The sequence below is a fragment of the Faecalispora jeddahensis genome (assembly GCF_000577335.1).
In the GTDB taxonomy this organism is placed as follows: Bacteria; Bacillota; Clostridia; order Oscillospirales; family Acutalibacteraceae; genus Faecalispora; species Faecalispora jeddahensis.
Genome location: NZ_CBYL010000006.1, coordinates 1 through 57,671 on the forward strand (window position 1 = coordinate 1; position 57,671 = coordinate 57,671).

52 protein-coding genes (1 of these 52 running past the window's edge) are annotated in these 57,671 nt (G+C 53.5%); 13 read left to right on the forward strand and 39 right to left on the reverse strand.

The features are described from left to right. Both TY09_RS03595 and TY09_RS03600 read right to left on the reverse strand, forming a co-directional pair. Window positions 1-305 (reverse strand): ATP-binding cassette domain-containing protein (locus TY09_RS03595; protein WP_042431305.1); only part of this gene is annotated, 305 nt, incomplete at its 3' end. Further along, window positions 305-673: a GntR family transcriptional regulator gene (locus tag TY09_RS03600; protein WP_009063831.1), complete on the reverse strand. Its 369-nt coding sequence runs from the start codon at window positions 671-673 to the stop codon at window positions 305-307. The genes TY09_RS03600 and TY09_RS03595, both read right to left, overlap by 1 nt. Window positions 674-886: 213 nt before the next feature. Here TY09_RS03600 and TY09_RS03605 point away from each other — a divergent pair, with 213 nt between their 5' ends. After that, the gene (locus TY09_RS03605; protein WP_042431307.1) at window positions 887-1,759 is read left to right on the forward strand and encodes a DegV family protein; all 873 of its coding nucleotides are present in this window, start codon (window positions 887-889) and stop codon (window positions 1,757-1,759) included. Window positions 1,760-1,861: 102 nt separating this feature from the next. Here the strand turns inward: TY09_RS03605 and brnQ are convergent, their stop codons facing one another. The 24 genes from brnQ to TY09_RS03730 all read right to left on the reverse strand — a co-directional run bounded on the left by brnQ (window position 1,862) and on the right by TY09_RS03730 (window position 33,284). Further along, the gene (gene brnQ / locus TY09_RS03610) at window positions 1,862-3,226 is read right to left on the reverse strand and encodes a branched-chain amino acid transport system II carrier protein (protein ID WP_042431309.1); all 1,365 of its coding nucleotides are present in this window, start codon (window positions 3,224-3,226) and stop codon (window positions 1,862-1,864) included. Between the two features lie 96 nt (window positions 3,227-3,322). Then, window positions 3,323-3,790 carry a hypothetical protein gene (locus TY09_RS03615; RefSeq protein WP_009063626.1) on the reverse strand — a complete coding sequence of 156 codons (468 nt, stop codon included), beginning with the start codon at window positions 3,788-3,790 and terminating at the stop codon, window positions 3,323-3,325. Beyond that, on the reverse strand, window positions 3,787-4,593 hold the full coding sequence (locus tag TY09_RS03620) for an ADP-ribosylglycohydrolase family protein (RefSeq protein ID WP_042431311.1): 807 nt from the start codon (window positions 4,591-4,593) through the stop codon (window positions 3,787-3,789). The genes TY09_RS03615 and TY09_RS03620 overlap by 4 nt, the downstream gene beginning before the upstream one ends. Window positions 4,594-4,925: 332 nt before the next feature. Further along, complete coding sequence (locus TY09_RS03625) at window positions 4,926-6,236, reverse strand: APC family permease (protein WP_042431313.1); 1,311 nt, start codon at window positions 6,234-6,236, stop codon at window positions 4,926-4,928. A gap of 411 nt (window positions 6,237-6,647) precedes the next feature. After that, window positions 6,648-9,056, reverse strand: coding sequence for a leucine--tRNA ligase (gene leuS / locus TY09_RS03635; protein WP_042431317.1), 2,409 nt, complete (start codon window positions 9,054-9,056; stop codon window positions 6,648-6,650). Window positions 9,057-9,068: 12 nt separating this feature from the next. Then, complete coding sequence (gene rsfS, locus TY09_RS03640; protein ID WP_042431319.1) at window positions 9,069-9,428, reverse strand: ribosome silencing factor; 360 nt, start codon at window positions 9,426-9,428, stop codon at window positions 9,069-9,071. Window positions 9,429-9,464: 36 nt separating this feature from the next. After that, window positions 9,465-10,037, reverse strand: coding sequence for a bis(5'-nucleosyl)-tetraphosphatase (symmetrical) YqeK (gene yqeK, locus TY09_RS03645; protein WP_042431321.1), 573 nt, complete (start codon window positions 10,035-10,037; stop codon window positions 9,465-9,467). Next, on the reverse strand, window positions 10,030-10,641 hold the full coding sequence (nadD, locus tag TY09_RS03650) for a nicotinate-nucleotide adenylyltransferase (RefSeq protein WP_042431323.1): 612 nt from the start codon (window positions 10,639-10,641) through the stop codon (window positions 10,030-10,032). Before nadD ends, yqeK begins: the two co-directional genes overlap by 8 nt. A 128-nt stretch (window positions 10,642-10,769) precedes the next feature. After that, window positions 10,770-11,075 (reverse strand): YhbY family RNA-binding protein, encoded by a 306-nt coding sequence (locus tag TY09_RS03655; protein WP_009064123.1) that lies wholly within the window; start codon window positions 11,073-11,075, stop codon window positions 10,770-10,772. 18 nt (window positions 11,076-11,093) lie between these two features. Then, window positions 11,094-11,678, reverse strand: coding sequence for an XTP/dITP diphosphatase (locus tag TY09_RS03660; RefSeq protein WP_009063487.1), 585 nt, complete (start codon window positions 11,676-11,678; stop codon window positions 11,094-11,096). Continuing rightward, window positions 11,675-12,592, reverse strand: a complete 918-nt coding sequence (ftsY, locus tag TY09_RS03665) for a signal recognition particle-docking protein FtsY (protein WP_035316853.1) — start codon at window positions 12,590-12,592, stop codon at window positions 11,675-11,677. The genes TY09_RS03660 and ftsY overlap by 4 nt, the downstream gene beginning before the upstream one ends. Window positions 12,593-12,714: 122 nt before the next feature. After that, window positions 12,715-16,290 carry a chromosome segregation protein SMC gene (gene smc, locus TY09_RS03670; protein ID WP_042431325.1) on the reverse strand — a complete coding sequence of 1,192 codons (3,576 nt, stop codon included), beginning with the start codon at window positions 16,288-16,290 and terminating at the stop codon, window positions 12,715-12,717. A 204-nt stretch (window positions 16,291-16,494) separates the two neighbouring features. Then, window positions 16,495-17,523: an elongator complex protein 3 gene (locus TY09_RS03675; protein WP_042431328.1), complete on the reverse strand. Its 1,029-nt coding sequence runs from the start codon at window positions 17,521-17,523 to the stop codon at window positions 16,495-16,497. Further along, window positions 17,520-18,209: a ribonuclease III gene (gene rnc / locus TY09_RS03680; protein WP_009064051.1), complete on the reverse strand. Its 690-nt coding sequence runs from the start codon at window positions 18,207-18,209 to the stop codon at window positions 17,520-17,522. Before rnc ends, TY09_RS03675 begins: the two co-directional genes overlap by 4 nt. Window positions 18,210-18,248: 39 nt before the next feature. Then, the gene (gene plsX, locus TY09_RS03685; RefSeq protein ID WP_009064203.1) at window positions 18,249-19,241 is read right to left on the reverse strand and encodes a phosphate acyltransferase PlsX; all 993 of its coding nucleotides are present in this window, start codon (window positions 19,239-19,241) and stop codon (window positions 18,249-18,251) included. After that, the gene (gene trmFO, locus TY09_RS03690) at window positions 19,225-20,571 is read right to left on the reverse strand and encodes a methylenetetrahydrofolate--tRNA-(uracil(54)-C(5))-methyltransferase (FADH(2)-oxidizing) TrmFO (RefSeq protein ID WP_042431330.1); all 1,347 of its coding nucleotides are present in this window, start codon (window positions 20,569-20,571) and stop codon (window positions 19,225-19,227) included. The genes plsX and trmFO overlap by 17 nt, the downstream gene beginning before the upstream one ends. Then, complete coding sequence (gene topA, locus TY09_RS03695; RefSeq protein WP_009064086.1) at window positions 20,568-22,649, reverse strand: type I DNA topoisomerase; 2,082 nt, start codon at window positions 22,647-22,649, stop codon at window positions 20,568-20,570. The genes trmFO and topA overlap by 4 nt, the downstream gene beginning before the upstream one ends. Before the next feature lie 167 nt (window positions 22,650-22,816). After that, on the reverse strand, window positions 22,817-24,115 hold the full coding sequence (gene dprA, locus TY09_RS03700; RefSeq protein ID WP_042431333.1) for a DNA-processing protein DprA: 1,299 nt from the start codon (window positions 24,113-24,115) through the stop codon (window positions 22,817-22,819). Next, window positions 24,112-24,924, reverse strand: a complete 813-nt coding sequence (locus tag TY09_RS03705; protein WP_042431335.1) for a TrmH family RNA methyltransferase — start codon at window positions 24,922-24,924, stop codon at window positions 24,112-24,114. The genes dprA and TY09_RS03705 overlap by 4 nt, the downstream gene beginning before the upstream one ends. Window positions 24,925-24,999: 75 nt before the next feature. Next, the gene (rplT, locus tag TY09_RS03710; RefSeq protein ID WP_042431337.1) at window positions 25,000-25,353 is read right to left on the reverse strand and encodes a 50S ribosomal protein L20; all 354 of its coding nucleotides are present in this window, start codon (window positions 25,351-25,353) and stop codon (window positions 25,000-25,002) included. A gap of 57 nt (window positions 25,354-25,410) precedes the next feature. Further along, window positions 25,411-25,608 (reverse strand): 50S ribosomal protein L35, encoded by a 198-nt coding sequence (gene rpmI, locus TY09_RS03715; RefSeq protein WP_009063558.1) that lies wholly within the window; start codon window positions 25,606-25,608, stop codon window positions 25,411-25,413. 24 nt (window positions 25,609-25,632) lie between these two features. Continuing rightward, window positions 25,633-26,103: a translation initiation factor IF-3 gene (gene infC / locus TY09_RS03720; RefSeq protein ID WP_020073183.1), complete on the reverse strand. Its 471-nt coding sequence runs from the start codon at window positions 26,101-26,103 to the stop codon at window positions 25,633-25,635. 268 nt (window positions 26,104-26,371) lie between these two features. Next, window positions 26,372-29,941: a helicase-exonuclease AddAB subunit AddA gene (gene addA / locus TY09_RS03725; protein WP_042431340.1), complete on the reverse strand. Its 3,570-nt coding sequence runs from the start codon at window positions 29,939-29,941 to the stop codon at window positions 26,372-26,374. Next, window positions 29,934-33,284, reverse strand: coding sequence for a PD-(D/E)XK nuclease family protein (locus tag TY09_RS03730; protein ID WP_042431342.1), 3,351 nt, complete (start codon window positions 33,282-33,284; stop codon window positions 29,934-29,936). Before TY09_RS03730 ends, addA begins: the two co-directional genes overlap by 8 nt. 386 nt (window positions 33,285-33,670) lie before the next feature. Here TY09_RS03730 and TY09_RS03735 point away from each other — a divergent pair, with 386 nt between their 5' ends. Then, window positions 33,671-34,378: a class I SAM-dependent methyltransferase gene (locus TY09_RS03735; protein ID WP_042431344.1), complete on the forward strand. Its 708-nt coding sequence runs from the start codon at window positions 33,671-33,673 to the stop codon at window positions 34,376-34,378. A 166-nt stretch (window positions 34,379-34,544) separates the two neighbouring features. On the opposite strand, the gene spoIIR is transcribed toward TY09_RS03735, so the two are convergent. The 5 genes from spoIIR to TY09_RS03760 form a co-directional block, all read right to left on the reverse strand. After that, the gene (gene spoIIR / locus TY09_RS03740; RefSeq protein ID WP_242841429.1) at window positions 34,545-35,186 is read right to left on the reverse strand and encodes a stage II sporulation protein R; all 642 of its coding nucleotides are present in this window, start codon (window positions 35,184-35,186) and stop codon (window positions 34,545-34,547) included. A gap of 123 nt (window positions 35,187-35,309) precedes the next feature. Then, window positions 35,310-36,179 (reverse strand): 4-(cytidine 5'-diphospho)-2-C-methyl-D-erythritol kinase, encoded by an 870-nt coding sequence (gene ispE / locus TY09_RS03745; protein WP_042431346.1) that lies wholly within the window; start codon window positions 36,177-36,179, stop codon window positions 35,310-35,312. 103 nt (window positions 36,180-36,282) lie between these two features. Continuing rightward, on the reverse strand, window positions 36,283-37,458 hold the full coding sequence (locus tag TY09_RS03750) for an aminotransferase class I/II-fold pyridoxal phosphate-dependent enzyme (protein ID WP_009063808.1): 1,176 nt from the start codon (window positions 37,456-37,458) through the stop codon (window positions 36,283-36,285). After that, the gene (locus tag TY09_RS03755; protein ID WP_009063729.1) at window positions 37,452-37,934 is read right to left on the reverse strand and encodes an Lrp/AsnC family transcriptional regulator; all 483 of its coding nucleotides are present in this window, start codon (window positions 37,932-37,934) and stop codon (window positions 37,452-37,454) included. Before TY09_RS03755 ends, TY09_RS03750 begins: the two co-directional genes overlap by 7 nt. A gap of 53 nt (window positions 37,935-37,987) precedes the next feature. Next, the gene (locus tag TY09_RS03760; protein ID WP_009063495.1) at window positions 37,988-38,803 is read right to left on the reverse strand and encodes a histidinol-phosphatase HisJ family protein; all 816 of its coding nucleotides are present in this window, start codon (window positions 38,801-38,803) and stop codon (window positions 37,988-37,990) included. 353 nt (window positions 38,804-39,156) lie between these two features. Here TY09_RS03760 and TY09_RS03765 point away from each other — a divergent pair, with 353 nt between their 5' ends. From TY09_RS03765 to TY09_RS03815, 11 genes are all read left to right on the forward strand, one after another. Then, on the forward strand, window positions 39,157-39,426 hold the full coding sequence (locus TY09_RS03765; protein WP_042431348.1) for an ACT domain-containing protein: 270 nt from the start codon (window positions 39,157-39,159) through the stop codon (window positions 39,424-39,426). A gap of 73 nt (window positions 39,427-39,499) precedes the next feature. Then, complete coding sequence (locus TY09_RS03770; RefSeq protein WP_042431350.1) at window positions 39,500-40,858, forward strand: PFL family protein; 1,359 nt, start codon at window positions 39,500-39,502, stop codon at window positions 40,856-40,858. Between the two features lie 173 nt (window positions 40,859-41,031). Continuing rightward, entirely contained in the window at window positions 41,032-41,343 is a 312-nt protein-coding gene (locus tag TY09_RS03775) for a hypothetical protein (protein ID WP_009063877.1), read from the forward strand. Window positions 41,344-41,347: 4 nt separating this feature from the next. Next, a complete protein-coding gene (locus tag TY09_RS03780) occupies window positions 41,348-42,394 on the forward strand; it encodes a V0D/AC39 family V-type ATPase subunit (protein ID WP_009063619.1) in 1,047 nt (348 codons plus the stop codon). Window positions 42,395-42,412: 18 nt separating this feature from the next. Beyond that, entirely contained in the window at window positions 42,413-44,365 is a 1,953-nt protein-coding gene (locus TY09_RS03785) for a V-type ATP synthase subunit I (protein WP_042431352.1), read from the forward strand. 61 nt (window positions 44,366-44,426) lie between these two features. After that, entirely contained in the window at window positions 44,427-44,873 is a 447-nt protein-coding gene (locus tag TY09_RS03790; protein WP_009064131.1) for an ATP synthase subunit C, read from the forward strand. Window positions 44,874-44,916: 43 nt separating this feature from the next. Continuing rightward, window positions 44,917-45,225, forward strand: coding sequence for a V-type ATP synthase subunit F (locus TY09_RS03795; RefSeq protein WP_009064315.1), 309 nt, complete (start codon window positions 44,917-44,919; stop codon window positions 45,223-45,225). A gap of 30 nt (window positions 45,226-45,255) precedes the next feature. Beyond that, window positions 45,256-45,852, forward strand: a complete 597-nt coding sequence (locus TY09_RS03800; RefSeq protein ID WP_009064034.1) for a V-type ATP synthase subunit E — start codon at window positions 45,256-45,258, stop codon at window positions 45,850-45,852. Between the two features lie 34 nt (window positions 45,853-45,886). Further along, window positions 45,887-47,650 carry a V-type ATP synthase subunit A gene (locus TY09_RS03805; protein ID WP_042431354.1) on the forward strand — a complete coding sequence of 588 codons (1,764 nt, stop codon included), beginning with the start codon at window positions 45,887-45,889 and terminating at the stop codon, window positions 47,648-47,650. A 31-nt stretch (window positions 47,651-47,681) separates the two neighbouring features. Then, complete coding sequence (locus TY09_RS03810; RefSeq protein ID WP_042431356.1) at window positions 47,682-49,115, forward strand: V-type ATP synthase subunit B; 1,434 nt, start codon at window positions 47,682-47,684, stop codon at window positions 49,113-49,115. A 16-nt stretch (window positions 49,116-49,131) separates the two neighbouring features. Next, a complete protein-coding gene (locus TY09_RS03815; RefSeq protein ID WP_042431358.1) occupies window positions 49,132-49,746 on the forward strand; it encodes a V-type ATP synthase subunit D in 615 nt (204 codons plus the stop codon). Between the two features lie 99 nt (window positions 49,747-49,845). Here TY09_RS03815 and TY09_RS03820 read toward each other — a convergent pair whose 3' ends face one another. The 8 genes from TY09_RS03820 to TY09_RS03855 form a co-directional block, all read right to left on the reverse strand. Further along, the gene (locus TY09_RS03820) at window positions 49,846-50,562 is read right to left on the reverse strand and encodes a FadR/GntR family transcriptional regulator (protein ID WP_042431360.1); all 717 of its coding nucleotides are present in this window, start codon (window positions 50,560-50,562) and stop codon (window positions 49,846-49,848) included. Between the two features lie 38 nt (window positions 50,563-50,600). Next, window positions 50,601-51,257, reverse strand: a complete 657-nt coding sequence (locus TY09_RS03825; RefSeq protein ID WP_042431363.1) for an HAD family hydrolase — start codon at window positions 51,255-51,257, stop codon at window positions 50,601-50,603. Window positions 51,258-51,278: 21 nt separating this feature from the next. After that, window positions 51,279-51,983: an LrgB family protein gene (locus TY09_RS03830; protein WP_009063843.1), complete on the reverse strand. Its 705-nt coding sequence runs from the start codon at window positions 51,981-51,983 to the stop codon at window positions 51,279-51,281. Then, complete coding sequence (locus TY09_RS03835; RefSeq protein WP_042431365.1) at window positions 51,976-52,329, reverse strand: CidA/LrgA family protein; 354 nt, start codon at window positions 52,327-52,329, stop codon at window positions 51,976-51,978. The genes TY09_RS03830 and TY09_RS03835 overlap by 8 nt, the downstream gene beginning before the upstream one ends. Window positions 52,330-52,689: 360 nt before the next feature. After that, entirely contained in the window at window positions 52,690-55,770 is a 3,081-nt protein-coding gene (locus tag TY09_RS03840; RefSeq protein ID WP_042431367.1) for a type I restriction endonuclease subunit R, read from the reverse strand. Next, window positions 55,767-56,885: a restriction endonuclease subunit S gene (locus TY09_RS03845; protein WP_042431369.1), complete on the reverse strand. Its 1,119-nt coding sequence runs from the start codon at window positions 56,883-56,885 to the stop codon at window positions 55,767-55,769. The genes TY09_RS03840 and TY09_RS03845 overlap by 4 nt, the downstream gene beginning before the upstream one ends. Beyond that, window positions 56,885-57,670 (reverse strand): hypothetical protein, encoded by a 786-nt coding sequence (locus TY09_RS03850; protein ID WP_042431371.1) that lies wholly within the window; start codon window positions 57,668-57,670, stop codon window positions 56,885-56,887. The genes TY09_RS03845 and TY09_RS03850 overlap by 1 nt, the downstream gene beginning before the upstream one ends. After that, window positions 57,670-57,671, reverse strand: partial view of a type I restriction-modification system subunit M gene (locus TY09_RS03855; protein WP_042431373.1) — a 2-nt sliver only. It continues 1,567 nt past the right edge of the window; a 2-nt sliver of its 1,569-nt coding sequence is all that appears in the window; its start codon lies beyond the right edge, outside the window; only part of the stop codon is in view: it crosses the right edge, with 2 bases visible at window positions 57,670-57,671. The genes TY09_RS03850 and TY09_RS03855 overlap by 1 nt, the downstream gene beginning before the upstream one ends.

Consider the following 57,671-nt stretch of genomic DNA (forward strand, 5'->3'; position numbering starts at 1 on the left):
TAAAAATCGTCAAAGAAATCTACCAGATTCCGCACAGTCATCCAGTCGTTCAGGTAGGTGCGCTCCGGCAAATACGAAACAATCCTCTTTGTTTCAATCCCCGGGGTATTCCCGTCAATGAAAAGCTCGCCGTTCGTGGGAGTCAAAAGCCCGTTGCACATCTTGATCAGCGTGCTTTTGCCGCTGCCGTTCGGGCCAAGCAGGCCAACGATTCTGCCGCGGCCGATCTCTAAATTCACTCCAGACAGCGCAACCTTGCCGGGAAAAACCTTTGTCAGGTTTTTGCACTGTAAAATCGGTTCCATTATTTCTTCTCCTCCTCTATCTGCTCAAGCAATGTAATGGTCTGCCGGAAATCGTAGCCCAGAGAATTCATCTTCTCCATAAATTCCTTGATAATGTTTTGCGCAAGAGAATATTTCATGGTTTTGATAACCTCCTCATCTTCCGTAACAAACCGGCCGCTTGTTCTTTGTGAATACAAAAGCCCCTGATTTTCCAGCTCAGCAAGCGCTCTCTGCATCGTATTTGGATTTACCGAAGCTTCCGTTGCCATATCGCGCACCGACGGCAGCCGGCTCCCCAACGGATATATGCCGGAAATAATTCTCAGTTCAATCTGTTCTATCAACTGAAAGTAAATGGGTCTGTCAGACTTCAGATCCCAATTCATCCATCTTCACCTCCGTCTGTATGATTGTACTAGTGGATTAATACAATAATACAATGTTACATTCCGTTTGTCAAGCCATTCTTTTGGTTTTTTTCATTGTTACAGAACAGACAATTTGCATAATCGGGGATGTTATGATATAATAATCCCAAAATTAGGCAATTTGTTTTTTATGGAAAGAAAGCAAAGAATTGGAAATGAGGGATTTTTTCCATGAATGATTTTGTAATTCTCACGGATTCCTGCTGTGATCTTCCCGGCGACCTTGCGCGTGAATGGGGACTTGAGGTTCTTCCCCTTTCGGTTCATCTGGGCGATCAGGAATATTTAAACGACCTGGATGGAAAAAGCATCAGCTTTCATGATTTCTACGACCAGCTCCGTCAGGAGGCGGTATGCACCACCTCTGCGGTCAACATGGAGACCTTTCAGGAGAAAATGGAGTCTCTGCTGAAACAGGGAAAGGATGTGCTCTGCATCCTGTTTTCCTCCGGCCTGAGCAACACATATAATGCGGGGCACCTTGCGGCACAGGAGCTGATCGCGCAATATCCGGACCGCAAACTTTATACCGTAGACAGCCTGTGTGCCTCTTTGGGACAGGGCCTGCTGATTCAACATGCGGTGGAGCTGCAAAAGAGCGGCAAAAACATCGATCAGGTGCGTGACTGGCTTGAAGAAAACAAGCTGAAGCTGTGCCACTGGTTCACTGTAGACGACCTGAATCATTTAAAGAGAGGCGGCCGGGTTTCCTCCGCTACGGCTTTAATCGGCACGGTGCTTGGCATTAAGCCTGTTCTGCACGTAGACGACGAGGGCCACCTGATCAACGTTGGGAAAGCCCGCGGGCGCAAGGCTTCGCTGATTGCTCTGGTCGATCAGATGGAAGAGACCGTGATCGATCCGGAAAAGCAGATGATTTACATCAGCCACGGCGACTGCCTGGAGGATGCCGAATGGGTTCGCGACGAGGTTCTCCGGCGTTTTTCGGTAAAGGGTGTCGTCATCAATTATGTTGGCCCGGTTATCGGCGCTCATTCCGGCCCCGGAACCATCGCACTGTTTTTCCTGGGCGTTCATCGCTGATTCTGAAAAGTAAAAAAGCGTCTTGATTGGGTTTTTGAACCCCTTCAAGACGCATTTTTTTATGATATTTTCACCAAGCCGTTTTGCAGCAGCTCCAATGAATCAGGCGCTTTGGCTAGATTTCTTTTGTTTTGTAAACTGATAGACCACAAAGCCGAGCACAAGTCCTGCCGCGAGCGGAATCACCCAGCCCATCCCCAGCGAGAAGAAGGGCAGCGATTCACGGTAAAAGCCCAAAACCGCCTGCACTGCCGGCTGCGCTGTCACCTGTTGCGGCAGGGCGTTCAAAAAATCGCCCACGCCGGCAAACAGTGTGAAGATGGTGGGAATCAGATACACACAGCGCCGATTGTGGAAGAGCGGACTTAAAATTCCCAGCAGAATCAGCGAGATCGCCAGCGGGTACAGGAACATCAGCACCGGGATCGACAGGGAAATGATCTGTGTCAGGCCGATGTTGGCGACCAAAAGCGAAACGAGCGTAAAGAGTACGGTGTAAATGCGATAATTCAAATGATTCGGGAACAGCTCACAGAAGGTCTGCGAGCAGGCTGTGATCAGGCCGATCGCCGTTTTCAGGCAGGCCACCGTCACAATCACCGCCAGCAGGACGCTCCCTCCCGTCCCGAGATAATGCCGGGCGATCTGGGCCAGCGCAATGCCGCCGTTTTCAGAAACGGCGAACTGCCCGGCGCTGGAAGCGCCCATATACGCCAGAAAGGCATAGATCAGGCCCATCAGCAGCACGCTGATCGCGCCCGACCGGATGGTTGCCAGCGCGACGCCGCGGGGGCTGCCCACGCCCAGCTCTTTCAGGCTGTTTACCACAATGATTCCAAACGCCAGCGACGCGAGCGCATCCATGGTGTTATAGCCCTCGAGAAAACCTTTGAAGAACGGAGATGCAGCGTAAGGCTCCGCTACCGGAATCTGGGAGACAGCGCCCATCGGCGAAACAACGCTCAGAATAATCAAAACGGCAAGCACCGCCAGGAACAGGGGATTCAGAACCTTCCCCACCCAGACCAAGAGCTTGTTGGGACGCAGCGAAAACGCCAGCGCCGCGGCGAAAAACACCACCGTGAACACAGCCAGCCCTACCCGCTGCATCGGCTGCGGAAGAAAAGGCACAAGGCCGATTTCAAACGATACCGTAGCGGTACGGGGCAGCGCGAAAAACGGGCCGATCGTCATATACAGCAGGATCGTCATCACATATCCGTAAACAGGATGCACCCGCCCTGCCAGATCAAACAGGCCCGAGCTGCCGGAGATTCCCACGGCGATGACGCCGAGAAAAGGCAGACCGATTGCCGTTACCAGAAAACCGACCGTAGCCAGCGGTGTCGACGCACCGGCCATCTGACCCATATGAACCGGAAAAATCAAATTACCGGCCCCGAAAAACAACCCAAACAGCATGGAACCAACCAGCAGATAGGATGAAAAAGACAGCTTTTTATCCATGTTTTTTTCCTCTTCCCCATAATCATTCATTTCGTACGAAAGCGAAGGCTACAACAATTTCATAGTCCGCGATACCACACAAGTTATTTCGGCCTGTTACAGCTTTACTTTATATTCCGTCAGCCATTCGGGCCGAATCTCCTCCAGAATCGCCTGCGGAACCCGATACGCCCAGGGGCTGCGCTGCAGCTTTAAAGACTCGATCGTCTTGTGCAGCTTTTCCCGGGTAATGTCGTCCACCTCTCCCGCGATCAGGTCGTAGTAATCCTTCGGCGAGGTAAACTGAACCATATACATAAAATCTGCCCATTCGGAATACTCCGTCAGCCAGACATTTTCCTTCGGCACCTTCAAAATCAGCTTGACGCTGCTGGATGTGCTCCCTCCCGTATTCTTCCGGTGGAATCTCAGATTGCCGAAAATCGGGCACTCGCAGTGCAGCCCCAGCATATCGATCAGGCAGTCGTACGCCCGCCCGTATTTCTGGCTGGGATGCGCACGGTAAATTTCGCCGGATTTCAAAATCCGCAGCACTCTCACAGACTGGTAGGTGTAGATAATCACTCACGATCCTCCTTATTCTTTTCTGCAGTCGCCCAGTGATATAACAGCTGTTCCTCCTCAGAAACAGCTGGATCAAACAAATATTCCTTGAGCAGACGGGCATTGTCAAAGCCGGTGTCTTTATAATACGCCTCCGCAATCGCGCCGGTGATGCAGGCGACCGTGTCAGTGTCGCAGGTGACGCTCAGCACATTGCGGATGCTGCTCTCCCAGGAGTCGCTTTCCAGAAAACAGCGGATGGCGAGCGGAACCGAGCCTTCGCAGCTCATGTCGAATTTGGAAAACGGCCGATGCAGCAGCAGACAGCGGTTCAGGGAGTACCCGTAACGGGACGTGATCTGCTTTTTGATTTCGCGCTTGGAAAAGCCGTTTCTCGCCAGAAACACACTGACCGCCACCGCCTGCGCCCCGGCGATTCCCTTGGGGTGATTATGGCTGCACTCGGCACTCTTCTTCGCTTCGCGCTCCACCTCTTCGAGGGTTTCAAAATATTCCCCCACAAAGCTCACCCGCATGGCGGAGCCGTTGCCGTAGCTGTGGTAAGGGGAATGCAGATGATCGTATATCCATTCCTTGAACATCGGCCCATACCCTGCATAAGGGTAACGTTTGCCAAACATGACGTAAGCGTCGCGATAAGGGATTCCGTTGAGAAGAGCATATTTGGTTGCAACCGTCATCACGGTGTCATCCGTGTAAAAGCAGCCGTTTTCAAACAGAGAGATGGTCTTGTAATTGAACCCTTTCGGCTTACTGAACTCATAACGGGAACCGGCAATATCGCCCAGAAGAGCTCCATCCACACTACTCCCCCCTTTTTATCGTCAATTCAATCTAAAAATGTTCTTAAAGTAAGTACAGCGATTTCTTCCTCTGCCTTAGGCGGGGAAGGAATCAACCACTTTTTCAAAATGGTATTGCCGCACCTTTTCACTTAGGAGACACGGCGCGCATCCGACAGAGATGCGCGCCGCCCCAGTCCTTGTGTGTAAATAAAAACCGATAGATTTTCGGAATAAAATTGCGCCCGGAGAAAGCCGCGCAGGAATCCCTGCCGTATTCCGGGCATTTTGGGTGCAGAAAGGCACAATTTTAGCCGAAACAAATCAGACTCTTGATTCTGCTAAAGCGTACTTTATTGTTCTTTTTTCTTTTTCATCCATTGGTACACCGGCAAACCCAAAAGGGTAATCGCAAGCCCAATAACGGAGCGAAACGGGGCGTCGATCAGTGTGCTGATCAAAATATAAACGCCGCCCACCGCGCCGATGATGGGAGTGATGGGATACAGAGGAACTCTGTATTTCCCCTCCTCCGGGCGCTGCCTTTTGCGCAGGATAAAGACGCCCAAAACGCCCATGGTAAAGAAAATCCACAGAACAAACACCAGCAGATCGGTGAGAGTATTAAACGTACCGGAGAAAATATACACAAGTGCCAGCAGGCTCTGGAAAATCAGAGCGTTGGCAGGGGTACGCAGCTTCGGATGAACCGCGCCCAGAATTCTGGAAAACGGCAGCTGCCCTCTTTCGCCCATCGCCTGGGGTACACGCGCGGCCGTCATCAGATAGCCGTTCAGAGCGCCGAATACCGAAACCATGATGCCCGCGGTAATAAAGGTGGCACCGCCTTCACCAAACAGAACATTCGCCGCATCTGCGCCGGGCGTGGCGGAGGCCACGATCTGATCGAGCGGGAGCGCGCGGAAAATGGCCAGATTAAACAGGGCGTAGACCACGATGACAAACAGCACGCCGATGGAAATGACCCTCGGCAGTGTTTTGGAAGGATTTTTCAGCTCGCCGGCCATGTTGGTGACGCCGATCCAGCCGTCGTAAGCCCACAGAGTGCCCAGAATCGCGGCACCGAAGCCCGCGCCCTGCAGCGCCTCCTGCGAAGAACCCGCAAAGCCTGGAAGGCTCGGGGAAAGCAGGCCGACGCCGATGATCGCCACAATCGGGATCAGCTTGCCGACCGTTGCCAAGGTCTGAATGATGCCGCCGCATTTGGTGGACAAAATGTTCATGACCAGAATAAAGATCAGAACACCCGTAGCCAAAAGCTTCTGCTGTATACCGCTGATTGGAATAAAATAAGCGGCATAAATTGAAAACGCGATGGCCTGCGCCGCAACGGAGGCCGGGTAGGAAATCACCGTCTGTACCCAGCCCAGCAAAAAGCCGGCTCTTTCATCGTACAGTTCTTCCAGATACGTATAAAGCCCGCCGGACTTCGGGATGGCCGACGCGATTTCCGCAACAGACAGCGCGGATGCCAGCGTGATAATGCCGCCCGCGATCCAGGCCGCAATACTCATGGCGGGGCTTCCCGCATTCCCCAGGACAATGCCGGGCTTTAGAAAGATACCCGAACCGATGATCATTCCCACAACGATCGCCATTGCTTCTACAACAGTAACTGATTTTTTCAATGTACTTTTTTCCATAACTGTTCCACAATCCTTACTATACTCCAGATTTGGCTTATGTGGTGCCACAGGACGCATGGGATCGCCTTCTGCCGCCGCAATCCTTGTCCTGCGATTCTGTACTATTATACACGCTGCATGAAAAATAGAAAAGCATTTTTTCAAAAAAGAACTCTGTTTTTTCAAGCGCAGACCGGCAAAGGAACAGCAGCACCCCGGCCGCAAAAACGACCCTGGTGCTGCTGAAAAATCTGCAAAAACAAGCGAGCGTATTTTCAGGTATGTGACCGAACTTTGCAAGCGTAACGCTCCTGCCGGCACATGCCAACTCTTTGGGGGAACAGCCCTTTTCAAAGGCATACACAGCAACACGGGGAGCAAAACAGTCCCCCATTCTGTGACTGCGCAGTTTCCCGGCGCTTGAACTTTTTATTTCGCCACAATATTGACCAGCTTGCCCGGTACGTAGATCTCTTTTACAATCTGCTTACCGGAAAGCTCCGCGGCGATCTTCGGCTGATCCTTCGCCGCCTGAATCGCCTGCTCTTTGGTATATTCCACGGAGATTTCAATGCGGGCCCGCACCTTGCCGCTGACCTGCAGCGCGATTTCCACCGTGCTCTCCTTGCATTTTTCCTCGTCATATTCCGGCCAGTTCTGCTGGGCTACAAGCCCGGTGCCGAGCTTTGCCTGCGCCCACACCTCTTCCGTTACATGGGGGGCAAAGGGATTCAGCAGCAGAGTAAAGACGCGCAGCTCTTCACGGTTGATGGAACCGGCGTCGGAAATATCGTTGATCAGGGCCATCAGCGAAGCGATCGCCGTGTTGAATTTCAGGTTTTCAATATCCTCGCCGACCTTTTTGATCGTCTTGTGGAACGGCTGCTCCAGCGCGGGAGTGATCTGATCCCCCGGCACCAGACGCTCCGTCAGCGCGTAGTAGCGCTCCAAAAAGCGGCGGCTCCCCTTGATGCTTGCGGTGTTCCACGGGGCGGCCTTTTCAAAGTCGCCGATGAACATCTCATACAGTCTCATGGTATCCGCGCCGTACTCCTCGACAATCTCATCCGGATTGACGACGTTGCCGCGGGATTTGCTCATCTTTTCGCCGTTCTCACCCAGAATCATGCCGTGGCTGGTGCGCTTGGCATACGGCTCGGGTGTGGGAACAACGTCGATGTCATACAAGAATTTGTGCCAGAAGCGGCTGTACAGCAGATGAAGCGTGGTATGCTCCATTCCGCCATTGTACCAATCGACCGGCGACCAGTATTCGAGCGCCTCTTTGCCGGCCAGCGCCTTGTCGTTGTGGGGATCCATATAGCGCAGGAAGTACCAGGAGGAACCCGCCCACTGGGGCATGGTATCTGTTTCGCGCTTGGCGGGGCCGCCGCAGTGCGGGCAGGTGGTATTGACCCAGTCTGTCATATGTGCCAGCGGGGATTCGCCGTTGTCGGTCGGCTCGTAGGACTTGACCTCCGGCAAAGTCAGCGGCAGCTCGCTCTCCGGCAGACCTACAAAGCCGCATTTGTCGCAGTGAACGATCGGGATCGGTTCGCCCCAATAGCGCTGGCGCGAGAACACCCAGTCGCGGAGCTTGAAGTTGACCTTCTGCTCGCCGATGCCCTTCTCCGCCAGATACTCGATGATCTTCTTCTTCGCGTCCTCAACGGTCAGGCCGTCCAGAATGCCGGAATTGACCATCACACCGGTTTCGCAGTCGGTAAACGCTTCTTTTTCCACGTCGCCGCCCTGTACGACCTCGATGATCGGCAGATTGAACTTTTTCGCGAATTCCCAGTCGCGGGTATCGTGGCCGGGCACCGCCATAATCGCGCCGGTACCGTAGGACACGAGAACATAATCGGAAATAAAGATCGGGATTTCTTTCCCGGTCAGCGGATTCGTAGCGGTTACGCCGTCCAGACGCACACCGGTTTTCTCTTTGGCCACCTCGGTGCGCTCAAAGTCGGACTTTTTGGAAGCCTCCTGCTGGTAAGCGCGGATTTCATCCAGATTGCGCAGGCTGTCGGCCCAGGTTTCGAGGTACGGATGCTCCGGCGAAAGAACCATATAGGTTGCGCCGTAGAGCGTGTCGGGCCGGGTGGTGTAAACGGTCAGCTCTTCGCCGTGGCTGGTCTGAAAGCGGACCTCGGCGCCGGTGGAACGGCCGATCCAGTTCCTCTGCTGCGCCTTGACGCGCTCGGGGTAATCCACCAGATCAAGATCATCCACCAAGCGCTGGGCATACTCGGTGATTTTCAGCATCCACTGCGATTTGACCTTGTGCACGACCTCGCTGCCGCAGCGCTCGCAGACGCCGTTGACAACCTCTTCATTGGCCAGAACGCATTTGCACGAGGTGCACCAGTTGACGGACATTTCTTTTTTATAGGCAAGCCCGTGCTTGAACATCTGCAAAAAGATCCACTGTGTCCACTTATAATAGGACGGGTCTGTCGTGTTGACCTCTCGGGACCAGTCGAAGGAAAGGCCCAGCGCCTGCAGCTGCTGCTTGAAACGGGCGATATTTTTCTCAGTTACGATAGCCGGATGCACGTGATTTTTGATCGCGAAGTTTTCGGTCGGCAGACCGAACGCATCCCAGCCAATGGGATACAGCACATTATAGCCCATCATTCTGCGGCGGCGGGATACAATATCCAGCGCCGTGTAAGAGCGGGGATGCCCGACATGCAGGCCCTGCCCGGAGGGATAAGGAAATTCAATCAGGGCGTAGAATTTCGGCTTGTCCGTAGATGTGGACGCGTGAAAAACGCCTGCTTCCTCCCATTTTTTCTGCCACCGTTCTTCAATCGGTTTATGTTCGTATTTCACTGGTGCTCCCCCTCATTCCGCTTCGCTCAAAAAGTCGAGCTCTATATTTTCCGCGTCCTGCCACAGGCGATCCAGATCATAAAACCGGCGTGCTTCTGCGGTAAAAACGTGAATGACGACATGACCGTAATCCAGAAGAATCCAGGAATTGGAACGGTATCCTTCCACGTGGTCGGGCATAATTCCCGTTTCTTTCAGCTGGAATTCCAACTCATCGGCCAGAGCCTTTACATGCGTGCTGCTGGTACCTGTCGCCAGCACAAAATAATCCGCCAGCACAGACAGCTCCCGGATTCCCAGCACTTTCAGCTCATCGGCTTTTTTGTTGTCTAAAATCGCTGCGGCCTTTTGGGCCAGCTCTAATGATGTCATCTGGTAACCACCATTTCTACTCAAATTTTTGAATGTTTATTTCTCGCCGCGGGAAACGATCTCTGCGTTATACGCGGCCAAACTGTCAGGGTGAATCGGTTTTTGGTTCTGTGATAAATCCTGAATCGTAAAAATCAGACCGGCCATTACGGCTTCCTGCAGACCGTGGCGGGCCGCCTCGCGCAGCTCCTGTACACCCTCGTAATCCCGCTCATCCGAAATAAAATCCGCCACAAACACGATCTTCTCCAATAAAGACATATTGGCGCGCCCTGTGGTGTGGTACCGCACGGCGTCGAGAATCTCCTGATCCTCAATGCCCAAAACGCATTGCAGATAGGCCGCGCCCGCCATGGCGTGCCACAGCTTTGGCGCGCAGCGCTCCACGTCTGTGAGCATTATACCAGAAGCATCCATGATTTTCAACTGCTCTTCGGGCGGGGCCTCTTTCATGATGTCGTGAAGAATCCCGGCCAGCCTGGCTTTTTTAGGATCGACCCCATTCAGTACCGCCAGCTCCTGCGCCGCCTTTGCAACATTCATGCTGTGCTGGAAGCGCTTGTCGGACAAGCGGCCGCGGACAATTTCTTCATACTGTTTCTCATCCATTGGAAATCCCCCCGTATAAATGATGCTCCGTAATATATTCCTCCACGGCCTTCGGAACCAGCCCGGTGATGGGTAGCCCCTGCCCGATGCGCTCGCGCACCAGCGTGGAGGAAATGGGAAGAAGCGAAAGCTCTTCCACATGCGTTTTCACGCCAAGGCTCTCGAGGTGTTTTGCATAGGCCAAAAGCTCGCTGCGGCCGTTTTCATTCCGCGGCACCGCGCACATGCGGGCCAGGCGGAACAGCTCCTCGCTTTGGTACCAATGCTCCAGCGTCAAAAACATGTCCGCACCCATCAAAAGGTACAGCTCGGCGTCCGGGTTCGTTTGATGCAGCTGCCGCAGGGTATCTACCGTATAGCTCGGGCCCTCCCGCAGCAGCTCTAAATCCGATACCTCAAGGCCGTACGGCTGCGCCGCCAGACGGCACATCTCGAGCCGGTCCTTCGCATCCGCCAGATCGGCCGCCGCCTTATGCGGCGGCACGCGTGAGGGAATCAGCAGCACGCGGTCAAGCCCCAGACGCTCGCGAAAGCCCTGCACCAAATGCAGGTGCCCGTTATGAACCGGGTTGAAGGTTCCGCCGAATATCGCCAGTTTTTTCATGGGGCCTCCTGATACCGAATGAAAGCAAAAGCTCTGATTTTTTCTTTCTTCTCCGCCCCCGGCGAAAGAGAGAGAACTCTTTTCAGCGTTTTTGCATCGTGAATGCGTATGGAATTCGCTGCGTTCCATTATTTTTTCGCGGGCCTTGGCAGAACGATTTTGGGTTCCTTCTGATTTTTGCGGTACAGCACGAACTTTCCGCCGATGACCTGCACCACCTCGGCCGAAAGAGGAGCCGCCAGCTCATCCGCCGCCTGACGCGCGGTGATCCCCGCGGTTTCCAGCACCTTGCCCTTGATCAGCTCACGGGCGGTGAGCGCGTCGTCCGCCTGCCTCATAATATCATCGCTCATGCCGTCCTTGCCAATCATCAGGATCGTGTCGAGCGGATTTGCCATAGAGCGCAGAAACGCCCGCTGCTTACTTGTGATCATGTAGTATACTCCTTTATTTTAACCATTTTTCTTCCAGTTTTCCAGCTCCTGCGCCAATTTTGCAAGCGCGCGGCCGCGGTGGCTGATGCTGTCTTTTTCTTCGGCCGTCATCTCTGCATAGGAGCGTTCCCCTACAAGGAAAATCGGGTCGTAGCCAAAGCCGCCCTCACCCTTCGGCCCGAATGCGATGATGCCCTCACAGGCGCCCTCCGCCGTGAGGATCTTTCCGTCCGGGAACACACAGCAGACCGCGCTGACGAACCGCGCCGTGCGCTGCTCTGTAGGGACCTCGCGAAGCTCCTCCAGCAGCTTTTCGTACCGCTGCCGGTCGGTCGCGCCCTCGCCCGCGTAGCGCGCGGAGTAAACGCCGGGCGCGCCGCCGAGCGCATCCACCACAAGGCCGGAGTCATCCGCAATCGCGGGCATACCGGTTACTTTGCAGGCGGATTCCGCTTTGAGCAGAGCGTTTTCGGCAAAGGTGGTGCCGGTTTCCTCCACCTCTGGCAAATCTTCCCGGATCACGGCATCAAAGCCCAGGGGCTCCAGGATTCTTTTGAGTTCTTTCAGCTTTTTTGCATTATGTGTCGCGATTACAAATGTCATTCCGCTTCCCTCTCAAACAGAGCCGCGGCGAACTCGTCCGCCTCAAACGGCTGCAAATCGTCTATTTTCTCGCCAAGGCCGATCAGCTTGACGGGCAGGCCAAGCTCCTGCCGAATGGGCAGCACCACGCCGCCGCGCGCCGTGCCGTCGAGCTTTGTGAGCACAATGCCGGTCAGACCCGCCGCGTTCTGGAACTCTCTTGCCTGGTTCACGGCGTTCTGCCCGGTGGTGGCGTCGAGCACAAGCAGAACCTCTTTGTCGCAGTCCGGCAGTTCGCGGTCGATAATACGGCTGATCTTCGACAGCTCATCCATCAGGTGCTTTTTATTGTGCAGGCGTCCGGCGGTGTCGCAGATCACAACATCCATGCCGCGTGCTTTGGCCGCCGCGATGGTATCAAACACCACAGCCGCGGGGTCGGAGCCCTCCGCGTGCTTGACCATCGGCACATCGGCGCGATCTGCCCACACCTGCAGCTGATCGATCGCCGCTGCTCGGAACGTATCCGCCGCGCCGAGGATGACCTTCTTGCCCTCGCGCGAAAGCTTCGCGGCAAGCTTGCCGATGGTGGTCGTTTTGCCCACGCCGTTCACGCCGATGATCAGAATTACAGACGGCTTGGTCGTAAGCTGCAGCTCCTGGCCGCCGCTGAGCATTTCAGACACGATTTCCTGCAGCAGGCCGCGCACCTCAGAGGGGTTTGTCACGCCGTTCTTCTTCACGCGGACACGCAGCTCTTCGCAGATTTTGGCGGAGGTGGTGGTACCGACATCCCCCATGATGAGCAGCTCCTCGAGTTCTTCGAACAGCTCTTCATCGATTTTCGTAAAGCTGTTCAGCATCGTGTCGATCTGCCCGGTGATGCTATCGCGTGTTTTTTTCAGTCCTTCTTTGATCTTATCAAAAAATCCCATCGCAAACTCCTTTATATCTTGTAATACTGCTTCCTTTTCAAACAATTCGTTGGTGTCTTCCCACGCAACAGGCGTGGGAAGACACCACTATTCTAATATAAAATTGCTTTCAATGGAATCCACTATCCCTGCCTGATTCCAAGCTTCTGCTCAATTTCAGAGGCACGCAGCTCCAAAAGCTTTGAAACGCCCTCATCCTGCATGGTCACGCCGTACAGCACATCCGCTTCTTCCATGGTTCCGCGGCGGTGCGTAATGACAATAAACTGTGTTTTTTGGTTCATGCCGCGCAGGTAGCCCGCAAAGCGGTCCACGTTCACGTCGTCGAGCGCAGCCTCGATTTCATCCAGCACGCAGAACGGCGGCGGATTGACCTTCATAATGGCGAAATACAGCGCGATGGCCACCAGCGCCTTTTCGCCGCCCGAAAGCGACTCCAGATGCGTGACGATCTTCCCTGGCGGCTGAACGGAAATTTCGATTCCAGAGGTGAGCACATCCTCTGGCTGGCTCAGCGTCAGCTGAGCAGTACCGCCGCCAAACAGAGAGCGGAACGTTTCGGAGAAATTCTGCCGGATTTTTTCAAAGCGCTGCAAAAACAGCTCCTGCATTTTCTGGGTCAGCTCGCCGATCAGGCGCCGCAGCTCGTCGCGGGATTTCTCCACGTCTTTGATCTGTTCTTTTAGGAATTCGTACCGCTGCGAGACCTCTTTGTATTCCTCCACCGCGGCCACGTTCACCGTGCCGAGCGCTTTGATCTTGCCTTTGAGTTCGTTCAGGCGTTTTTTCGCGGTAGAAACGTCCTCCAGGCGCGGGCTGATCTCTTCGGCCTCCCGCCGGGTCAGTTCGTATTCTTCCCACAAACGGGAAATAATTTCATCATATTCCTTTTGCACGTTGGCGCGCCGCTCTTCCAATCGGGCCATCTCCTGCCCGATGGTATCCCGCGCGGATGACTGCTCGCGCTCCTCGGCCCGCAGCCGCGCGGCCTGTGTTTCCAAGTCAGCCCGCTGCTTGGCAATACTCTCCACGCTCTCGCGGGAAGCGGCGGCGGCATCCCGCAGGTCTTTTGCCTGAAGCCGAAGCTGCTGCGCCTGCTGTTCGAGCGCGCAGTCTTTTTCCCGAAGCTGCGAAAGCTCCTGGTTCAGACGCTCTGCCAGCCCGGCGTAATTCAGGCGGCGGTTCTCCAATTCCTGTGCGGCGGCGGCGAGCGCCTCTTTTTCCTTCTCGGCGGAAAGCGCCGTCATGCGCGCCTCCTGCAGAGCATCCGTCAAAGCCTGATAGCGTTTGTCCAGCTCCTCGCGGTCGCCGGTCATCTGACTGACGCTTTGGCGCAGGGCAGTGATCTGCTCTTCCAGCGCTTCGGCGTCTCGCAGAGCCTGCTCCTTCTGCTGCCGCAGCTCAAGAAGGCGCTGCTCGGCCTTTTGCTGCTCCGCCGCAAGCTCCTTTGCGCCGCTTTCCAGCGACTGCCGTTCGGCGCGTACCCGCCCGTATTCGGCCTGCAGATTCACACGGTCCTCTTTGGCTGTGCTCAGCTCGGCCTGCGAAGCGGACAGGGATGCCTGCGCGGCGGAAAACTCCGCCTGCGCCGCTTTGAGCGCGGCCTCGGCCTCCTCTGCCTTCTGCGACAGCGCCGCGGCCTGTTTTTTGGCCTGCTCCATCTGCGCCGTACGGCTTAACAGCCCGGCGTTTTTCGCCAGAGAACCGCCGGTGAGCGAGCCGCCCGTATTGACCACCTGACCGTCCAGCGTGACCACGCGGAACCGGTAGGAAAAACGCTTCGCAATCGCGACGGCGCTGTCGAGGTCTTCCGCAATCACGATGCGCCCCAGAAGCGAGCGCATGATGCCCTCATACTTTGAGTCGCACCCGCAAACGGAGAACGCGACGCCGACAAACCCCGAGCAATCGGAAAGTCCCTGCTCCTGCAGAAGGTTCCCGTGAATCGTCGAGATCGGCAGGAAGGTGGCGCGCCCCGAATCCTTTTGTTTTAAGAGGTTGATCGCACGTTTTGCGTCCTGCTCGGTTTCCACCACGATATTCTGCATGGCGGCCCCCAGAGCCGTTTCCACCGCGGTAGCGTACTCGGCGGGAACCTGCAGCAGCCGCGAAACCGGGCCGTGAATTCCGGTCAGGCTGCCGTGCCCGACCTCCTTCATCACCGTTTTGACACTGTGCGCAAAGCCCTCGAGATTGCGTTCCATCTCTTCCAGCAGCTTGACGCGCCGGGCCTGCTCCCCGGCGTCCAGCCGGAGCTTCTCGCTTTTTCCGCGGGCTTCTTCCAGGCGTTTCTGCCGGGATTCGAGCCGCATTTCAAAGCCGCGGGCCGTGTTGGTCAGCGCGGCGATGGTATCCTCCGCTTTTTGCAGCAGGGCGACGCATTCGTGCTCCTCCGACTCCAGCTCCTGCTTCTGCTGCTCCCGCGACTGCAGGGCCTGCTGTACGGTGGCGCGGCGCAGCTCGATTTCAGAAATGGCGGTGACCGCCGTCATCTCGCGGATTTTTGCCTGGGATACATCCGCTGTCAGCTGTGTCAGGCGGCGGGTCTGCTCCTCCATCTGGCCGGAATACTGCTCCATCGAGCCGCGCAGCTCCTCCAGCCGTTTAGAGACGCCGGTGACCTCTTCCTGCCGGCCCAGTACAAATTGATCTTTTTCTTCGATCTGACGCTGTTTTTCTTCGATCTCTTTCCGCAGGTCTTCATCGGAAAGGGAGGAGTTTTCCAGCTCGTGCAGAATCCTCTCCTGATTCTGCCGGTTATGTTCTCGGTCGTTCTCTAAAACGGCCGCCTCGCCGTCCTTTCGGGCGGCTTCCTCTTCTTTGGAGGAAGCGAATGTTCTCGCCTCGTCCATATGGGCGGTACAGGCGTTGACTGCCTGATAGTTTTCTTCAATTTGTTTTTCCAGCTCCGCGGCGCGCTTATCGATTTCCTCCTGCTGCCCGCGGGCCAGAAGAAGCTTATCTTCGTAGTCGCGCAGAATCTGACCGGAGCGCCCCAGCGTATTCAGCCACAGGCCGATTTCCAGCGTCCGCTTTTCCTCGGCGAATTCCAAATACTGTTTGGCTTTTTCCGCCTGCTCGCGCAGGGGGCCGACCCGGGCTTCGAGTTCAGAGAAAATGTCGTGCAGGCGCACCAGATTTTCCTGCGCCTGTTGCAGCCGCCGTTCCGATTCGCCCTTTCGGTAACGAAAACGGGAAATCCCCGCGGCTTCTTCAAAAATTTCGCGCCGGTCTTCGCTGCGGGCGGCAACGATGCTGTCGATCTTGCCCTGCCCGATCATCGAATAGCCGTCGCGCCCCATGCCGGTATCCATAAACAGCTCGTGAATATCGCGCAGGCGCACGGTGTTTTTGTTGAGCAGGTACTCGCTATCCCCCGAACGGTAGTACCGGCGGGTAACGGCGACCTGATCGCTGTCAAACTCCAGCTGGCGGTCGGCGTTGTCAAAGGTAAGAGTGACCTCCGCATAGCCCTGCGCCTTGCGCGCCGGGGTTCCGCCGAAAATCACGTCCTCCATTTTCGAGCAGCGGAGCACACGGGCAGACTGCTCGCCCAGCACCCAGCGGATGGCGTCGCTGACGTTGCTTTTTCCGCTGCCGTTCGGCCCCACCACGGCGGTGATGCCGCGGTCAAACTGTAAAACCGTTTTATCGGGAAAGGTCTTAAAGCCCTGAAGCTCCAAAGACTTTAACAGCACTCGTGTTCACCTGCTTTCGGATTGATCCTGATCTTTCATCATAACCGCAACTCAATGCTTGCTGGTTCTTCCCCGCTTTCGGCGGAGCAAGGATACTGTGTCAATTCATTTCAAATAGCCCGATGATAAAGTACGGCGATTTCTTCTCCGCCTGCGGCGCGGAAGAAATCGGCAGCTTTTTCAAAGCGGTTCTTCACTCTTATTTTACTCTTTCGCCGGAAACTCGTTATCCTGAGAAAAGGTCAGAAATTCAGATGAGCTTACTGACGGGTTAGGCACCACGCGCGCCTGGTAGCCTCGTCGGGAGAGCTCCAGCAGATTGCACCGGCTCTGCCCCACCGCCTTGGAAACCCACTGCGGTGAGACGTGGATTTCGACACGCCCCGGCAAAATTCGCTCCTGTTCCAGAAAAGCAAGAAGCCGGCGCAGAAAGAGCCTGCTTTCGCAAAGCTCGCGGAACGCCGGGTGCCAAGGCCCCGCAACGCGGTCACGCTGCATTTCAGGCGAGCTGTGAAGCCCAAGGCGGATCACCGGAATAGAATGTTTCCCAAAAAACTCAAGCAGGTCACAGCACAGCTCCACGGTTTCTTTTAGACCCATCGGAACATATTCGCCCGACTGGTATCTAAGAGCCAGCTCCGTGCCCTTCATCACAACGGTGGGATAAATCCGCACACAGTCCGGACGAAGCTCGGCAAAATCCCGCGCCGTCTGCATCGCGCCCGCGGCAGTGTCGCCCCAAAGGCCCGTCATCATCTGAAGGCCAAGGGAAAAGCCCGCGCTTTGAATCAGCCTTGATGCCTGGCGTACCTGCTGCGCCGTATGGCCGCGCCGGTTGCGCTGCAGCACGCTGTCATCCATGCTTTGCGCGCCTAGCTCGATCGTCGTGACCCCGTACCGGGAAAGCAACTCCAGCACCTCTTCATCAATCGCATCGGGCCGGGTGGAAATGCGGATTCCCGAGAAAACCCCATCCCTGACAGAAGGAGCGGCGGCTTCCAGCAAAGCGAGCATATCGCCTCGGTCGATTGCTGTAAAGCTGCCGCCGAAAAAAGCAATTTCTGCGAAACGGCTTTTTTCTTTCAGATTTTCTTCGGCTGTTTTCAGGGTTCTAAGAACCTCATCCGGCGTGGGGAGCCGTTCCTGGCCCGTGATGCTGTTCTGGCTGCAGAAGGAGCAGCGCTGCGGACAGCCCGCATGGGGAACAAAGATCGCCACATTTGCGTGCTTCAATAGCCCATCAGCTCCAGCGCTTCGCGGGCAGCCTGCTGCTCCGCCTCTTTCTTGCTGCGCCCGCCGCCCTTGCCGATCACGTTGCTGTTGAGACATACCTCAACGGTAAAGTGCTTGTCATGGTCGGGGCCGCTTTCGCCGATCAGCACATACTCGAGCTGCTCTTCGGGATTCTGCTGGATGATCTCCTGCAAAGAGGTTTTATAATCCTTAAACGCTTTGGGCCGGGAGGTTTGCAGAACCGGCAGAACAAAGCGCAAAATGAATTCCCTCGCTTTTTCCAATCCGGCATCCAGATAGATCGCGGCGATCAAGGCCTCAAACGCATCCGCGAGAATCGACGACCGCTGGCGCCCGCCGGAATTCTGCTCGCCGCGGCTGAGCAGAAGATACTCCCCCAGCCCCAGCTGGCGGGAAAATCCGCACAGCGCCTTTTCGCATACCAACGCCGCACGGTTCTTCGTCAGCTCGCCCTCCGGCAGATTCGGGCAGTGCTTAAACAGGTAATCCGCCACCACGATGCTCAGCACGGAATCGCCCAAAAACTCCAGACGCTCGTTGCTGTGTCCGCCCGATTTCACCTCATTTGCATAAGAGGAATGGGTCATGGCGGTAATCAGATATTGCGGGTTTTGAAAATGGTATTGCAGTTTTTCTTCTAAATCTTTGAAGCTCGGCCTTTGCATACGCACACTCCTTCCCTCATCCTACTTTGAGATATCGTACTACTCCTGATCGGAGATGGCACGCTTGATTTCCTCTGTTACATTCTTTTCCACATAGGCCTTGGTCAAACGCAGGGCGCTTTCCACCGTGCGCGCCTTAGCACTGCCGTGTACCTTGAACACCGGCTTCGATGCACCGATCACCGGCGCGCCGCCGTATTCATTGTAATCCATGGATTTTTTCAGCGCGGTCATGTCCCCCAGAAGCAATGCTGTCGCCATTTTGTTTTTGGGGTTCTTGGTGAACACTTCCTTAAACTTGCCCATGACCATCGAGACAACACCCTCAAACATTTTCAGGATGATGTTGCCGGTAAAGCCATCCGCCACCACAACGTCCGCGCCGTCGTTCGAAATATCACGCGCCTCGATGTTGCCGATAAAGTTCAGCTTGGACTCCTTGAGCATGGCGAACGCCTGATGCTGCAGCTCGCCGCCCTTATGATCCTCCGTACCGACATTCGCAAGCGCGACGCGGGGATCTTTCACGCCGATCACCTTATCGAGGTAAATGGAGCCCATAATGCCGAACTGCAAAAGCATTTCGGGGCGGCAGTCTACATTGGCGCCGCTGTCGATGAGCATAAAGAAGCCCTTGCTGCCGGGTACCATGGGGGCAAAGGCAACGCGTTTGATCCCCTTGATGCGCTTGACGATCATGGTGGCGCCAACCACCAACGCACCGCTGTTGCCCGCGGACACAAAGGCGTCGCCCTTACCCTCGGCAACCAGGCGCAGTCCCTCCGCCATGGAGGAATCTTTCTTTTCCTTCATGATCGCGCCCGCATGGTCCTCCATCGTAAGCGCCTGAGGGGCATCGAAAATTTCCATGCGCTCCAGAGAAATCTGGTTTTCTTCGGCAACCTGTCGGATTTCGTCTTCCCGGCCCGTGAGAATGATATCGATGTCCAGACTTTTGACAGCGGCCTCACAGCCTTTCAGGATTTCAAGCGGCGCATTGTCGCCCCCGAACGCATCAACAATGATTTTCATCGGAAAAACCTCCCATCACAGCAACGTCTTTCTTGATATATGGTAGAAGCATGTCCAAAGATCGCTGTGCCAATGCCTCGTACCGTTCTCTTTTATCACGAATTTGTTTTTCAAAAGGCGGAAGAATCCCAAAATTCGCCCCCATGGGCTGAAAATGCGCCGGATCGCATTCCACCAGGTACCGGCTCAGCGCACCGATCATCGTTTCGCGCGGCAGAATCACGGTATCCTGCCCCAGCAGACGCTGTACGGCGTTCCACCCGGCCATCAGCCCGGAGGCCGCGGATTCCATGTAGCCCTCCACTCCGGTAAGCTGGCCCGCGAAAAACAGATTCGGGTCCGCTTTCAGGCTGAAATCGGAGTACAGGATCTTCGGCGAATTGACAAACGTGTTGCGGTGCATCACACCATAGCGGACAAAATCGGCATTTTTCAGCGCGGGGATCAGCCCGAACACCCGTTTTTGCTCCGGGAATTTCAGGTTGGTCTGAAAGCCCACCAGATTATACAGAGTTGCGGCGGCGTTCTCGCGGCGAAGCTGAACCACCGCCCAGGGGCGGTGCCCCGTTTTGGGGTCGCGCAGACCGACCGGCTTGAGCGGCCCGAAACGCAGCGTATCGCGCCCGCGCCCGGCCATCACCTCTACCGGCATGCAGCCCTCGTACACCTTGGGGTCGGCCACATCAAAGCCGTGCACCGGCGCGCGTTCAGCGGATACCAGCGCGTCATAAAACTGTTCATATTCCTCTTTGTTCATCGGGCAGTTCAGATACGCGTCGTCGCCTCCCTTGTCATACCGCGAGGCGGAAAAGCACGCGTCCATGTCAAGGCTTTCTGCCGTGACAATGGGCGCGGCAGCGTCGTAAAAGCTGAGGCTGCCGGCGCAGAAGATCGCAATGTCATCCGCAAGGGCCTGCGCCGTGAGCGGCCCGGTGGCAACCACGCGGATGCCGCCGTCCGGGATGCTCTGCACCTCTTCCGTGTGAACGCGGATCAAAGGGTGACTGCGGATCTGCTCGGTAACAAGCGCGGAAAAAATGTCGCGGTCTACCGCCAGCGCTCCGCCGGCCGGCACGCGGGCCTTGTCCGCACACTGCATCAGCAAAGAGCCCAGACGGCGCATTTCCTCTTTCAGCAGACCGGCGGCACTGGAAACCCGCTCGGCCTTGAGCGAATTGGAACAAATCAGCTCTGCAAAGCCGGGGTTTTTGTGGGCGGGAGTGTAGTGAACCGGCTTCATTTCGTACAAATCCACCTTGATTCCCCGAGAGGCAATCTGCCAGGCCGCCTCACAACCGGCCAGACCGGCCCCTATGACAGATATTTTCATTGTTCTTCCACTTTCTCATAGCCGCAGTCAGGCGTTACACAATACAGCTTCGGTGTTTTTCCTTTTTTGCGCAGCAGCGTTTTGCCGCACCGCGGGCACTTCTCCATGGTGGGCTCATCCCAAGAAACAAAATCGCACTTGGGGTATTCGCTGCAGCCATAGAACACACGGCCCTTTTTGGTCTTCTTCACAACGACCTTGCCGCCGCACTTGGGGCATTCCGCGCCGTTTTCCACGACGAGCTTCTTCACATTCTTGCACTCGGGGTACCCGGGGCAGGCCAGGAACTTGCCGTAGCGCCCCACCTTGACCACCATATGCCGTCCGCATTTTTCACAGATGACGTCGGTTTCGTCCTCTTTGAGCTGAATTTTGACCCCTTCCATATCCTCTTTGGCCTTTTTCAGAGTCTTTTCAAAATCGCCGTAGAAATTGTGCAGGGTCTGCACCCAATCGGTTTCGCCGCTCTGAACGGTGTCCAGATCCTTTTCCACCTGCGCGGTGAATTTGACGTTGACGATCTTCGGGAAGCGCTCGCGCATCAGCTGCGTGGTAACCTCCCCCAGCTCGGTGGGGTGCAGCGCTTTTCCGTCGCGCACAACGTATTCACGGCTCGTGATGGTGGAAATGGTCGCGGCGTAGGTAGACGGGCGGCCGATTCCGTTTTCTTCCAGCGCCTTGATCAGCGACGCTTCCGTGTAGCGCGGCGGCGGCTGAGTAAAGTGCTGGTTGCCGGCAAGCTCTTTCTTTTTGAGCGGCATATCCTGCGTCAGCACGGGCAACGCACCGCCCTGCTCGGTTTCTTCATCCTTGCCCTCTTCGTACAGCACGGTAAAGCCGTCGAACGTGACGGTATAGCCGGAGGCCTTAAAGAGGTACTCCCCAGCGGTAATATCCGCCTGCGTTGTGCTTTGCAGGCAGTTGGCCATCTGGCAGGCGATGAAGCGCTCCCAGATCAGCTTATATAGTCTATACTGGTCATTGGTCAGGCTGTTTTTGACCTGTTCGGGCGTAATGCTGGGAGTAGAGGGGCGAATCGCCTCATGACCGTCCTGTGCATTGGCCTTTGTTTTAAAGTGACGGGGGGCATCCGGCAGATACTTTTTGCCCCAGCGCTCTTCAATATAGGCCGTGGCATCGTGGATCGCATCCTCCGAAATACGCAGCGAGTCCGTTCTCATATAGGTGATCAGACCGATGGCGCCCATGCCCTCGATCTCAACGCCCTCGTACAGCTCCTGAGCCGCCTTCATCGTGCGGCGGGCCTGAAAGCCCAGCTTGCGCGAGGCCTCCTGCTGCAGGGTAGAGGTAATAAACGGCGGCGCGGGGGATTTTTTGCGCGAACCCTTTTTCACCTTAGAGACGAAGAATTCCGCGTTTTCAAGGCTTTTCAGGATTTCATCCGCCTGCTGCTGATTGGTGATCTTGATTTTTCCGTTGGCATCCCCATAGAAGGCCGCAGCAAACGCTTTTCGCTCTCCCTTCGGGATCAGCTTTGCGTCGATGCTCCAGTATTCCTCCGGCACAAAGGCACGGATTTCCTCTTCCCTGTCAACGACAAGGCGGACAGCGACGGACTGCACGCGGCCCGCGGAAAGCCCGCGACGGATTTTCTGCGACAAAAACGGGCTGAGCTTATAGCCCACCAGGCGATCCAGAATTCTGCGGGCCTGCTGGGCGTTGACCAAATCCAGATCGATGGAGCGGGGATGCTCCATTCCGTTTGTGATGCCGGTCTTTGTGATTTCATTAAAGGTAATGCGGTTTTGCAGAGTGGTATCGAGATCCAGAATATAGGCAAGGTGCCAGGAGATTGCCTCTCCCTCACGATCAGGGTCGGTTGCGAGCAATACGGATTCACTTTTTTCCGCCGCGCTCTTCAGCTCCTGAACCAGCTTTTCCTTTCCTTTGATAATCTCATACTTGGGTTTAAAGTCGTTCTTTATATCCACGCTCAAACGGTTCTCCTGCAGGTCGCGAACATGTCCCATCGATGCGACGACTTCGTAACCGGAGCCTAAATACTTTTTGATTGTTTTTGCCTTGGCAGGTGACTCAACAATCACCAGTTTTGACATATAGAAACCACCTCTTTCTTTTAAGATTGTATCCACTCAAATGGATTAACGCAAGGGGGCAGAGAAAAATAAATGGAAATTACTGCCACCTACAGACCATTAAGCACTGTGAAAGCCGGCTGAAATCAGACGGTTTTCACAAAGCTTACCATAAATAAATTAATTTGTCACGAGCAGCAATACCTTCCGCCGCCAAGAGGACGCACACGGCCAAGGAGCTCCAGCTCCGTCAGGGCTGCCAGTACGCGCTGCGGGGCAAGTCCGCTTTGCTGCCCCAGAACAGCCAGATGAACCGCTTCCTTCGTCAGCAGGGAATCGAGCAGTATGGCGTCCTCCGACGCATCTGCCGCCGTCAGCGGCAGTTTCGGCTGAGGCTCGGGTAACTCACGATCGAAAGAGCCGTGCGGCAGATCGGAAAGCAAATCGGGGATATCCTCGGAAATCAGCTCGGAAAAAGCGTTTGCTTTCTGCCGTTGCGGAGCCTTTCGTTTCACCGCGGCAGGCTGTACCACCTGTGCAGGACGGCGTTCGGGAATCACGGCAAACGGCACATCGGGATTTTCGCGGCCGGACATCCGTATTTTCCCCGGAAAACGGTCAAGGTACTGCTCCAAAAGCTCTGCGGCGCTGCTGACCGGCACCGCACCGTTTTTGATCAGCGTATTGACCCCGCGCGAAACGGGGTTATCGATTCCGCAGGGAACCGCGAAAACGTCGCGCCCCTGTTCCAGGGCCAGATCCGCCGTGATCAGGGAGCCGCTTTTCGCGGCAGCCTCCACCACCAGAACACCGCAGGAAAGGCCGGAGATAATCCGGTTGCGGATCGGGAACGCGGCTTTAGAGCCGGGCATATCGGGCGGGTATTCTGAAATCACCGCGCCGCTTTCGGCAATCCAGTCCCGCAGACCGGCGTTTTCCATCAGATACGGATAATCCAGGCCGCAGCCCAGCACGCAGACTGTTTTGCCCTGCGCCTGCAGCGCGCCCTTGTGGGCCGCCGTATCGATTCCGCGCGCACCGCCGCTGATTACAATTGTACCCGCGCGGGCCAGCTGATAGGAAAGGGAAAAAGCGATTTTCTTGCCGGAGATGGTCGCGTCGCGCGTGCCGACCATCGCGATGGCAGGCATCTCATCTACCGCGGGAAGCTGCCCTTTGACATACAACACGCAGGGCGGATTTGCGATTTCCCATAAAGAGCGGGGATATTCCTCCTCTTCAGGCGTCAGCAGACGGATGCCCGACTTCTCGCAGCAGTCGATGATCTGCTGGGCGTCCTGCGGGGTAAAAGCGCGCAGAGCGCTCAGCTCCCGCGCGGTAAAAAAGCCCTGAAGCTTCCAGAACTGCGGGCCGGCCTCCCAGAATTCCCGCAAGCCGGTACAGCAGGAAAGAACACGGCTGACCTTGCCGCTGCCCGCGCCAAGGCCATGCTGAAGCCACACCCAGAAAGCTGTTTCGCAACTCATTCCAATCTCCCCCGCGTTCTCATGATCTCCCACATCAGGATGGCGGCGCTCGATGCCGCGTTCAGGGATTCGGCTCTTCCGAGCATCGGGATGGTAACGCGCGCTTCGCAGGCGGCGATGGCCTCCTGTGACAGTCCCGCGCCCTCGTTCCCCACAGCCAGCAGAACGGCGGGAGGAAAAGAAACCCGGGTGATCGGTAAAGCATCCTCCGCGGGAACGGCTGCGGCGGTAAAAAAGCCCTGCTCACGCAAACGGCGCACACAAAGTGCAAGGTCTTCCTCAAAATAAAGAGGCAGACGGAACACCGCGCCCATACCGGCGCGCAGCGCCTTCGCGCCGTAAGGGTCGCAGCAGGAACCGGCCAGCACCACTCCCGAAACGCCGAGCGCTTCCGCTGTGCGCAGAACCGCCCCGAGATTCGACGGGTCCTGAATTTCCTCCAGCGCAAGGTAGCAGCTGCTCTGCCCAAGCTCTGCCGCGGCGGTACGCTTAGGCAGCTCCGCCGTGCAGTACACGCCCTGCGGCTGACGGGTATCGCTTAAAAGCTCCGCCACCGAATCGGCAATCTGATACATCTGCTCCGCCTTCGGGAAAATCCGTTCCAGATAAGAAGCGTACTTTTCCCCCGCCCGCTCCGTGTAGAACACGCCATGGATCAAAAGACCGCTGTCGGCCGCATCGGCGCACAGACGCGCGCCTTCCGCGAGAAAGGTGTTCTGCTCCCGTCGAAAGGAAGCGGAATCCCGCAGCCTTGCGGCAGTCTTTATTATTTCATTTTTTCGGCTGGTAATCGCCTGGCAGGGCATCATTTGTATTCTCCAGATCAAATTATTTGAAATCAAAAATATGCGCCCGGGTCACGACCCGGGCGCAATCACAGCTTATTATAAGGCCGCTTTCGCCTTCTCTACCAGAGCCTGGAAGGCCGTTTCATCAGAAACAGCGATTTCGGACAGCATCTTGCGGTTGAGGGTAATGTTCGCTTTTTTGAGGCCGTTCATAAAAGAGGAGTAATTCACGCCGTTCATTTTGCAGGCGGCGGAAATACGGGTGATCCACAGGCGGCGGAAATCTCTCTTTCTATGCTTACGGCCGATGTAGGCGTAATTGCCGGACTTCATAACGGCCTGTTTGGCCATTTTAAAATGCTTGCTCTTCGCACCCCAGTAGCCTTTTGCAAGCTTTAATACCTTTTTTCTTCTTTTGCGTGTTGCCAACGCACCTTTCACACGAGCCATGATCTGTTACCTCCAAATATATGGTCAAAATAAGATTCTTTTCTTAGGGTTGCTTCCTTATTTATAGGGCAGCATTTTCTTAACCTTCGCCACATTGGTAACGTCGGTCACAGTGGTCTGGCGCAGAACTCTCTTACGCTTTGTGGACTTCTTGTTCAAAATATGAGATTTGAACGCGTGACCGCGGATCACTTTTCCGTTCTTGGAAATTTTGAAGCGCTTTTTTGCGCCGGAATGCGTCTTGATTTTAGGCATAACAGTTGCCCCTCCTTAAAATAATTACTTCGTGGGTTTTGGAGCAAGGAACATCAGCATATTGCGCCCCTCGAGCTTAGACGGTTTCTCTACGTTCGCGATTTCGGAACACGCCTGCGCAAATTTCTGCATGATCTGATGCCCCTGTTCCGGGTGGCCCATTTCACGGCCACGGAAGCGGATCGACACCTTTACCTTGTCCCCATCCTGTAAAAAGCGGGTTGCATGGCCCACTTTCGTATTAAAGTCATGGGTATCGATATTCAGAGAAAGGCGAATCTCTTTAATATCTACGACATGCTGATTTTTTCTCGCTTCTTTGTCACGCTTGGCCTGCTCAAAGCGGAATTTGCCGTAATCGATGATCTTGCACACCGGAGGCTTAGCCTGCGGGGCAATTTTCACCAGATCCATATTGCTTTCCGCCGCCTTTGCCATGGCCTGCGCGATCGGCATAACACCCAGCTGAGCGCCGTCCTTATCTACGACACGCACTTCTTTATCCCGAATCTCTTCGTTGATCTGCAGTTCCTTGTTGCTAATTGGTAAGCACCTCCAAAATACGTTTCAGGCTAACAAAAAGCGCGGACAGAATTCTCCATCCGCGCATCAATACCAAATCACACGCTTTCCCAAAAGGAAAAGCACCGATGTATTGACCCATGACGGACGAAACCCCATAGGTGAGGACAAAATTTTGCCCTGCTTTGTTTACAGACAATATTATAGCAACCGTATTTTCTTTTGTCAAGAAAAATTTAGTTCAGAGCGCAAGGCCGGTTTCCCCCGGCGCGTTCAGTTCGCCCGTTACTATCCGATCCAAAGAGAACGAGTACAGCATGCACTCCTTTACCGGCAGCTCCAGCACACGCTCCACAGCGAGCCTGTACAGCGCCAGCTGAACGCGGTAGCGATTCCACAGTTCTTCCGGGGAAGCGGCGCGGTCTGTTTTGTAATCGATGATCACGGCGCCGTCCGGCTCGACAAACGCACAGTCCACCGCGCCCTGCAAAATCACCTGCTGCTCTGCGGGAACATCCGCTTTCAGCAGAGAGGCGGGAATTTCCACCGTAAAGCGAAGCTCGCGGTAGCTTTGCTCGGATGCGAGCATCCTCTTTGCGACCGGGCTTTGAAAGAACGTAGACACGTGGCGCAAATCCACCGCGTTCGCTTCCTCCTCCGACAAAAAGCCGCCGGATTTCAGGCGCTCCAGCTCCTGCTGCGGGCTTTCGGCTGCCGCGGAATAATCGGCAAACTGCATGTAATGGTGCAGTGCCGTACCACGCTCCGCCGGGGTAAGTCCCGCTTTCCCCAAAAATGCGGGGCGCGACAGGATTTCGTAATCCTCCCCCGCACTCTCTGCCGCAAGCTCAGAAGCGGACACCTTGGCCGGTACCCCGAACAGCACCGCGTCGGGGTACACAAAGTCGATTTCCCGGGTGATGCGGGCAAGCAGCTCCGGATCCGGTGGTGGAACCGCCAAAACGGATTCCTCCTGCTCCGGTCCTTCCTCCAAATCCGGCGCGGGCAGAACACGGATTTCCCACGGCTGGCCGGGACAATCCGCAATCAGCTCGCCGCTGCACAGGGCGCGGTCGCGCAGGGCCCCGCCGCTCGGGTGACGTAGAGCGCAGGAAAGAATCCAGTCTGAAATGCTCGATGCCGAACGCACTACATAAGGCGAAATCCGCTCCTGTGCCGTAAGCTGCGGCGCGAGGGACGCCAGCGTTCCGTTCAGGTCACGCACCGTGGTCAGCAGAATCAGCTTCTCCCGGGCGCGGGTCATGGCGACATACAGCACGCGCAGCTCCTCGGACATCGACTGCCGCTCCTGCTCGAGCGCGATCGCCTCCCGCGGCAGGGTGGTTACGCGGGCCAGCCCGCCCTGCTCCTTGCGCTTGATGCCAAGGCCCAGCTCCGGGTGCAGCAAAGCGTCGCCGCGCTCCTTATTGAAACGGCGCGAGCACCCGGCCAGAATACAGACGGGGAATTCGAGCCCCTTCGATTTATGGATGCTCATGATGCGCACCACGTTCGAGGCTTCTGAAATCGTGGAGGCTCCGGGCAAATCGCCGTTCTGCTCCTGCAACCGGTCGATGAAGCGGATAAAGCCCGAAAGGCCGTTATAGCCTGACGCCTCGTACTTTTTCGCGTACTCCATGAGCAATTGAAGGTTAGAAAGGCGCTGCTCGCCGTTCGTCATGGCCTGCACCAGCGTGAGATACCCTGTCTTCTGATAGATGGCGTTCAGCAGACGGTCGGACGGAAGCGTGGCCGCGAGGGAACGGAAACCATCGAGCTCTTCGATGACCCCGGCGGCGCGGGCTTCCCCCGATTTGGCGCACTCGCTCAGCGCCAGATACAGCGCAGCTTTTGGCAGGCGCAGGCGCACCGCGCTCAGCTCATCCGGCGTAAAGCCATAGATCGGGCTCATCAGCACCGAAAGCAAAGGGATATCCTGCACCGGGTTATCAACCACACGCAAAAGGGATAGAATCGCGGAAATCTCCGGCGCTTCAAAAAATCCGCTGGAGGAATCCGCCCAGGCGGGCACCCCGCACAATTGCAGCTCGCGCGCGTAACGGGCGGCATACTGGTTCGCGCTGCGCAGTAAAATGCAGAAGTCGCGGAACACCGCTTTCCGCTGCACCCCGTTTTCCGTCACCTGAAAGCCCTGTGCCATCAGCTGTAAAATGGTTTCGGCAATATGACGGCTTTCCAGCAGCTCCATCGCATCGTCAGAGCCTTCGCCCATCGACAGGTCGAGAATATCGAGCCGGGTTTCGCAGCCCTCCTGCAGCGGGTACGACGCACCGGCCACGAGAAGCTCTTTGCCGCTGTATTCCACATCCCCGGCCTGTGAGGACATCAGCTGCCCAAACACAAAATTCACCGCGTCGGTCACGGTAGAGCGGGAACGGAAATTCTGGTCGAGCACAATACAGGCCGGGTAACGGTTTTGCTTGCGGCCGTATTCGGCAAAATCGGCGCGCCTCTGCAGAAAGATGCGGGGCATCGCCTGGCGGAAGCTGTAAATGCTCTGTTTCACGTCGCCGACCATAAACAGATTTTCTTCCTTTTGCGAGATCGCGCGGAACAATAGATCCTGCGCCTCATTTGTATCCTGATATTCATCCACCATGATTTCATCGAAGCGGCGGGAAAGCTCCAGCGCTTCTTCGGTTCGCTCGTAGCCGTTTTCCGTCTCGCGCACGAGAAGGCGCAGCGCCCAGTGCTCCAGATCACCAAAATCCGCAAGGCGGCGCTCGGCTTTCATCTGGTCAAGCGAACGCGAAAATGCCGTCACAACGGCAAACAGCTGTTCCACAACGGGGGACAGCGCGCGCAGATCGTCGGCACAGTCCTGCAAAGTAGCGGAGAACAGCGCCGCAAGCTTTTTCACAGTGGATTTCACTTCGTCGCGGCAGGCCGAAAGGCGCAGCTTCAAAGGGTCCTCCGCGTAGCCGCGCACCGGTTTTAAGCGGGCAAACGCGAAATTCGCGGCGAGCTCGCCCACATTGTCCCATTCCCGCTGCTGCGCCGCGCGGTACAAAGCGGAAAGGCCCGAAAGATCGGACTGGTACGCTTCGGTATATGCTGCCGAAAGCTTTTCGTCAGCCTGCATCGATTCCAGCGAATCCCGCACCAGCGAAAGGCAGTAATCGCAGGCCTCCTGTGCAAAAAAGAGCAGACACGCCCCCCAGGGGGTATCCTGTACCGGAACAGCGCCGGAATACATTTCTGCCTTTTCGCGCAGCCAGCGCTCCGGGAATGGATGGGAACGGATGAAATCGTATAACTGATTCACCGCGCGGATCAAGCGGCTGTCGTCGCGGTCGGAACTGAACGCTTCGACCAGCTCGTAAAAATCGGGATTCGCTGCGGCGTAGCAGTCTTCCAGCACCTGCGTGATCGCTTCACCGCGCAGGATAGACATTTCCCCCTCGTCGGCAATGCGAAAATCGTGGGAGATATTGAGCTTGTAGAAATTCTCGCGCACCAGCTCACTGCAAAAGCTGTGTACCGTGCTGATGTGCGCGCCGCCCAGCAGAATCTGCTGCCGCTGCAGCGCCGTGTTCGAGGGGTCCTCCGCCAGCATGCGGGAGAGCTGCTGGGCAATCCGCTCGCGCATTTCCGCCGCAGCAGCCTTGGTGAAGGTAACGACCAGAAGGCGGTCGGCGTCACTGGGATTTTGCTCGTCCGTAATGCGCTCGATCACCCGCTGCACCAGCACGGCTGTTTTGCCGGAACCGGCCGCAGCCGATACCAGAAGCGTGCCGCCTCTGGCGTGAATCGCGTCCGCCTGCGCGGACGTCCAGCTTCGTTCAGCCATTTTCGTCCCCCTCCTTCCCCGTTTCTTCTTTTAAAATCTGCCGGAGCGTTTCCGTCTTATCCAGCCGCAGGCAGTCCCGCCCGCCGTCGGCATCCTCATGGCCGCACACGGCAAAATACGGGCAGTACTGGCAGGCGTTGTGCTCACCCGTCAGCGGAAGAGCGGCAACGTCGCCCCCGTGCAGGGTCTGCACCATCTGCCCCGTAAGGTCTTTGATATATTCCATCACTCCATCAAGCTGCGGAGCATTTACAATCGATTCGGTTTTTGCGGGCTTGCCGTCTTTGAGCGCAACGGGGATATATTTGCCCTCTGCCTGCTCCTCCATCCCCTGAATCACACGGGAATCGTCGAGCAGAAGACCATTCATGCGCAGCTTCTTTTCGACAGCCGCTTCAAGGGCTTCGATCGACTGCCCTTTCGCTGCGGAAATCACAGGGCGCACGGCGGGCATGTACAAAATCCCCGCAGGGCAAAAGCGCCCGTTCTGAATCAGTGCCGCAAGGTAGATCAGCATTTGCAGGTTGACCCCATACAGCACGTCCGACAGGCGGAACTCCTTTTTCCCTGTTTTATAGTCGATGATGCGGACATATTTCACCCCGTCGAGCTCCATAATGTCCACACGGTCGATTTTCCCCTCGACGGTTGCGGTTTCGCCGTTCGGCAAAGTGATTTTGAGCGGCGGGAACTCCCCGCCCTCTTTCAGCTCCAGCTCAAACGCCGCGGGCTGGAATTTGCTCTGGGCCAGCTCCTTCGCGATGTGTGAAATCACCACCTGTGCGGAATCTGCAATGCGGGCCACAAGAAAGCGGAAGCGGGGGCTTTTATCCTCCGCGCCGCCGAGCTGTTCTTCTACATAGCGCTCGATACAGGATAAAATAAGCTGTTTCAGCTCTTCCGCCCCGAGTGCCGAAAGGGCGTGGGCTCCCTGCTCCCGCAGAAGATGCTCAAGCAGGTAATGGATCAAACTACCATATTCCAGCGCGTTCAGCTCCGCCGGGCGGCGCTCCTTTGCGCCGAGACCGTAGCGGCAGAAATACTGGAACCGGCACAGATGGTATGATTCAATCTGCGTGGCGGAAATGTGGCGCATCTGTTCAAACAACATCCGCGCACGCACGGGATTTTCAAAGGCAGCCGGCGCGCGCTCATGCACCCGGCGCAGAGCGGCCATTCGCTCCGCATAGCCCTCCCGGCGGGAAAACAGCTCTTTTAATGTGGAGGACAGCACGGACGACTGTCCCCAGAGCCGCGCCGTCATTTCAAAGGCGGGCTGCTCGCTGTTGGCGAATGATTCCTCCGGCAGCAGGTAGCGGCTTTGAACCGGTACATCCGGCAATATGGAGCGGATTTCACTCACGATGGACGACGGCGCTTTCGCCGCGCCGTCCATATCCGCCGCCGGGTAGGTGACGAACAACCGCTCGGTCGGGGCGGCCATGACGGTGTAAGCCATCAGACGCTCCTCCATGGAGGAATCCTCCATCGTGCCGTTCAGCGGCAGGCCCATCTGAATCAGAGCGCGGCGCTCCTCGTCGCTGAACACGCCGTCCGGCGACGGGTTGCGCGGGAATTCCCCCTGCACCGCGCCCAAAAGGAACACGACCTTGGGGTCTGCCGGGCGGGAACGATCCGCCGCCCCCACCGTGACCTCGTCAAGCCCCTGCGGGATGCTCCCGATCGTGCCGGAGGCAATCACAAGGCGCAAAAGCTCGCCAAAGCGCTGCGCTGTGAGGACTCGTCCTTTCAGCACCAGCGCCATCTGGTCGAGGATCTGCATCAGAAGCTCCCACAGCCGGAACTGCCGGTCTGCCAGCTCTGGTTCTCCCATTTCTTTCATCCTGCGGCACATCTGTTTGACATGCTCCGGCACATCGAGCGCCAGCAGAAAACGGTACACCGCGCGGGCCGACGTTTCTCCGTCCGCCATGCGCACGGAATCGGCAAATTGACGCAGCGGCGCAATGATGCGCTCCCGCAGCTCGTTGATCTGCGAAAGCTGCTGCGCATCCTGCTCCGTCAGCTCGCCGGCAAAGCCGCGGGGGTGCCGCGACCAAGGCTCGAGCCACTCCCTGCCGGAAAGCTTCCACAAAAAGACATAGTTTTCGATTAATGAAATCTCTTCCGCCGTGTACCCGCAAAGCCCTGTTTTCAGGCACGCAAACACATCGTCGGAGCGGTACCCCGAACGCGCCGCCTGCAACGCACACAGCACAAGGCGCATCAGCGGTTCGGTATCGATCGCACGGGGGTCATCCATAAAATAAGGGATGTCCCACCGCTCGAGCGCGGCATCCAGATTGCTGCGGTATGCCTCAGGCGAGCGGGCCAGAATAGTGAAATCACGGTAACGGTACCCTTCCGCCATCACCATGCGGCGGATGGTCATCGCGACATAGGCCGCTTCATCGTAAGTACTGCGGGCGGCATACAGTGCCACATCGCCTGTGTCCCCCCGCAGAGGGATACGGCGGCCGCGGTATGCGCCTTCCTCCACCGCGCGAATCCCCGCGCCGTGAAAGCGAACGCCCGGCTCCAGCGTAACAGGAGCCGCCACCGCAACGGAATTCTGCCGCGCAAGGCGCATCAGGCTGCGCGCCGTTTGGTACACCGGGGTAAACAGGCTCATTTCCGCATCCGCCTGTCGGGGCCCGTCAGCACACAGGGCGACCGTTACCTCTTTGGCCTGACAGAGCGCGAGCTCCAGAATGCCCAGCTCCTGTGCGGTAAAGCTCTTGAAGGAATCCACGAACACGGTGTAGCCCTCAAAAAAGCGGTGAGCACGCAGTACCTCTTTTAACCGGGTCAGATCATCCTGCGGGTCCAGGTAGCTCTGCGCCACCAACGCCTCATACGCCGACAGAATCAGCGAAAGCTCTTTCATCTTTTCCCGCAGGGTGCCGTCTTCCAACTGTTCCGCCGCACGGGACAGCTCCTGCGGAGCGACAGCGCACATTTTCAGCTCCGCCGAAGCAGTCAGCATCATGCTGACCAGCTCGGGAGTCTGGGTATGTTTCTGGTACAGCGGCAGGTGATCCGCCGTCTGCTCCAGCGCAAGGCTCATCAGAATGCTGCGCCCGCCGTCGTCGAGCCGTTTGCCGCAGCACCCGCCAAAACGACGGAACGCTGCGTCCGCCAAGCGGGTGAAGCTGACTACCTCTACCTCCGCGGCACGGCGCGGCCCCAAAAGGCGCAGCATGGCGCGCTCGCTTTCAAAAGAAAATTGCTCCGGCACCAGAAGCATCAGCTTTTGTTCTCCCTGCTCGGCCAGCCGGTGCAGCTCCTTCCGGACAAAATGTGTTTTTCCGCTCCCGGAGCGCCCGAACAGCAGATGAAGCAACCCAATCCCCCATTTCGTAAAGTGCAAGCCTGCTAAAGGAGCACTTTTCATTTAAATATTGATTATAGCATAAAAGAGCCTTGAAAAAAAGCGTGTGAAAGATCGTAAACCGCTCACACCGAAAGAACCCCGAAGCTTTCTTTGAAACATTCCATTCACTGTTGACAAAATCTTTGGAACGCAGTAAGGTACAAATGGTACTTCCACGATTTACCAAACAACAGATACCCGGGAACCTATTTCGATGCAGCAGTTCTTTTAGTTAGATTCCGCTAACTAAAAGAGGGCGATTCGCTCCCGCTGTATCTGCTCTGAGTAAAAATCGGCAAACGAACTTCCGCGCGGCCCGATTGATTCGGCAGCCGCATTGGGAAAGGAGAAGCAATATGAGACATGAAGAAATCAAAACGGCTTATCAATCTTTGGGCAAAGAGGCGACCCTGTATGACGGGATGATCACCTGCTCTACCCTGCCCGGCAAGCTGATCTGCGGGCTGGTATGGAAGATGAACAAGCCCCGGAATGATCATTATCTGGATCTGGCTCTTTCGGGCATACCGGAGGATTTTTCCGGCAGAATGCTGGAGGTTCCGGTGGGAACCGGCGTTCTGACCATGCCGGTGTACCGGACGCTGCCCAAAGCGGACATCACCTGCCTGGATTATTCCACCGCTATGATGGAAACCGCGCAGCGCCGGGCGGCCGCGGCCGGGCTTTCCAACGTTCATTTTATGCAGGGCGATGTCGGAAACCTCCCGTTCAGCGACAATACCTTTGATCTTGTGCTTTCTCTGAACGGCTTTCACGCATTCCCCTCAAAGGAAGCAGCCTACCGCGAAACCTTCCGGGTGTTAAAGCCCGGCGGAATTTTCTGCGGCTGCTTTTACATTCAGGGCGAGCAAAGCCGAACCGACTGGTTTATTGAGAAGCTGTACGTGCCGAAGGGCTTCTTCACCCCGCCGTTTGAAACCGCAGCCAGCCTTGAAAACAGGCTGAAACAACGATATGCCGAGGTAACGGTAACCGCAGTCGGCTCCATGGGGTGCTTTTGCTGTGTCAAAGGGTCGGAAGATACGATTACGCACAAATCATAAAAATTCAGATAGATTCCTTACTCTTTAACAAGTGTGTCATCTGAAATAGAACGACAAAAAGCATTCCCTTGCAGCTAACTGCAAAGGGAATGCTTTTTTTGAAGGAATCCGGTAAATCGAGCTTTCGGATCGATGCGATTCACCGGGTTACCGAAAGGTCTGTCCTTTATTTTCCGGCTGCCCAGTTTTTGAACTGTTCGTACAGCTCGAGTGATTTAAAACGGATTTCGTATTGCCCGGTGACGATCTCCATCTGCTGAGGGTTCAGCACATCGTCGAGCTCTTCTTTTTCTTCAGCGGCGGGCAGGCACATGGGCGGGAACATCACGCACCACCAGTTTTTCCCCTGCGCCTGACCGATCGTCACGCGCAGCGCATCGTAGGTGCCGGCCGGCAGCGTAACCTGCTGATAATGCCGCGTAGTAAAATAGATGTTTTCCAGTTCGACATCCACCGGGTACTGATACCCGCGCTGTGCGATTTCCTCAGCGGCCGCGGCTTTGAGCCGGGGCATATTCTGCCGCACTACCTGTTCCGCTTCCTTGCGGTCGGTAATGCCGTCGAGCATCCCGGCGGATTCGGTCAAAATGCGGTTGCGTACATAGAGCTTCAGCTCCTGATCCTCGGATGTATCGGAATTGGCCAGCACATGCAGGCGCAGAACATGGTTCGGGATATCTTCACATTGCCGTGCAAAGGAAAAAAATGAAGTAAAGGAGCAGGCAACAGTAAGTACAAACGCGATGATCAGCGCTTTTTCTATGTTCTTTAATTTCAGAGAATTCTGAGTGGTATTCAAAAAGGTCATCTCCTTCTTTATGTTAACCAAAGGATTGTCCTCTTTTTTTCGATTTATACGCACGAACCAAGAAAAAAATAAAAAACAGTATCTTTCCCCACCTTTTAGGGGAAAGATACCTGACATAGATTTTTATTCAGCGCCGACCGGCTCGCAGACAAAAACATGACGATATTTTTTTCGCAGCTCTTCCCGGCACTGCTCTGCCGGCACACGCTCTGAAAAAACGCCGAACACCGCCGAGCCGCTCCCGGTCATGCAGGCGCCAAGCGCTCCCATACGCAGCAGGGCCTGCCGAAGCTCTTCGATCTGCGGCTCCGGCAGCGCCAGCAAAAACGAATTGCCGAGGCTGCCCGCGATCAGGGGCAGTTCGCCAGTCTCCAGTGCTTTTATCATCACCGGGGTATAGCGCGGATAGGACGCGCCGTCGCGATCCGCCTGCGCAAACGCCGCGGCGGTACTGACGCTGACAGAGGGCTTGCACACAACAAAAAAGCACTGCGGCATCGAGGAAAGAGGAGTTAAAACCTCGCCGATCCCCTCGGCCCGCATGGTGCCGCCCCGAAGGCAGAACGGAACATCTGCCCCAATTTTCAGGCCCAGCGCGCACAGCTCATCCATTGTAAAGCCGGCATCGTAGATCCGATTCATCGCGCGCAGCACGGCGGCGGCGTCGGCGCTGCCCCCGCCCATCCCCGCCTGATCGGGAATCCGTTTTAACATCCGGATTTGAATTCCGCCGTTTGGCAGATGCGCCGCCTGATAAAACAGGTGCGCGGCCCTTTGTACCGTATTTTCCTCCCCGCAGGGAATCCCCGCCCGGTCGCAGAGCAGATCAACTCCCGGAGTTTGAGTCGGCGTGAGCAGCAAAGTATCATAAACGGAAACGGTCTGCATCACCATATCCAGCAGATGATAGCCGTCCGCACGGCGTCCCAGTATATCGAGTGTCAGATTCAGCTTTGCCGTTGCATAAACACAAATCGGCCGCCCCGTCTGCATGAAGTATTCCCCCATTCTTCCCCGCAAAAAGACGGCTTTGCCCGCCGCACCCGTAAGGCGGGAGCCGCGCGCAAAACCGTTGGATGATTCCGCACAAGCAGAATTATTTGAGCGTACCCAAAAAGCGCTCGATCCGTTTGAGGGCCTCGGTGATATTCGGAATCGAGTTGGAATAAGCAACCCGGGCAAAGCCCTCGCCGCAGTCGCCAAACGCGTTGCCGGGTACAATCGCAACCTTCTCCGCGTAAATCAGGCGCTCGCAGAACTCCTCTGAACTGAGGCCGCTGCTCTTGATGCAGGGGAACACATAAAACGCTCCCTCGGGCTCAAAGCAGGTCAGGCCAAGCGAATTGAGGCCATCTACAATCAATCGGCGGCGCATATCGTATTGGGAACGCATCTCCTCAATATCGTCGTCGCCATTTTTGAGCGCTTCAATCGCCGCATACTGCGACATGGTGGGCGCGCTCATAATGCCGTACTGGTGCAGCTTTGTCATCTGGGCGATGATCGCCGTCGGCCCCATGGCAAAGCCGAGGCGCCAGCCGGTCATGGCATACGCCTTAGAGAAGCCGTTGATCAGGATCGTGCGCTCTTTCATGCCGTCGATAGCGGCAAAACTGACGTGGGGCGTATCGCCATAGGTCAGCTCGCTGTAAATTTCATCGGAAATCACCATCAGGTTATGTTCTTTGACAACCGCCGCGATTTCTTCCAGATGCTCGCGGCGCATGACGGCGCCGGTGGGGTTATTCGGGAAAGGCAGAACCAAGACTTTTGTCTTCGGGGTGATCTTGGCGCGCAGCTCCTCGGCGGTTAAGCGGAAATCATTTTCCGCCTTCGTTTCAAGAATCACCGGAACACCGCCGGCCATCTGCGCCAGCGGCACATAACAGACAAAGCTCGGCTCGGGGATAAGAACCTCGTCGCCGGGGTTCACAAGCGAGCGCAGGCTCGCGTCGATCGCTTCGGAGCCGCCGACGGTGACCACGACGTCCGTTGCGGGGTCGTATTCCACCTGGTATTTGCGGGCAACCCACTTGCAGATCTCCTGACGCAGCTCCATAAAGCCGCGGTTCGGGCTGTACCAGGTCTTCCCCTTTTCCAGCGTCTGAATCCCGGCCTGGCGCACATGCCAGGGGGTGGAAAAGTCAGGCTCGCCGATAGAAAGGGAAATCACGTCGTCCATTTCACTTGCAATATCGAAAAACTTTCGGATTCCCGAAGGCTTGAGCGACTGCAGCTGTTGATTCATCACAGATTGATAATCGATCACCATACACACCCCGTTCTTTGGTCTTTGTCTTCTCCAGAGTGAAGAACAACCCCTCCGTCTTTATACCGGGTCAAAATAAAGTGGGTGGCCGTAGAGACAACAGAATCCAGCGCAGCCAGGCGATTCATGACGAACAGCGCCACTTCCTGCATCGATTTTCCGTGAACAATCACCGCAAGATCATACCCGCCGGACATCAGGTAGACGCTCTCTACCTCATCAAAGCTCATCACGCGGTCTGCAACCTCATCAAAGCCGCGGTCCGGCTTCGGCACGACCTTCAGCTCAATCAGAGCCGTGACTTTATTCTGGTCGACCTTCTCCCAGTCAATCAGCGCGCGGTAGCCTTTGATCACACCCTGCTTTTCATACTGTTCGATTGCTTCATTGACCTTTTCCTGCGTTGTGTCGAGCATTGCTGCGAGCTGCGCAGGGGTCAGTCTGGCATTTTCACTTAAAAGAGCTAACAATTTTTCCATTATAGTTCCTCCTTAAATTTTCTGAACAGTTCGCGGGATTGACCCTGCGCTGTTTATTCGATTGGCAGCAATACGGGCTCGCGCCCAACGTAGATGGTGAACCGGTCAAACCCGGCCTGCAAAAGCAGAGACAGTCCGGTTTCCACCCCGGCGCCGATGTCCCCCCAGCGGTGCGCGTCGGAGCCGATGGTCACATACTTTCCGCCCATCTGGCGGAAGCGCCGGATCACGTCTGGCGGCGGCAGGGTCTGCCCCAGCTTCTGCCGCAGGCCGGAGGTGTTAAGCTCCAGCGCCTTGTGGTTCTGAACCAGCAGACTGAGGATTTCGTCGATGACCTCGCCGTGATCCGGGTAAAGCTGGGCCGGAATGCCCTTATCGCCCGTAATGTATCGGTAGGGGTAAGTAAGATGTGCCAGAGAATCAAAACCGTCCCAGCGCACCATCTCGAGGATTTCATCAAAATAACGTGTGAGAAGCTCGTTGACATCCTGGTGATCGTAGTCGAGGAAATAAAAATCCTCCATCCCGGCCAAATTATGGAGAGAGGCCAGAACGAAGTCAAAACCGCAGGTAGTCAGAACATCCTGTGCCGCCTTTACATCCTGCAGGGGCTGGCCGAGCTCAACGCCCGCGTACACCCGCAGACGGCCCTGAAAAACCGCGGCGGCCTTTTTGGCCTCGAAGTAAGACTGGCGCACGGAACGGTCGTATTCTTCCTTATAATATTCATTGCACTCGCAGTGATCCGTCAGGGCAACGGCATACAGGCCCTGGCGCTGTGCAGCCTCGCACATCATCATGGCCGGGTCTTCCGCGTCGCGGGAGCAATCGCTGTGCAGATGACAATCGGAAAAATATCTGTATTTCAAAACTCTGCTGCCTCCAGTCTCTGATTGCCCGCATCTGATGCTTATCTTCTATCAAAACAGGCAAAGGATTTGGTATCTTTCCCGCCTGCAGCGGGAGAAAGATACCTGTGCTTCCCTTTTTCCTTGCGGACAACAGGGATACTTCTTGGCGATTTTTATTATCTTAGCATAAATCAATCAAAAAAGACAGTTTTTCCTCTAAATTTTTTCAAAGTCGAAATTTAGTCTTAATAGTTTTTTTCTTAACGCGCTTGATGCCGAAAACGACTTGACATACCAATGTTTCTACTTCATAATAAAATGCATCAATACCCAGTTTTTATTGGAATTTCTTTATTTTAGGAGGCTGCCGCATGCGCGCTGTAATTACCGTACTTGGCAAAGATATGGTGGGTATTCTTGCCCGCGTCTCTACCATCTGTGCCGAAAACCAAGTCAATGTGATCGAAGTGACCCAGTCTGTTCTGCAGGACATGTTCGCCATGATTATGATGGTGGATATTTCGAAAAGCACCATTCCCTTCAGTGATCTGGCTGATCGCCTGACCGAACTGGGAACCAGCATGAATCTGACGATCCACACCATGCACGAGGATATCTTTAACTCTATGCATCGTATTTAAGCGCGGGCCGGGTTCTCTGATTGCAGAAAGCCCTACCTGAAAAGCACTATTATATATAGAAAGGACCGCTTTCATGATTAATTCCCACGATATTCTCGAAACAATCAATATGATTGATAACGAAAATCTGGATGTACGCACCATTACCATGGGTATTTCTCTGCTGGACTGCGTGGATTCCGACCAAAAAACTGCCTGCGACAAGGTGTACGATAAAATTTGCCGCTATGCCAGCAACCTGGTCAGGACCGGCGAAGATATCAGCAAAGATTACGGCATCCCGATTATCAACAAACGCATATCCGTTACACCCATCTCGATGATTGCAGCGGCGTGTCCCTCAAAAAGTCCGGCACATTTTGCTCAGGCTTTGGACCGTGCTGCGAAAGAGGTGGGCGTCAATTTTATCGGCGGTTATTCCGCACTGGTACACAAAGGCTTTGGCCCGGGAGATTACGCATTGATTGAAAGCATCCCCGAGGTTCTCAGCACCACCAGTTTTGTTTGCTCCTCCGTCAACGTGGGCACCACCAAGGCGGGAATCAACATGGATGCTGTCGGCAAAATGGGACGCGTCATCCGCGAATGCGCGGAGAAAACAGCCGACCGCGACTGTATTGGAGCGGCTAAGCTGGTGGTTTTCTGCAATGCACCGGAAGATAACCCCTTTATGGCGGGCGCCTTCCACGGCCCCGGCGAGCCGGACTGCGTGATCAACGTGGGTGTATCCGGCCCCGGTGTGGTCCGAGCCGCGCTGGCAAAGGCGGAAGACTGCGATATTACCGGGATCGCCGACCTGATCAAAAAGACCGCATTCAAGATCACCCGTATGGGACAGCTGGTCGCGCAGGAGGCCTCCCGCCGGTTGTTTGTCCCCTTCGGCATCGTCGATCTTTCTTTGGCCCCCACCCCCGCCGTCGGCGATTCCGTCGCCTACATTCTGGAGGAAATGGGCCTTGAGGCCTGCGGCGCCCACGGCACGACCGCCGCGCTGGCCCTGCTGAACGACGCCGTGAAAAAGGGCGGCATTATGGCTTCCTCCCACGTCGGCGGCCTGTCCGGCGCGTTCATCCCCGTTACCGAGGACGCCGGCATGATCGAAGCCGCGCGCCGCGGCTCTCTGACGCTCAACAAGCTTGAGGCCATGACCGCAGTCTGCTCCGTCGGTCTCGACATGATCGCCATTCCCGGCGACACCCCAGCCGAGGTGATTTCGGGCATTATCGCCGACGAAGCGGCGATCGGCATGGTCAACAGCAAAACCACCGCCGTGCGCCTGATCCCCGCGATCGGCAAGCAGGTGGGCGAGGAACTGAATTTCGGCGGTCTTTTGGGCGGCGGCCCCGTCATGGAGGTCAATCGTTACTCTCCGCAGCGCTTTATTCAGCGCGGAGGACGCATTCCGGCTCCGCTTCAGAGCCTGAAAAATTGATTGTGTCTAAAAAATATCAAAACATTTTGATTTTTCTTGAGGTAATGTGTCACAGGCGGAAAATTTGTCAAAAAATCAGTTGTATATTTGTGACGAGCGAGCTATAATTGTGCATGTGATTTCTGAGAATTTTGTGTAACATAGATTTTATTTATCAAGGAGGTGCGGTCATTATGAACGATATGCTGAAGCAGATCATCGAAATGGACGAAAAAGCCAGGCAGATCACGGACGCCGCCCAGAAACAGAAAATCGACACGGAAAAAGAAATTTCCAGAACGCGGGAGGATATTCGGAGCCGTTATCTGGCCAGAGCAAGAGCCAGAGTCGAGAAAAACAGACCTCTTGAGCAAGCCGCGGCGGAAAAAACATGGCAGGTCAAAGAGCATCACTACCATGCTCTGGTGGAACAGCTGGATCAGCAGTATGCGCAGAGCGGCGAAAAATGGGTCGATACGATCGTCAGCAATGTGATAGGAGAGTGATTTCATGCTTTCCCATCTCTCTTCCAACGTAGTTTCGGCAAAGGCCCGCGCGATGTATGGACGCAGACTGACTGCTCAGAATTACCAGGAAATGCTCAACTGCAAAAACGTCACAGAAATCGCCCGGTACCTTGCCACAAACACCGATTACGACAAGGTGCTTGCGGGAATCAATGATAGAGAAGTGCACCGCGGTCAGCTGGAGAACCGGCTCAAGCAGAAGCTGCTTGCGGATTCGGCGGCCCTGTGCCGTTATGAAATCTCCATCAGTGACGCGTTGGCCGCTTATTTGCTGCAGCGCAGCGAGGTGGATCAGATTTTAAATGCTCTGCTGCACCTGAACGCCGACAGGACAAAGGAATACTTTTTCTCCATGCCGGCCACTCTGGCCGTTCATTCGCACATAGACCTTGTCCGGCTTTCGGGCGCAGACAATTTCGACAGCATTATTGCCGCTCTGGCTCACACGCCTTACCAGATGCTGCTGGAGTCGTTCCGCCCCACTTACGACAATCCCATCGACTTTACCGCCGCAGAAAACGCGCTGAACACCTATTTGTACAGCCAGCTGTACGAAACCATCGAGCATCTGCGGTACAAAGGCATGAAACAGGATTTGCGGCAGATTGTCGATCTTTATCTCGATCTGAACAACTTTGCCCGTATTCTGCGCTTTAAAACGTATTTTCAGGCCGGCCCGGATTATATTCGCAGCAATCTTCTTCCGTTCGGCTCTCTCAACAAGGACCAAATTGAAAAAATGATTCAGGCCCGGGATGCCGGGGAGGTACGCACGCTTCTGGCAAAAACAAGAATCGGCAAAAAGACCAGCAAAATCGAATACAATTTTGCCGATCAGCTGGCGGAGCGCGCGCTGTACAATGTTTGCCGCCGCGGCGTTCATTTTTCTGTATACGCATCGGTTGTTATGCTGTCTTATATCTTCTATCTGCAGATCGAGCTGATGGACATCATTAATATTGTAGAGGGAATCCGCTATCATCTCCCGCCGGAAGAAATAAAAAAGCTGCTTGCTTTTTCTGATTTTTAACGAAAGGAGTGGTGCTATTTGGCTGTACAAAAACTAAAAATGGCCAGTATTATCGGCCGAATGAACGAACTGGATGAGGTGACGCTTCGATGTGGCCAATCTGAAATGTTCCATCCCGACAACGTTCTTTCATTCTACTCCGATACAACGCCCTTTGTTCCGATTGGGGAGGATAACCCCTACACGGCTCCTTTGCAAAAGCTTTCGGATACCTGCAAAAAGATCGAGCATCCCCTCAGCTTTGAGGGCGCACCCGACTGCAAGGCGGAGGAAGAAGATCGTGTTTTGCTGGAATACGTGGAGAAATTTACTTCTTATATTGAAGAATGCCTGAAACGGAAAAACGACGCGGAACAGAAAATTCAGGAGCTGAATGCTTCGCTTCGGGATTTGTCTCACTTTGCAGGGATGGACCTGAACCTGGAAAAGGTGACGGACTGCAAATTTGTTCAGGTGCGGTTTGGCGTTTTGCCAAAAGAGAGCTACGACAAGCTTTCTGTTTACAATGACAATCCTTATATGATGTTTTTCCCCAACTCCAGCGATGCGACCTCTTATTGGGGCGCCTACTTTGCCCCGACAGAGCAGATTGATGAAATAGACCGGGTTTTCTCCAGCCTGTTTTTCAAGCGGATCAGCCTGACCGGCTACCAGGGAACGCCGGAAGAAATGATCGAGCGTCTCCAGCAGCAGCACGATGAGGCTACAGCTTTGGTCAACGAAATGAACGAAAAGCTGAGTGCCCACTGGCAGCAGGAGAAAGACAATTGCCAGCGGATCTTTAACCACCTGAGAGAAAAGAGCATCTATTTCGGCATCCGCCATTACGGCGCCCGTTACCACGAAAGCTTTGTCCTCACCGGGTGGATCCCCGCGAAGGGCGAGGAAGAATTCAGGGAGTCACTGGAACCGCTGGAGTCGGTAGAATATTCTTTCGAAAACGCGGAAGCACAGCTGGAGCATTCCCCGCCCGTCAAGCTGAAGAACCCCAGACTGTTCCGTCCGTTTGAGTTCTTTGTGGAAATGTTCGGACTTCCCTCTTACAACGAGGTTGACCCCACCATCTTTGTGGGAATCACCTATATTATCATGTTCGGCATCATGTTCGCCGATTTGGGGCAGGGTTTGTGCGTCTCTTTGGTCGGTCTGTTCATGTGGAAAAAATCCCGCATGCGGCTCGGCAAAATTCTGATGCCCTGCGGCATTTCATCCGCAATATTCGGCTTTATTTTCGGCTCGGTATTCGGCTTTGAGCATGCGCTCAACCCTGTTTATCACGCACTGTTCGGCCTTGAAGACAAGCCCGTAGAGGTAATGCACCCCGCTACCACCAACATCATTATCTATTCGGCTGTCGGCATCGGCGTATCCCTTGTGATGATCGCCATGCTGATCAACATTTACTCGAGCATCAAGAAAAAGAAATACGGCAACGCGCTGTTCAGCCCGAACGGCTTGGCCGGACTGCTGTTTTACGGTTCGATCGTGATCGGCTTCGGCGGACAGATCGCAATGGGCTGGCAGATTGTCACCACGCCGTATGTTCTTTGCTTTATGATCTTCCCGCTGCTGCTGATGTTCTTCCAGGAGATTCTGAGTGAGATTCTGGAGGGCCGCAAGGACTGGCAGCCTGCCAGCTGGGGCGAATTTATCACACAGAACTTTTTCGAAGTATTCGAGTATCTGCTCAGCTACATGAGCAACACCATGTCCTTCCTTCGTGTCGGCGCGTTTGTTCTGGTTCACGCGGGCATGATGATGGTGGTATTTACTCTGGCCGAGATGTCCTCCGGAATCGGATATGTTCTGATTCTTATTCTGGGCAATATCTTTGTCATGGCGCTGGAGGCCCTTCTGGCCGGCATTCAGGTATTGAGGCTGGAATTCTATGAAATGTTCAGCCGATTCTTCGACGGCAACGGCCGTCCCTTCCATCCTGTATCCGCTCGCCAGGAGCAGAATCAGGCATAAGCCTGATTCTGCTTCAAGCGGTAAATAAATTAAAAAACACTATATTTTGGAGGCAAATCTTATGAACTACGTATTGTTAATTCTCCCTGTTGCGGCACTGATTCTCTCTGTTTTCCTGGCCATCAGAGCAGTCAAACACGGTAAAAAGGCCAAGACAGCCCTTGTTTCTCAACTCGCTGCTTTCATGATCGTATGCGCTGTTACCATTGCTGTTCCCATGGTTGTAAGTGCTGCTACCGATGATTCCACAAATGCTACCACCACCTCTGCTGCAGACGACGGCACAAATGCCGGTAAAGAAGGCCTGGGCCTGCTGGCTGCCGGCCTGGTAACCGGTCTGGCTGGCATCGGCGGCGGTATCGCTGTTGGCGCTGCTTCCCCTGCTGCGATCGGCGCTACTGCAGAAGACCCCAAATCCTTCGGTAAATCCCTGATCTTCGTTGCGCTTGGTGAAGGTATTGCTCTGTACGGCCTGCTGATTTCCATCCTGATCCTGAACAAGATTTAAGCAGTCTTTTCAGAGTTTGAAACAAAGGAAAGCAGGTGCTGACATGCGATTTTACTTAATCAGCGACAACACAGACACGCTGGTAGGAATGCGCCTGGCCGGTATTCCGGGAATTTTGGCGCACGATGTCGGTGAGGTTCGCAAGGCTTTGAACGACGCTATTGAAATGAAGGACGTTGCGGTGATTCTGATGACCGAACGCCTGATTTCCATGTGCCCCGAGCTGGTTTACGATTTAAAGCTGAACCTGAAACGCCCTTTGATCGTTGAAATACCCGACCGTCACGGCAATGGCCGTACCAAGGATTCCATTACCCGCTATGTCCGCGAGGCGATCGGAGTAAAAATTTAAACCGCCAAGGCGGCGGAACGGGGGGTTACTATGGCTTCTAATGATGAAAAATTAAGTAAATTTAGTTCTGCAATCAACCATTACGCGCAGGAACAGCGGGAAAAAATCGAACAGGAAATTGCCGAGTACAAGCAGGCTCAGCTGGAAGAAGCGGAGCGCCAGGTGCTGCACGAGGCATACCAGCTCATTCAGGGCGAAATGACTGCCATGCGGGATGAAATCGTGCGTGACATCGCGCACCGTGAAATGGACGCCCGCAAGCAGCTTTTGGAGAAGAGAAAGAATATTGAAAACGAGGTGTTTGACAAGGCGAAGAACCGCCTGATCGATTACACCAAATCCGCTCAGTATCCTTCCCTGCTGCAGAAGTATACCCGCGGCCTTTCCGAGCTGTTCCCGGAATCCGGCACGGTTCTCTGCGTGAAAAAGGATGATCTGCAATATGAGGATCTGCTCCGGCAGGCATTTGCAAAAGACTGCACTGTCCAGGCGGATCAGGATATTCTGATCGGCGGTGTTCGCGCCTTTCATGCCGAAAAGGGCATCATGGCCGATGAAACACTGGACACGATGCTGGAATCACAGCAGGAGTGGTTTGAAGAAACCTCTGGAATGTCTGTGGTCTGAGCCGTAATACCAACGATAACGGAGATGATTGAAGATGGAGAACCAAGATGTAATTTATGGTATTAACGGGCCGGTCGTAACAGTTAAAAATTCGCGCAGCTTTTCCATGATGGAAATGGTATTCGTCGGCAAGGAACGTCTGGTGGGTGAAATCATCGGCATTACCGATAAAGTGACCACCATTCAGGTCTATGAAGAAACCACCGGACTGCGTCCGGGCGAGCCGGTATTCGGTACCGGCAGCCCCATGAATGTTACGTTAGGCCCAGGGATTCTGGATAATATTTTCGACGGAATCGAGCGCCCGCTGAAGAAGATCGCAGACGATTCCGGTTCTGTGTTTATCTCCCGCGGCAGCAACGTGCCCGCGCTTGATCCCGACCTGCTCTGGGAGGTCACCGTCACCGTTCAGGTGGGTGACGAGCTTAAAGGCGGCGCTATTTACGCCGAATGCCCGGAGACAAAAATCATACGGCACAAATGCCTGGTACCGCCCTCGCTGAGCGGCACCGTGACGAAGGTGGCTGCAAACGGAAAATATCGTGCGAACGATACCGTTGTTGAGCTCACCGACGCAAAGGGAAACAAGCATGAGCTGACCCTTTGCCAGAGATGGCCCATCCGTACACCGCGCCCGGTTACGGAGCGCATGCAGCCCAGAATTCCGCTGGTTACCGGTCAGCGTGTCATCGACACCCTGTTCCCTGTAGCCAAGGGCGGCACCGCGGCTATCCCAGGCGGATTTGGAAGCGGCAAGACCATGACGCAGCACCAGCTTGCCAAGTGGTGCGACGCAGATATTATCATCTACGTCGGCTGCGGTGAGCGCGGCAATGAAATGGCCCAGGTTCTGCAGGAATTCTCAGAGCTGATCGACCCGAAATCCGGCCGGCCTATGACCGACCGTACCACCCTGATCGCGAACACCTCGAATATGCCTGTGGCCGCTCGTGAAGCGTCCATCTACACCGGCATTACCCTGGCTGAGTATTACCGCGACATGGGCTACCACGTGGCCATGATGGCCGACTCCACCTCCCGCTGGGCGGAGGCTCTGCGTGAAATTTCCGGCCGTTTGGAAGAGATGCCCGCAGAAGAAGGCTTCCCGGCGTATCTGCCCTCTCGTCTGGCGGAATTCTACGAGCGTGCCAGCTATACGAAAAACCTGAACGGCACCGATGGCTCCATTACGATCATCGGCGCGGTTTCCCCGGCAGGCGCGGACTTCTCCGAGCCTGTTACCCAAAACACCAAGCGTTTTACCCGCTGCTTCTGGGCTTTGGATAAAAACCTTGCCTACGCAAGACATTATCCGGCGATCAACTGGATGACCAGCTACAGCGAATATTCCGCCGACCTGCAGGATTGGTTCAAAGAGAATGTGGGCGAGGAATTCCTGGAGTACCGCAGACAGACCAACAATCTTCTTCAGGAAGAAAGCAAGCTGATGGAAATTGTAAAGCTGATCGGTTCGGACGTTCTGCCCGACGATCAGAAGCTCGTCATCGAAATTGCGCGTCTGATCCGCGTTGGCTTTTTGCAGCAGAATGCGTTCCACGCCGAAGATACCTTCGTGCCGCTGGAGAAGCAGAAGCTGATGATGAAGGTCATCTTGCATCTGTACCAGAAATCGCGGCAGCTCATCGCAGCGTCCGTTCCCATTTCCAGCATTATGCAGGCCGGTCTGTTTGACAAGCTGGTGAAGATCAAGTACGATGTACCGAACGACAAGCTGGACTTGTTTGATGACTATATTGCAGAAATTGATAACACCGTGGCGGATATCATCAACAACTGATTGAGCCCCACGGAAAGAAGGCGGTTTTTTTATGATTCTTGATTATATTGGCGTCAAAGAAATAAACGGGTCGCTGATTGTGCTGGACGATGTGGAAAATGCCTCTTTTGAAGAAATTGTTGACATTCGTCTGGACAACGGCACCATGCGCCAGGGCCGAATCGTTCAGATGGACGGCAAGCGCGTGGTGATTCAGGTTTTTGACGGAACCCGCGGCATTTCTTTGAACAATACCCGCACACGTCTGCGCGGCCGCCCCATGGAGATGCCCCTTTCCCCCGAGATTCTGGGCCGTGTGTTCGACGGCTCCGGCCGGCCGATCGACGGTTTGGGCAACATCTTCCCGCAGAAGCGCATGAATATCAACGGCACCCCGATCAACCCGGTGTCGCGCGTATACCCGGTCAACTACATCAACACCGGCGTTTCCAGCATCGATACGCTGATGACTCTGATCCGCGGACAAAAGCTGCCGATCTTCTCCGGTTCCGGTATGTCTCACAATGAGCTGGCCGTGCAGATCGCCCGCCAGGCAAAGATCACCGGCGCGGAGGGCGATAACTTTGCGATCGTGTTCGCCGCTATGGGCGTTAAGAACGACGTTGCGGAATATTTCCGCCGCTCGTTCGATGAATCCGGCGTTCTGCAGAAGGTTGTCATGTTCGTCAATCTGGCGAACGACCCGATTATTGAACGTACCCTGACTCCCCGCTGCGCGCTGACCACCGCGGAATACCTGGCATTCGAGCTGAACATGCACATTCTGGTCATCATGACCGACATGACCTCTTATGCGGAAGCGCTGCGCGAATTCAGCTCCTCCAAGGGCGAAATCCCCGGCAGAAAGGGCTTCCCCGGATACTTGTATTCGGACTTTGCCTCTCTGTATGAGCGCGCCGGCATGGTAGAGGGCAAAACCGGTTCTGTCACGCAGATCCCGATTCTGACCATGCCCAACGACGACGTAACGCACCCCGTGCCTGACCTGACCGGCTACATCACCGAGGGCCAGATCGTTCTGGACCGTACGCTCGACAGCATGGGGATTTACCCGCCCGTCGGCGTTCTGCCCTCTCTGTCCCGTTTGATGAAGGACGGTATCGGCGAAGGCTTTACCCGCGCGGATCACTCCGCGCTCTCGAACCAGCTGTTCGCCTCTTACGCGAAGGTAATGGACGCCCGTTCACTGGCCTCTGTTATCGGCGAGGAAGAGCTCTCCCCTGTGGACAAACAGTATCTGCACTTTGGCAAGCTGTTTGAGCAGCAGTTCCTGACCCAGCGGCACAACGAAAACAGAACCATCGACCAGAGCCTGGATCTGGGCTGGAGACTGCTGTCTACCCTGCCCCGTTCTGAGCTGGATCGTGTGGACGATGCGGTTCTCAACCAGTTCTACAAGCCGGAAACCGCGGCGAAGGATTCGGATGAACTGGACGAAGAAGCAGACGGAACCACCAATAACTAAGGCGAGGTGAGCGGCATTGGCGATTCAAATCGTACCAACCAAGGGCAATCTTCTTGCCACCAAGAAATCGCTTAGTCTGGCCCGCACCGGCTTTGAGCTGATGGACCGTAAGCGCAACATTCTGATCCGCGAAATGATGGCTTTGATCGAGCGGGCCAACGAGATTCAGGATAAGATCGACAAAACGTATGAGGAAGCCTACGCGGCTTTGCAGATGGCCAACGTTACGCTGGGTATCTGCGATAAGATCGCGGAGACCGTCCCCTACGACGACAACCTGAATGTGGCATACCGCAGCGTTATGGGCGTAGAAATCCCCATGGTGTCTCTGGAACGCACGCCTCCCACGCTCAGCTACGGCCTGATGGACACAAACGCCATGATGGATGACGCCTACCTGAAATTCCGGGAGGTAAAGTATCTTACCGCAGAGCTGGCCGAGGTGGAAAACAGCGTTTACCGCCTGGCCGACAATGTGAAAAAGACACAGAAGCGCGCGAACGCGCTGAAGAACATCATGATTCCGCGTTTTGAGGAAACGGTGAAGTTCATTACCGACGCGCTGGAAGAAAAGGACAGAGAGGAATTCTCTCGCCTGAAGGTAATCAAGCGGCAGAAAAATGCCGGCTGATCGAAACACTTTCCGGATAGGTCATTTCCCATCAGAATGTCTTTCCCTGTAAGAAAAAAGAGCCGTAGGATTTAGAATCCTACGGCTCTTTTTTGCATTTTAATCGCCTTGGTTTTTAATGATCGAGCTGCTGATAAAATCATTTGTATAGTCCAGATGCTTTCGCATTGCTGCAGCGGCCTTCAAAGCATCGTGGGCTTCAATTGCCCTGACAACCGCTTCGTGTTGCTCCTTGACGATATTTCTGTTCTCCGGACTCTGGAACAGATTGCTCACCACGTCTTCAATGTACCTGTCTATCAGATTGGAAACCGCATACATCACATTGGTGATAAGATCATTTCCCGACGCCTGTACAATTTTATAGTGTATTTTTTTATCGATCTCAGCGCTCTTTGCGGAATCATCTTCACGATTGAGTAAGCTCATCAGTTCCTTTATTTCCTGAAGCTCGGCATCGCTGATGTTCTTTGCCGCCAAAGCGGCCGTTTCCGGTTCAATGATTTTTCTCAATTCCAGAATTTCATTTGTCTTGCTTCCATGCAGCATAAATGTCATTGAAATAGGTTCCAGCAGACTGTCCTCAAAGGATTCTTTGATAAAATTCCCTTCCCCTTGTCTGCACTCAATGATGCCCAGCATCTCCAAAGACCTTAAGGCCTCTCTGATCGATGTCCTGCTGACATTGAGCTGTTCACACAAATCTCTTTCCGAAGGCAATTGATCGCCGCATCTCAATTCCCCGTTTTGAATGATCTCTTTTATCTGCTCTATCACCTGTTCGAAAACCTTTGTCGGTTTAATTTCACGAAACATTTTAAAATCCTCCCGAAAATCAGTTTTATGGATTTCGCTCACAATTTCATGATTTCAATCAGCTCCAAAGGATTTTGAATCACTGCTTTAGCGCCATTCTTCCATAGTTCGTCCGCTTTTCGGAATCCCCATGCTGCACCGACCGCATACATGCCGGCCGCATCAGCCGTTTTCATATCGACCCCCGAATCACCAAGATACAGGAAATCGGAAACAGGGATTCCGGAAAGCTTCGATATTTCAAGTGCAGAGTATGGATCCGGTTTTTTCGGTATGCCTGTTCTGGCGCCGTAAACCAGCTCAAAACGCTTTAATCCGAAAAACTCATCTATCACTTCTTCGGTAAAGTGATGCGGCTTATTGGAAAGCACAAACATCCGTATTCCCGATTCCTCCAAACGGCGGAGCAATTCCTCGATTCCCGGATAAGGCTTTGTGGCCTGATTCCATCTTTTTTCATATTGCTTTTCAAGCTCATCCAAATACCGGTTTACTTTTTCTTCATCGCGTTCTTCTTCCGGTAAAGCGGATATCGCCAGGACTCTCATTCCGTTCCCGACAAACTGCTTGTATTTTTCTATATCGTGTACAGGAAATCCATGTCTGCTCAATACAAAATTCATAGAATCGGCCAGATCCTGAATGCTGTTGAGCAAAGTGCCGTCTACATCAAAAATAATTCCAGAGTAACTCATATTAAAATTCCTCCGCATGGTTTAATGAAAGAATACAACAAAGACATTCCATATGACCGGAGCTAAAAATACAGTGGTAATTCCCGAAACCGCCATCGTCAGACTGCTCATTGCCCCTTCAATTTCTCCCAATTCCATTGCCTTTGCCGTGCCGATCGCATGGGAAGACGCCCCTATGGCAATTCCAAACGCAATTTTATCGTCCATTTTGAAAAATTTATATAAAATCGGGCTTAAGATCGAGCCTATGATACCGGTAAGGATAATCGCCGCAACGGTGACCGACTGGATTCCTTCCAGCTGCTGTGAAACAGCGATTCCAATCGGTGTCGTAATGGATTTTGGAATCAGTGACCTGATCAGTACATCCGATATCCCCAAAAATTTTGAGCCCAGGATGACAAAAGTCATTCCGCAGATATTGCTGCATAGAACGCTTGTAAGGATCGGCAGGGCATTTTCTTGAAATAAAGCAAATCTTTTATACATGGGTAAGGCCAAAGCGACCGTCGCCGGATATAGAAAGAATGAGATGAATTGGCCGCCCGCATTAAAGCTTTCATAGTTGATATCCAGCTTCGTCAGCAAAACAATCACGATCACGATGGCAATCAGCAAAGGATTAAAGATGGAAAGCTTTATTTTTCGATTGATATAAATTCCTATTTCATAAGCGATTAACGACAGTAACACGCCGAATACCGGGGAGTGGGTAATTTCATTCATGGGAGTTTCCTTTTCTGAATAACTGAATGACAGATGCTGTTATGATCCAAACCACTGCTGTTGAAGTGATCAAAATGGTGATAAAACCGACCCAATTCCCTTTTAATGCAGCAAATGAGGTGATCAGGCCCACTCCGGCCGGAATAAAGAAAAAAGACATATTCGACAGCAGAAATTCGCATACATCCTCAATCATTTCTACCTTGATAATTCCTTTGCGGAGCGCCAGAAAAAGCAGGACCAAACCGATAACAGAGCCCGGAACCGGCAGATGAAGCAGGGTCTGTAACACTTGTCCTGCAAAATAGGTAACTAAGATGATCATCAATTGTTTTAAATACTTCATTGGAAATTTGCGCTCCTCTTTGGATAAAATAAATTGGTATTATGGTCATACCAGTAATTTACTATATCATTTTTTACTAATTATTTCAATTGACATGGACAGACAACGTTCCCTGAAAAGCATCCTGTTTTTTGGCGATTCCAGCGCTTTTCTGAATCATTATGGAAGCGTTTCAGCTAAGAATATGACCGGACTCAATGAGAATATCCGCCCTTTTATTACGAAACAGCCGCCGACTTAATGGCGGGAAGTCATAAGGATAAATTGTGACCCCACCCCATAAGGCAAACTGAATACGGAAAAAGCGCCCTATTTCTATACAATAAAAGAAATAGGGCGCTTTTGAAATGTGCAAACCAATTACAATCCACGATATTTTTCAAAGAATGCTAATAATTTTTCAATAATACTTTGCTTTTTTTCTGTACGGTTGTTTTTTCTGGCAAACCGGGAAACAGGAGGCAAAATTTTATCTATATCCGTGCCTGTAGTTTTAAGCATGCCATCATGGAATGCGTTCTCGATAAACTGGTACGTTTCTTCAGGTTTTAGTTTTTCCTCTTCAATAAGTGCCGTCAAGTCTGCTTCCTTTTGCGCAAGAACAAAAGACACCCAATCTTGATCTACATTACTTTGAATGTTAATTCGAGAAATAAATTCTTCGATAAGTTCCTTCTTGCTCCGAAGCTCAATGCTGGAATCAACCGCCTTCCGTATGTCAATAAGTAAACTTTTGTCAGTGCAATTGGATTCATGATATTTTGCAACCAGCATGAGAATGTAATCGATATTGACCTCAATCTGTTTTACCAGTTCAATTTCAAAGACAATATCGTCATTGATATTTTCTTTTTCTGAATCTGTTCGCTTGCCAAGGCTCTGATACAAGTCTAAATAAACGCTTTGGTAATCTTGGAAATCCCGGATGGATAAAATTTCATTTCCGGCAAAATCGTCAAAGGAAGTCAGTAGGTTTTTAATCCGCAGAATGGCTCCGAAAAGATGAATGAAATCCTTCTGTTCGTCCTCTCCGAGAATGGCAGTACCTAAGGGATAAGCGGACAATAGCGTTTGTATAAGTTCCACATATCCCGGTTTATGTTTGCCGTTTTCCTCGTATCCGTTGTAATAGTCCGCATAGGTTTTCAATAAGACAACACCGCCGGCTTCTTTGTCTCCAAAAAGAGCAATAGCATCATCGGTGGCTTGTTTCAAATCACGAAAACAGACAATATTCCCAAAGGTTTTAACGCTGTTGAGTATACGATTTGTACGGCTGAACGCCTGAATCAACCCGTGCTGGCGCAAATTTTTATCCACCCATAGAGTGTTCAGCGTCGTTGCGTCAAAACCTGTAAGGAACATATTGACAACGATAAGTAAATCAATTTCACGATTTTTCATCCGCAGGGATACGTCTTTATAGTAGTTTTGAAACTTGTCGGCAGAGGTATCATAATTGACGTTGAAGGCCTCATTATAATCAGCAATTGCCGATTCGAGAAAATCCCGGCTGGTTTTATCAAGCTTGTCATTGTCAAAATCCTCGTCGGGATCTTCTTCATTTGGCGTATAGCTAAAAATAGTGGCAATAGTCAGGTGTTTCCCTGTTTCCTCCATTTGCTTTTTAAACTCATTGTAGTACTTCATCGCCATCGGAATTGAAGCAACAGCGAAAATCGAGTTAAATCCATTGACTTGCTTTGTGATCTTTTCTTCGCTTACAGTGTTGTTTTTGGACTTTGCCATTTCCTTGACATTTTGAATCACCCTATACTCATAATATGAGCGGTTTTCGTTGCGTTTTGTTTTCTGATCAAAATGTTCAAGAATATATTTGACAATCTCTCTTACACGTTCGGGCGCAGCTAAAGCTTTTTCCACATCAATCGCACGAACCTGCTCATCTTTGATATCTGACGCCATTTTGATCGTGTTGATGTAGTCAATGCGGAAAGGCAAGACATTTCCATCGTTGATAGCATCCACAATGGTATAGGTATGGAGCTTATCTCCAAAGGTCTGCGGAGTTGTTTTGAGCGTAGGATCACCGCCGGAGCCTGCATTTACTGCAAAAATGGGGGTTCCGGTAAATCCAAACAAATGATATTTTTGGAACGCCTTCGTAATACGGCGATGCATATCGCCGAACTGCGAACGATGGCATTCGTCAAAAATAATCACAATATGCTTTTTGTAAGCATCGTGGGTTTTGTTGTTTGTAATAAACTTATCCAGCTTTTGTATCGTTGTAATAATAATGCGGGCGTCGCTGCTTTCCAACTGCTTTTGGAGGATTCTGGTGGAAGTATTGCTGTTTGCGGCCCCCTTTTCAAAGCGGTCGTATTCCTTCATGGTCTGGTAGTCCAAATCCTTGCGGTCAACCACGAACAGCACCTTATCAATATAGGATAAGCTGCTGGCAAGCTGCGCCGTTTTAAAGCTTGTCAAGGTTTTGCCACTGCCTGTGGTGTGCCAAATATATCCGCCGCCTTCGATTGTGCCGTATTTTTTGTAGTTCGTTGCAATCGCAATGCGATTTAAAATCCTTTCGGTTGCGGCAATTTGATAAGGCCGCATGACAAGCAGCAAATCTTCTGACGTAAAGACGCAATAGCGGGTAAGGATATTGAGGATTGTATGCTTCGCAAAAAAGGTTTTGGTAAAGTCCTTCAAGTCAGCAATAATCTTATTGGTTGCATCCGCCCAAAAGCTTGTAAACTCAAAACTGTTGCTTGTCTTTTTTCGGTTTTGCCGATCGTTTTCATCCGCTTCCTTGATATGCTGGCTACGAGTGGTGTTGCTGTAATATTTGGTGTGGGTGCCATTGCTGATCACAAAAATCTGCACATATTCAAACAACCCGGAAGATGCCCAAAAGCTGTCCCGCTGATAGCGTTTGATTTGATTAAAAGCTTCCCGGATGGCTACGCCGCGCCTTTTCAGCTCGACGTGTACCAACGGCAGTCCGTTTACAAGAATGGTTACGTCATAACGTGCAGAATACGTTCCGTTTGGCTCCTCGTACTGGTTAAGTACCTGCAAACGGTTGTTGTGGATACACTTTTTATCAATCAGATAGATGTTCTTGGTGGTTCCATCGTCCCGCTTCAAAATTTGGACATGGTCGGTCTGAATGCGGCGGGTTTTCTCAACAATGCCGTCATTGGCACCGGCAATGCATTTTTTGAAAAACCAGTCCCATTCTGTATCGGTGAAGGCATAATCGTTCAGCTTTTCCAGCTGACGGCGAAGGTTTGCCATCAGTTCGTCCTCACTGGCAATCTGGATATACTCATACTGCTGTTCCTGAAGCTGTTTGATAAAATCCCGCTCCAGCTGAGCCTCCGATTGATAAGAATCCTCACGATGGGATATCGGGGTATATTCCGCGACAACGGTTGATTCGTTGTCCGCCGCAACTATATTATATTGGTTCATGCCCCTGCCTCCTTAAACGTGAGCAACTTGTCCCGGTAATATTCATATTGCTTGCGTCTTGCCTCAATTTCGGCGGGCAAGCCGATAGTGATGTCGGTAGTCAGCGCGTCAAACTTGTCGAGGATGGTGCCTATGCGAGCTTGTTCTTCAAGGGAGGGGACTGGTATAACCATTTCCATTATTTCAGTGCCACGGACGTGTGGAACACCTCCACCGCGTTTCTGATTATATAAATCGTTCTGTTTGTTTTTTAACCAATGGAAAAGGTATCTAATTGTTATGTTGTCCGTTGGCTCAAGGATAAATCCGTCCGTTACAAAAATGGGTTGATTCCAGTAGGACACAAATCCTGCGTATGCGCCGCTACGCGATATAACAATAGCCTCACCTGTATGGTTGCTCTTATCGCAGTAGTATGCAGGTTCCTGCCCACCAAGGATAACCGGAATATTACCAGGGTTCGTTTGTTTCTTTGTTACGTAATCGCCTCGTAACATCCGTGCCACCTCCCCCAACGTCACCCTCGACACATCATCCTCGAAAGTCAACATACGATCCCGGTAATATTCATACTGCTTTTTTCTTGCTTTAAGCTCTGCTTTAAGCTCTGCTTTAAGCTCTGCTGTAAGCTCTGTGAAATTGTCCAAAATGCGGACTATTTCACGCTGTACAGGTAAGGGGGGGAGGGGGACTCTAATGGAACGTAATTGCTGTTGATTAATTTTTGGTGGAGTTCCTCTAACGTATTGGCTCACATCCAAAGTAGACAAATAAAAATAAATATATCGCAGAAGAGCAATATCGTTTTTTTCACTCATTATATGTGCATGATTGTTTACCCATATTTTACCTGTAGCCCACGTTAAAACTGGAGTATTGTCCTTATTAATAACGCTACCGTCTTCTCCCATTAGTAAGAATGTTCCATCAAAAATATAGTCATTAACGTAATCCTGTATACCATTTGCCCCATAGTATGGGTAAATCCCTGATTGGCGATCTTTTTTTGTTACAGGTTTTCTTTGGCTATCAAGAATTTCAACAACATCACCAAGAGCCTTATATTTCACCCCATCTGGGCAAAGCTCTTTTATGAGCTGTTCGAGCTTCGTCATCACTGCTCACCTCCATCATTATCCCAACCTAAAGAACCAATCGCCGTCATCAGTTCTTTGTTAATCTTTACATTATCAAGAATTCCGACAATAAGCCTATATAAGGAATCATACTTTTGCAATGCTAATTCCTCGTTATATTCACCATGTATTATTTCACTTAGCTCACCAAACAACCTATAGCCATTCGCAGAAAACTCACGTGGGATAATTGAGCATTGCCTATCTACTTCTTCAAGCAGGTTTCTAAATGGTTTTCGTTTACCATTATCATAAGAACAAGATATTCTTGCGGCTGTTGCAGTTTGCTGAGTAATTTTTTCAAAAATTTTACGCAGATACACTACAGCACCGGCGCCAAGTCGTTCACGATGAGCTCGCTGCGCCTTTTCCAAAAGCTCTGAAAACTCACCGTACTGTTCTGTATTTAATAAAGCATCAGGCGACAATTTTTCCGCACGCTTTAATATACGAACTTCAGGTGCGCGTCCGCTTATCTCTCCTTCGCAGTCCACCAAAAACCAAATTTGCACGGAAGCACCGCAATGACAAGTGAGAACGCAATCAATGCTTACAAGATGCTCATTTACCCCAATGCAATAAATTTCTTCTGCTGAGCAAAAAGTACGAACGTCAGCACAATTCTTACAAAAGTAATTTAATGCAATTCTGCCCACTTGTATTTTTTGCTGCTTGCCCGCTGCAAGCTTTTTTTCTTTAAGAAATCCTTCCACCTGCTTGAACTCAAGTGTCGGAGGTTTGGACAACACTTCAGACAATCGCATT

Bases quoted from the DNA above. Each gene is read 5' to 3' on its own strand.
- TY09_RS03705 (WP_042431335.1), bottom strand. From the start codon at position 24,924: ATGATGCCCTGCCAGGCGATTACCAGCCGAAAAAATGAAATAATAAAG.
- TY09_RS03810 (WP_042431356.1), top strand. From the start codon at position 47,682: ATGATTCTTGATTATATTGGCGTCAAAGAAATAAACGGGTCGCTGATT.
- addA (WP_042431340.1), bottom strand. From the start codon at position 29,941: ATGGCTGAACGAAGCTGGACGTCCGCGCAGGCGGACGCGATTCACGCC.
- TY09_RS03605 (WP_042431307.1), top strand. From the start codon at position 887: ATGAATGATTTTGTAATTCTCACGGATTCCTGCTGTGATCTTCCCGGC.
- TY09_RS03770 (WP_042431350.1), top strand. From the start codon at position 39,500: ATGATTAATTCCCACGATATTCTCGAAACAATCAATATGATTGATAAC.
- TY09_RS03655 (WP_009064123.1), bottom strand. From the start codon at position 11,075: ATGATCACAAGTAAGCAGCGGGCGTTTCTGCGCTCTATGGCAAATCCG.
- TY09_RS03780 (WP_009063619.1), top strand. From the start codon at position 41,348: ATGCTTTCCCATCTCTCTTCCAACGTAGTTTCGGCAAAGGCCCGCGCG.
- TY09_RS03845 (WP_042431369.1), bottom strand. From the start codon at position 56,885: ATGACGAAGCTCGAACAGCTCATAAAAGAGCTTTGCCCAGATGGGGTG.
- rpmI (WP_009063558.1), bottom strand. From the start codon at position 25,608: ATGCCTAAAATCAAGACGCATTCCGGCGCAAAAAAGCGCTTCAAAATT.
- brnQ (WP_042431309.1), bottom strand. From the start codon at position 3,226: ATGGATAAAAAGCTGTCTTTTTCATCCTATCTGCTGGTTGGTTCCATG.
- yqeK (WP_042431321.1), bottom strand. From the start codon at position 10,037: ATGGATGAGAAACAGTATGAAGAAATTGTCCGCGGCCGCTTGTCCGAC.
- TY09_RS03660 (WP_009063487.1), bottom strand. From the start codon at position 11,678: ATGACATTTGTAATCGCGACACATAATGCAAAAAAGCTGAAAGAACTC.
- dprA (WP_042431333.1), bottom strand. From the start codon at position 24,115: ATGAGTTGCGAAACAGCTTTCTGGGTGTGGCTTCAGCATGGCCTTGGC.
- TY09_RS03795 (WP_009064315.1), top strand. From the start codon at position 44,917: ATGCGATTTTACTTAATCAGCGACAACACAGACACGCTGGTAGGAATG.
- TY09_RS03850 (WP_042431371.1), bottom strand. From the start codon at position 57,670: ATGCGATTGTCTGAAGTGTTGTCCAAACCTCCGACACTTGAGTTCAAG.
- nadD (WP_042431323.1), bottom strand. From the start codon at position 10,641: ATGAAAAAACTGGCGATATTCGGCGGAACCTTCAACCCGGTTCATAAC.
- TY09_RS03750 (WP_009063808.1), bottom strand. From the start codon at position 37,458: ATGGTGATCGATTATCAATCTGTGATGAATCAACAGCTGCAGTCGCTC.
- TY09_RS03835 (WP_042431365.1), bottom strand. From the start codon at position 52,329: ATGAAGTATTTAAAACAATTGATGATCATCTTAGTTACCTATTTTGCA.
- ftsY (WP_035316853.1), bottom strand. From the start codon at position 12,592: ATGGGATTTTTTGATAAGATCAAAGAAGGACTGAAAAAAACACGCGAT.
- TY09_RS03840 (WP_042431367.1), bottom strand. From the start codon at position 55,770: ATGAACCAATATAATATAGTTGCGGCGGACAACGAATCAACCGTTGTC.
- TY09_RS03820 (WP_042431360.1), bottom strand. From the start codon at position 50,562: ATGTTTCGTGAAATTAAACCGACAAAGGTTTTCGAACAGGTGATAGAG.
- TY09_RS03765 (WP_042431348.1), top strand. From the start codon at position 39,157: ATGCGCGCTGTAATTACCGTACTTGGCAAAGATATGGTGGGTATTCTT.
- spoIIR (WP_242841429.1), bottom strand. From the start codon at position 35,186: ATGACCTTTTTGAATACCACTCAGAATTCTCTGAAATTAAAGAACATA.
- rplT (WP_042431337.1), bottom strand. From the start codon at position 25,353: ATGGCTCGTGTGAAAGGTGCGTTGGCAACACGCAAAAGAAGAAAAAAG.
- TY09_RS03825 (WP_042431363.1), bottom strand. From the start codon at position 51,257: ATGAGTTACTCTGGAATTATTTTTGATGTAGACGGCACTTTGCTCAAC.
- TY09_RS03735 (WP_042431344.1), top strand. From the start codon at position 33,671: ATGAGACATGAAGAAATCAAAACGGCTTATCAATCTTTGGGCAAAGAG.
- TY09_RS03755 (WP_009063729.1), bottom strand. From the start codon at position 37,934: ATGGAAAAATTGTTAGCTCTTTTAAGTGAAAATGCCAGACTGACCCCT.
- TY09_RS03805 (WP_042431354.1), top strand. From the start codon at position 45,887: ATGGAGAACCAAGATGTAATTTATGGTATTAACGGGCCGGTCGTAACA.
- TY09_RS03800 (WP_009064034.1), top strand. From the start codon at position 45,256: ATGGCTTCTAATGATGAAAAATTAAGTAAATTTAGTTCTGCAATCAAC.
- TY09_RS03625 (WP_042431313.1), bottom strand. From the start codon at position 6,236: ATGGAAAAAAGTACATTGAAAAAATCAGTTACTGTTGTAGAAGCAATG.
- topA (WP_009064086.1), bottom strand. From the start codon at position 22,649: ATGTCAAAACTGGTGATTGTTGAGTCACCTGCCAAGGCAAAAACAATC.
- TY09_RS03790 (WP_009064131.1), top strand. From the start codon at position 44,427: ATGAACTACGTATTGTTAATTCTCCCTGTTGCGGCACTGATTCTCTCT.
- rnc (WP_009064051.1), bottom strand. From the start codon at position 18,209: ATGCAAAGGCCGAGCTTCAAAGATTTAGAAGAAAAACTGCAATACCAT.
- TY09_RS03775 (WP_009063877.1), top strand. From the start codon at position 41,032: ATGAACGATATGCTGAAGCAGATCATCGAAATGGACGAAAAAGCCAGG.
- TY09_RS03600 (WP_009063831.1), bottom strand. From the start codon at position 673: ATGAATTGGGATCTGAAGTCTGACAGACCCATTTACTTTCAGTTGATA.
- rsfS (WP_042431319.1), bottom strand. From the start codon at position 9,428: ATGACATCATTAGAGCTGGCCCAAAAGGCCGCAGCGATTTTAGACAAC.
- ispE (WP_042431346.1), bottom strand. From the start codon at position 36,179: ATGCAGACGGGGCGGCCGATTTGTGTTTATGCAACGGCAAAGCTGAAT.
- plsX (WP_009064203.1), bottom strand. From the start codon at position 19,241: ATGAAAATCATTGTTGATGCGTTCGGGGGCGACAATGCGCCGCTTGAA.
- TY09_RS03830 (WP_009063843.1), bottom strand. From the start codon at position 51,983: ATGAATGAAATTACCCACTCCCCGGTATTCGGCGTGTTACTGTCGTTA.
- trmFO (WP_042431330.1), bottom strand. From the start codon at position 20,571: ATGAAAATATCTGTCATAGGGGCCGGTCTGGCCGGTTGTGAGGCGGCC.